At 66.7% G+C, this 54,979-nt stretch carries 54 protein-coding genes; 34 read left to right on the forward strand and 20 right to left on the reverse strand.

Going from position 1 to position 54,979, the window contains the following annotated elements:
- Both ACOHX0_RS17605 and ACOHX0_RS17610 read right to left on the reverse strand, forming a co-directional pair.
- Positions 1–183: transposase (locus ACOHX0_RS17605; protein WP_420678457.1), on the reverse strand; the 183-nt coding region annotated here is incomplete at its 3' end.
- A gap of 38 nt (positions 184–221) precedes the next feature.
- On the reverse strand, positions 222–1,229 hold the full coding sequence (locus tag ACOHX0_RS17610; protein WP_420678458.1) for a tyrosine-type recombinase/integrase: 1,008 nt from the start codon (positions 1,227–1,229) through the stop codon (positions 222–224).
- Between the two features lie 110 nt (positions 1,230–1,339).
- On the opposite strand from ACOHX0_RS17610, the gene dusA reads away from it, so the two are divergent.
- The 3 genes from dusA to ACOHX0_RS17625 all read left to right on the forward strand — a co-directional run bounded on the left by dusA (position 1,340) and on the right by ACOHX0_RS17625 (position 4,125).
- Positions 1,340–2,380 carry a tRNA dihydrouridine(20/20a) synthase DusA gene (gene dusA, locus ACOHX0_RS17615; RefSeq protein ID WP_420678459.1) on the forward strand — a complete coding sequence of 347 codons (1,041 nt, stop codon included), beginning with the start codon at positions 1,340–1,342 and terminating at the stop codon, positions 2,378–2,380.
- 91 nt (positions 2,381–2,471) lie between these two features.
- On the forward strand, positions 2,472–3,326 hold the full coding sequence (locus ACOHX0_RS17620) for a sulfite exporter TauE/SafE family protein (protein ID WP_420678460.1): 855 nt from the start codon (positions 2,472–2,474) through the stop codon (positions 3,324–3,326).
- 4 nt (positions 3,327–3,330) lie between these two features.
- A complete protein-coding gene (locus ACOHX0_RS17625; protein WP_420678461.1) occupies positions 3,331–4,125 on the forward strand; it encodes a hypothetical protein in 795 nt (264 codons plus the stop codon).
- A 274-nt stretch (positions 4,126–4,399) separates the two neighbouring features.
- Here ACOHX0_RS17625 and ACOHX0_RS17630 read toward each other — a convergent pair whose 3' ends face one another.
- The 3 genes from ACOHX0_RS17630 to ccmI are packed head-to-tail and all read right to left on the reverse strand — an operon-like array spanning position 4,400 to position 6,345.
- Positions 4,400–4,633, reverse strand: a complete 234-nt coding sequence (locus ACOHX0_RS17630) for a DUF1289 domain-containing protein (RefSeq protein ID WP_420678462.1) — start codon at positions 4,631–4,633, stop codon at positions 4,400–4,402.
- 3 nt (positions 4,634–4,636) lie between these two features.
- Positions 4,637–5,110 carry a Holliday junction resolvase RuvX gene (gene ruvX / locus ACOHX0_RS17635; protein ID WP_420678463.1) on the reverse strand — a complete coding sequence of 158 codons (474 nt, stop codon included), beginning with the start codon at positions 5,108–5,110 and terminating at the stop codon, positions 4,637–4,639.
- Positions 5,107–6,345, reverse strand: coding sequence for a c-type cytochrome biogenesis protein CcmI (gene ccmI, locus ACOHX0_RS17640; RefSeq protein WP_420678464.1), 1,239 nt, complete (start codon positions 6,343–6,345; stop codon positions 5,107–5,109). Before ccmI ends, ruvX begins: the two co-directional genes overlap by 4 nt.
- A 391-nt stretch (positions 6,346–6,736) precedes the next feature.
- Here ccmI and ACOHX0_RS17645 point away from each other — a divergent pair, with 391 nt between their 5' ends.
- The 14 genes from ACOHX0_RS17645 to ACOHX0_RS17710 all read left to right on the forward strand — a co-directional run bounded on the left by ACOHX0_RS17645 (position 6,737) and on the right by ACOHX0_RS17710 (position 20,245).
- Positions 6,737–7,981, forward strand: coding sequence for a sarcosine oxidase subunit beta family protein (locus tag ACOHX0_RS17645; protein WP_420678466.1), 1,245 nt, complete (start codon positions 6,737–6,739; stop codon positions 7,979–7,981).
- A 115-nt stretch (positions 7,982–8,096) separates the two neighbouring features.
- Entirely contained in the window at positions 8,097–8,306 is a 210-nt protein-coding gene (locus ACOHX0_RS17650; protein WP_420678468.1) for a hypothetical protein, read from the forward strand.
- Between the two features lie 101 nt (positions 8,307–8,407).
- A complete protein-coding gene (locus tag ACOHX0_RS17655) occupies positions 8,408–8,737 on the forward strand; it encodes a TfoX/Sxy family protein (RefSeq protein ID WP_420678469.1) in 330 nt (109 codons plus the stop codon).
- 4 nt (positions 8,738–8,741) lie between these two features.
- Positions 8,742–9,095 (forward strand): sarcosine oxidase subunit delta, encoded by a 354-nt coding sequence (locus ACOHX0_RS17660; RefSeq protein WP_420678470.1) that lies wholly within the window; start codon positions 8,742–8,744, stop codon positions 9,093–9,095.
- Between the two features lie 48 nt (positions 9,096–9,143).
- Entirely contained in the window at positions 9,144–12,161 is a 3,018-nt protein-coding gene (locus ACOHX0_RS17665; protein ID WP_420678471.1) for a sarcosine oxidase subunit alpha family protein, read from the forward strand.
- Positions 12,154–12,720 (forward strand): sarcosine oxidase subunit gamma, encoded by a 567-nt coding sequence (locus ACOHX0_RS17670; protein ID WP_420678472.1) that lies wholly within the window; start codon positions 12,154–12,156, stop codon positions 12,718–12,720. The genes ACOHX0_RS17665 and ACOHX0_RS17670 overlap by 8 nt, the downstream gene beginning before the upstream one ends.
- Positions 12,721–12,923: 203 nt before the next feature.
- Complete coding sequence (locus ACOHX0_RS17675) at positions 12,924–13,358, forward strand: hypothetical protein (RefSeq protein ID WP_420678473.1); 435 nt, start codon at positions 12,924–12,926, stop codon at positions 13,356–13,358.
- 39 nt (positions 13,359–13,397) lie between these two features.
- Positions 13,398–13,877, forward strand: a complete 480-nt coding sequence (locus ACOHX0_RS17680) for a hypothetical protein (protein ID WP_420678474.1) — start codon at positions 13,398–13,400, stop codon at positions 13,875–13,877.
- 303 nt (positions 13,878–14,180) lie between these two features.
- Positions 14,181–14,783 (forward strand): superoxide dismutase, encoded by a 603-nt coding sequence (locus tag ACOHX0_RS17685; protein ID WP_420678475.1) that lies wholly within the window; start codon positions 14,181–14,183, stop codon positions 14,781–14,783.
- Between the two features lie 153 nt (positions 14,784–14,936).
- Entirely contained in the window at positions 14,937–15,143 is a 207-nt protein-coding gene (locus ACOHX0_RS17690) for a hypothetical protein (protein ID WP_420678476.1), read from the forward strand.
- Positions 15,136–15,591, forward strand: a complete 456-nt coding sequence (locus ACOHX0_RS17695) for a host attachment family protein (protein WP_420678477.1) — start codon at positions 15,136–15,138, stop codon at positions 15,589–15,591. The genes ACOHX0_RS17690 and ACOHX0_RS17695 overlap by 8 nt, the downstream gene beginning before the upstream one ends.
- 119 nt (positions 15,592–15,710) lie before the next feature.
- Positions 15,711–16,586 carry an EamA family transporter RarD gene (gene rarD, locus ACOHX0_RS17700; RefSeq protein WP_420678478.1) on the forward strand — a complete coding sequence of 292 codons (876 nt, stop codon included), beginning with the start codon at positions 15,711–15,713 and terminating at the stop codon, positions 16,584–16,586.
- A 143-nt stretch (positions 16,587–16,729) separates the two neighbouring features.
- Positions 16,730–18,334, forward strand: coding sequence for a LysM peptidoglycan-binding domain-containing protein (locus tag ACOHX0_RS17705; protein ID WP_420678479.1), 1,605 nt, complete (start codon positions 16,730–16,732; stop codon positions 18,332–18,334).
- A gap of 102 nt (positions 18,335–18,436) precedes the next feature.
- Positions 18,437–20,245: an ABCB family ABC transporter ATP-binding protein/permease gene (locus ACOHX0_RS17710; protein WP_420678480.1), complete on the forward strand. Its 1,809-nt coding sequence runs from the start codon at positions 18,437–18,439 to the stop codon at positions 20,243–20,245.
- Positions 20,246–20,254: 9 nt separating this feature from the next.
- Here ACOHX0_RS17710 and ACOHX0_RS17715 read toward each other — a convergent pair whose 3' ends face one another.
- Together ACOHX0_RS17715 and ACOHX0_RS17720 are read right to left on the reverse strand one after the other, a co-directional pair.
- A complete protein-coding gene (locus ACOHX0_RS17715; RefSeq protein WP_420678481.1) occupies positions 20,255–20,479 on the reverse strand; it encodes a hypothetical protein in 225 nt (74 codons plus the stop codon).
- A 275-nt stretch (positions 20,480–20,754) separates the two neighbouring features.
- Entirely contained in the window at positions 20,755–21,129 is a 375-nt protein-coding gene (locus tag ACOHX0_RS17720) for a hypothetical protein (RefSeq protein ID WP_420678482.1), read from the reverse strand.
- A gap of 205 nt (positions 21,130–21,334) precedes the next feature.
- On the opposite strand from ACOHX0_RS17720, the gene ACOHX0_RS17725 reads away from it, so the two are divergent.
- Positions 21,335–21,550, forward strand: coding sequence for a hypothetical protein (locus tag ACOHX0_RS17725; protein ID WP_420678483.1), 216 nt, complete (start codon positions 21,335–21,337; stop codon positions 21,548–21,550).
- Positions 21,551–21,688: 138 nt separating this feature from the next.
- On the opposite strand, the gene ACOHX0_RS17730 is transcribed toward ACOHX0_RS17725, so the two are convergent.
- The gene (locus ACOHX0_RS17730) at positions 21,689–22,039 is read right to left on the reverse strand and encodes a winged helix-turn-helix transcriptional regulator (protein ID WP_420678484.1); all 351 of its coding nucleotides are present in this window, start codon (positions 22,037–22,039) and stop codon (positions 21,689–21,691) included.
- Positions 22,040–22,114: 75 nt separating this feature from the next.
- On the opposite strand from ACOHX0_RS17730, the gene ACOHX0_RS17735 reads away from it, so the two are divergent.
- The gene (locus ACOHX0_RS17735; RefSeq protein WP_420678485.1) at positions 22,115–23,005 is read left to right on the forward strand and encodes an EamA family transporter; all 891 of its coding nucleotides are present in this window, start codon (positions 22,115–22,117) and stop codon (positions 23,003–23,005) included.
- A 255-nt stretch (positions 23,006–23,260) separates the two neighbouring features.
- Here the strand turns inward: ACOHX0_RS17735 and ACOHX0_RS17740 are convergent, their stop codons facing one another.
- Together ACOHX0_RS17740 and ACOHX0_RS17745 are read right to left on the reverse strand one after the other, a co-directional pair.
- The gene (locus ACOHX0_RS17740; protein ID WP_420678486.1) at positions 23,261–27,028 is read right to left on the reverse strand and encodes an efflux RND transporter permease subunit; all 3,768 of its coding nucleotides are present in this window, start codon (positions 27,026–27,028) and stop codon (positions 23,261–23,263) included.
- A complete protein-coding gene (locus ACOHX0_RS17745; protein ID WP_420678487.1) occupies positions 27,025–28,161 on the reverse strand; it encodes an efflux RND transporter periplasmic adaptor subunit in 1,137 nt (378 codons plus the stop codon). Before ACOHX0_RS17745 ends, ACOHX0_RS17740 begins: the two co-directional genes overlap by 4 nt.
- 362 nt (positions 28,162–28,523) lie before the next feature.
- Between ACOHX0_RS17745 and ACOHX0_RS17750 the strand changes: the two genes are divergently transcribed.
- The 5 genes from ACOHX0_RS17750 (at position 28,524) to ACOHX0_RS17770 (ending at position 33,811) form a co-directional block, all read left to right on the forward strand.
- Positions 28,524–29,195 carry a hypothetical protein gene (locus ACOHX0_RS17750; RefSeq protein WP_420678488.1) on the forward strand — a complete coding sequence of 224 codons (672 nt, stop codon included), beginning with the start codon at positions 28,524–28,526 and terminating at the stop codon, positions 29,193–29,195.
- A gap of 59 nt (positions 29,196–29,254) precedes the next feature.
- Positions 29,255–30,577, forward strand: a complete 1,323-nt coding sequence (locus ACOHX0_RS17755; protein WP_420678489.1) for a PQQ-like beta-propeller repeat protein — start codon at positions 29,255–29,257, stop codon at positions 30,575–30,577.
- Between the two features lie 72 nt (positions 30,578–30,649).
- On the forward strand, positions 30,650–32,113 hold the full coding sequence (gene der, locus ACOHX0_RS17760) for a ribosome biogenesis GTPase Der (RefSeq protein WP_420678490.1): 1,464 nt from the start codon (positions 30,650–30,652) through the stop codon (positions 32,111–32,113).
- A 310-nt stretch (positions 32,114–32,423) separates the two neighbouring features.
- The gene (locus ACOHX0_RS17765; protein ID WP_420678491.1) at positions 32,424–33,377 is read left to right on the forward strand and encodes a fatty acid desaturase; all 954 of its coding nucleotides are present in this window, start codon (positions 32,424–32,426) and stop codon (positions 33,375–33,377) included.
- A 128-nt stretch (positions 33,378–33,505) separates the two neighbouring features.
- Complete coding sequence (locus tag ACOHX0_RS17770) at positions 33,506–33,811, forward strand: hypothetical protein (protein ID WP_420678492.1); 306 nt, start codon at positions 33,506–33,508, stop codon at positions 33,809–33,811.
- A gap of 367 nt (positions 33,812–34,178) precedes the next feature.
- Here ACOHX0_RS17770 and serS read toward each other — a convergent pair whose 3' ends face one another.
- Positions 34,179–35,471: a serine--tRNA ligase gene (gene serS, locus ACOHX0_RS17775; RefSeq protein ID WP_420678493.1), complete on the reverse strand. Its 1,293-nt coding sequence runs from the start codon at positions 35,469–35,471 to the stop codon at positions 34,179–34,181.
- A 306-nt stretch (positions 35,472–35,777) separates the two neighbouring features.
- Between serS and yajC the strand changes: the two genes are divergently transcribed.
- The 9 genes from yajC to ACOHX0_RS17820 all read left to right on the forward strand — a co-directional run bounded on the left by yajC (position 35,778) and on the right by ACOHX0_RS17820 (position 42,107).
- Positions 35,778–36,062, forward strand: a complete 285-nt coding sequence (gene yajC, locus ACOHX0_RS17780) for a preprotein translocase subunit YajC (RefSeq protein WP_420678494.1) — start codon at positions 35,778–35,780, stop codon at positions 36,060–36,062.
- A gap of 34 nt (positions 36,063–36,096) precedes the next feature.
- Positions 36,097–37,758: a protein translocase subunit SecD gene (secD, locus tag ACOHX0_RS17785; protein WP_420678495.1), complete on the forward strand. Its 1,662-nt coding sequence runs from the start codon at positions 36,097–36,099 to the stop codon at positions 37,756–37,758.
- Position 37,759: 1 nt separating this feature from the next.
- Positions 37,760–38,728, forward strand: coding sequence for a protein translocase subunit SecF (secF, locus tag ACOHX0_RS17790; protein ID WP_420678496.1), 969 nt, complete (start codon positions 37,760–37,762; stop codon positions 38,726–38,728).
- A 167-nt stretch (positions 38,729–38,895) separates the two neighbouring features.
- A complete protein-coding gene (locus ACOHX0_RS17795; protein ID WP_420678497.1) occupies positions 38,896–39,249 on the forward strand; it encodes an Mth938-like domain-containing protein in 354 nt (117 codons plus the stop codon).
- 103 nt (positions 39,250–39,352) lie between these two features.
- Complete coding sequence (gene ccmA, locus ACOHX0_RS17800; protein WP_420678498.1) at positions 39,353–39,967, forward strand: heme ABC exporter ATP-binding protein CcmA; 615 nt, start codon at positions 39,353–39,355, stop codon at positions 39,965–39,967.
- The gene (gene ccmB, locus ACOHX0_RS17805) at positions 39,964–40,620 is read left to right on the forward strand and encodes a heme exporter protein CcmB (RefSeq protein ID WP_420678499.1); all 657 of its coding nucleotides are present in this window, start codon (positions 39,964–39,966) and stop codon (positions 40,618–40,620) included. The genes ccmA and ccmB overlap by 4 nt, the downstream gene beginning before the upstream one ends.
- A gap of 56 nt (positions 40,621–40,676) precedes the next feature.
- Positions 40,677–41,408 carry a heme ABC transporter permease gene (locus tag ACOHX0_RS17810; protein WP_420678500.1) on the forward strand — a complete coding sequence of 244 codons (732 nt, stop codon included), beginning with the start codon at positions 40,677–40,679 and terminating at the stop codon, positions 41,406–41,408.
- A gap of 11 nt (positions 41,409–41,419) precedes the next feature.
- Positions 41,420–41,575: a heme exporter protein CcmD gene (gene ccmD / locus ACOHX0_RS17815; RefSeq protein ID WP_420678537.1), complete on the forward strand. Its 156-nt coding sequence runs from the start codon at positions 41,420–41,422 to the stop codon at positions 41,573–41,575.
- Positions 41,568–42,107: a DsbE family thiol:disulfide interchange protein gene (locus ACOHX0_RS17820; protein ID WP_420678501.1), complete on the forward strand. Its 540-nt coding sequence runs from the start codon at positions 41,568–41,570 to the stop codon at positions 42,105–42,107. Before ccmD ends, ACOHX0_RS17820 begins: the two co-directional genes overlap by 8 nt.
- A gap of 451 nt (positions 42,108–42,558) precedes the next feature.
- Here the strand turns inward: ACOHX0_RS17820 and ACOHX0_RS17825 are convergent, their stop codons facing one another.
- The 3 genes from ACOHX0_RS17825 to acnA all read right to left on the reverse strand — a co-directional run bounded on the left by ACOHX0_RS17825 (position 42,559) and on the right by acnA (position 46,546).
- Complete coding sequence (locus ACOHX0_RS17825) at positions 42,559–42,897, reverse strand: DOPA 4,5-dioxygenase family protein (RefSeq protein WP_420678502.1); 339 nt, start codon at positions 42,895–42,897, stop codon at positions 42,559–42,561.
- A gap of 79 nt (positions 42,898–42,976) precedes the next feature.
- The gene (locus tag ACOHX0_RS17830) at positions 42,977–43,681 is read right to left on the reverse strand and encodes an SDR family NAD(P)-dependent oxidoreductase (RefSeq protein ID WP_420678503.1); all 705 of its coding nucleotides are present in this window, start codon (positions 43,679–43,681) and stop codon (positions 42,977–42,979) included.
- 90 nt (positions 43,682–43,771) lie between these two features.
- Complete coding sequence (gene acnA, locus ACOHX0_RS17835; protein WP_420678504.1) at positions 43,772–46,546, reverse strand: aconitate hydratase AcnA; 2,775 nt, start codon at positions 46,544–46,546, stop codon at positions 43,772–43,774.
- Positions 46,547–46,786: 240 nt separating this feature from the next.
- Between acnA and ACOHX0_RS17840 the strand changes: the two genes are divergently transcribed.
- Positions 46,787–47,545 (forward strand): DUF1223 domain-containing protein, encoded by a 759-nt coding sequence (locus tag ACOHX0_RS17840; protein ID WP_420678505.1) that lies wholly within the window; start codon positions 46,787–46,789, stop codon positions 47,543–47,545.
- Between the two features lie 52 nt (positions 47,546–47,597).
- On the opposite strand, the gene ACOHX0_RS17845 is transcribed toward ACOHX0_RS17840, so the two are convergent.
- The 6 genes from ACOHX0_RS17845 to ACOHX0_RS17870 all read right to left on the reverse strand — a co-directional run bounded on the left by ACOHX0_RS17845 (position 47,598) and on the right by ACOHX0_RS17870 (position 54,817).
- Entirely contained in the window at positions 47,598–48,527 is a 930-nt protein-coding gene (locus ACOHX0_RS17845; protein WP_420678506.1) for a lysophospholipid acyltransferase family protein, read from the reverse strand.
- Positions 48,528–48,966: 439 nt separating this feature from the next.
- Positions 48,967–50,064: a flagellar motor switch protein FliG gene (locus ACOHX0_RS17850; RefSeq protein ID WP_420678507.1), complete on the reverse strand. Its 1,098-nt coding sequence runs from the start codon at positions 50,062–50,064 to the stop codon at positions 48,967–48,969.
- Positions 50,065–50,140: 76 nt separating this feature from the next.
- Positions 50,141–50,686, reverse strand: a complete 546-nt coding sequence (locus ACOHX0_RS17855) for a tetratricopeptide repeat protein (protein ID WP_420678508.1) — start codon at positions 50,684–50,686, stop codon at positions 50,141–50,143.
- A gap of 153 nt (positions 50,687–50,839) precedes the next feature.
- Complete coding sequence (locus tag ACOHX0_RS17860) at positions 50,840–51,853, reverse strand: aminoglycoside phosphotransferase family protein (protein WP_420678509.1); 1,014 nt, start codon at positions 51,851–51,853, stop codon at positions 50,840–50,842.
- 122 nt (positions 51,854–51,975) lie between these two features.
- On the reverse strand, positions 51,976–53,280 hold the full coding sequence (gene purB / locus ACOHX0_RS17865; RefSeq protein WP_420678510.1) for an adenylosuccinate lyase: 1,305 nt from the start codon (positions 53,278–53,280) through the stop codon (positions 51,976–51,978).
- A 313-nt stretch (positions 53,281–53,593) separates the two neighbouring features.
- Positions 53,594–54,817, reverse strand: coding sequence for a bifunctional alpha/beta hydrolase/OsmC family protein (locus ACOHX0_RS17870; protein ID WP_420678511.1), 1,224 nt, complete (start codon positions 54,815–54,817; stop codon positions 53,594–53,596).
- Positions 54,818–54,979: the final 162 nt, after the last annotated feature.

The raw sequence follows: 54,979 nt of genomic DNA on the forward strand, positions 1-54,979 counted from the left end.
CGACAGGCAGAACTGGATCGCCGCGTTCGAGAAGACCGGTGGGCGCCCTGGCCGTCCTTCATGCGGCGCGAGCCAGGTCATCTCTTTATCCAGCCAGATCAGAAGCGAACCGCGCTTCCTGAGCGCATCGTTGTAGCTGGACCAATTCGTCGTGCGGTAGCGGGCAGGTGCGGGCTTACTCATCGGCCCCGTCTAACCGCATGGATTCGTGATGTGAATCCTTAGCAGTAAGAGTTCTGCAACAACGCCTGGCCGGTGACCAGCGAGACCTGTTCGATGGCGAAGCCAGCCTCGAACAAGCGGCTAGTGCCTTCATGGCGCAGATCGTGGAAATGAAGGTCCTTCACACTGACCTCGACGCAGGCGCGTCGGAAGGCCGTTCCGACTGATCTCGAATTGTAGGGAAAGATCCGGCCTTTTGCGTGCCCGAGTTCCTTTGCCTGTTCGGTGGCTAACGCCCAGGCATCGAACCCCGTGGCGGCGAAGAGTGGGATCCGCTGGTCGTTCCCGGTCTTGTTACGCGGGTCTTTGCGGTCGCGGATCATGAGCATCCGGCGGTCGACGTCGAGATCGGTCCATTCGATGCGGCAGATCTCGTCGAGCCGCATCGCCGTGGCCACCGCGAATTTCACGATCCGTGTCATCGGCAGGGTCAGGCGTTCGTTGTCATCGAAGCAACGGAAGAGGCGGTTCAACTCGTCCGTGGTGGGGCGACGATCCCGCTCCGTGCCTTTGCCGATCAGCCCGAGACGCTTGAGCGCGACACGCGCCAGATCAACGGGTTCCGGAGAGATGTCGAGCCCGTGCACAGCCGCCGCGTGGGTGATGATCATCTTGATCACGCCGATATCGATCCCGAGAGTCACCGGACCTGCGCCTTGATCGACGCGCATCTTGCCGTAGTCGATCAGATTCTGCCGGTCGAGGTGCCCGATCTTCTCCTTGCCCAGATCGCGTTTGAGCGTCGTGAGCGTTGCCGCCTTGCTGCGTCGGGGCGGTTTCCCTACCTCGCACATATCGGCTATATGAAGATCGATGAGGTCGCCAAAGGTCTGGAGGCGGGATACGGATGACTTGTTCGGTGCCAGCCCCTGATCGACCCGGGTCTCCGCCTGGCGGGCCCAGCGATGGGCGTCGTCGCGGCGGAGGAACGTCTCGCTCGCGTAGCGGCCCTTTCGTCTGATCTGGACCCGGTAGGCACCGGAGGGGAGCTTGGTGATGGAGGCCATTTTAGTGTGCGCTGTGTGTGCAATGAGTCGTAGAGGGGCAAATTCGGGGATATTGGGGCGTATTCCTGCGCAGCAACTTTGCCCCGCAACAGTTTGAAGATACAAGAAATATGCAAATAAATCAACATGCTACACTTTCTATCGCGCCTATGATGGACTGGACCGACCGTCACTGCCGCTACCTGCACAGGCTGCTCAGCCGGGAGGCGCTGCTCTATACCGAGATGGTCACTGCTCCGGCGCTGGTGCGGGGCGGGGCGCTGCATCTCCTGGACTTCAACCCCGAGGAACACCCGGTGGCGCTGCAACTGGGCGGCTCGGACCCGGAGGAGCTGGCGCAGGCGGCGCGGATCGGGGCGGAGGCCGGTTATGACGAGATTAACCTCAACTGCGGCTGCCCCAGCGACCGGGTGCAGTCGGGGGCCTTTGGCGCGGTCTTGATGCAGACGCCCGATCTGGCCGCCGAGTGTGTCGCCGCGATGCGGGCAGGCTGCGATGTGGAGGTGACCGTGAAATGCCGCATCGGGGTCGATGAGCAAGTGCCGGAAGAGGTGTTGCCGCAGTTTCTGGAGAAGATCCGCGCGGCCGGCTGCCAGCGCGTCACGATCCATGCCCGCAAGGCTTGGCTGCAAGGCTTGAGCCCGAAGGAAAACCGCGACATCCCGCCGCTCGACTACGAACTGGTGCACCGGATGAAGGCGGAGTTCGCCGATCTGCACATCTCGATCAACGGCGGCATCGCAACGCTGGCGGAGGCCGGGGACCACTTGGCGCGCGGGCTTGACGGGGTGATGATCGGCCGCGCCGCCTATCACCAGCCGGCCGATATCCTCTGCGCCGCAGATCCGGAAATCTTCGGCACCGGCAGTGCCAGCGATCCGGCAGAGGCCGTGCGCGCGATGCTGCCCTATATCGAGGCGCAGCTCAGCAAGGGCGCCAAGCTTGCCCAGGTCACCCGCCACATGCTGGGTCTGTTTGCGGGTCGGCCGGGCGCGCGGCAGTGGCGGCGGATGCTCTCCGAGGGCGCCTGCCGCAAGGGGGCCGGCCCCGAGCTGGTGGAAGAGGCGCTGGCGCAGGTGAGCGTGCAAACCTCAGGCCGGGCCGCAACCCGGGCCGCAAACTCCGGCGCCCAGCCATCGCAGGCCCTGTGACGAAACGCAGCGGCGCGGGCGCTAGTCCCTTGTGAAACCGGGCACAACGCGGCTAAGCCTTTGCGGGTGACGAAAAACCCGAGGTGCGCCCATGCCTGATCCCGCCCTGACTGCCGCTCTCCTGCCTGCGCCTGCGCTGCTTGCCCAGATGGCGGTGCTGCTGGCGGTGACGGGCGCCTTCGCGGGCGTTCTGGCCGGGCTTCTTGGGGTCGGCGGCGGCATCGTCTTAGTTCCTGCGTTCTTTTATATTTTCCAGGCGCTTGGCTATGGCAGCAGCCAGCTCATGCAGATCTGCCTCGCGACCTCTCTGGCCACCATCATCGTGACTTCGCTGCGCTCTGTGCTGAGCCACAACAAGAAGGGCGCGGTGGATTGGGAGATCTTGCGCGGCTGGGGGATTGGTATCGCCGCGGGCGCGGTTCTGGGGGTGATTGCCGCCTCGGCGCTGCGCTCGGCGGTGCTGCAGGGGGTGTTCGGAGCACTGGCGTTGGTGGTCGGCTGCTATATGGGGCTTGGCCGCTCCGGCTGGCGCCTCGGTGCGGCGATGCCCAAGGGCGGCAAGCGGCTGGCGCTGTCGCCCGCGGTCGGCTTCCTGTCGGTGCTGATGGGGATTGGCGGCGGCAGCTTCGGGGTGCCGCTGATGACGCTGCACGGCGTCACGGTGCATCGCGCGGTCGCCACCGCGGCGGGGTTCGGGGTGATCATCGCGGTGCCCTCGGTGGCCGGATTCCTGCTGTTGGAGATCGATCCCGCCCGCCGCCCGCCGTTCACCATCGGGGCTGTCAACCTGGCCGCGTTCTTCATCGTCATCGCGATGACCCTGATCACCGCGCCCTGGGGCGTGAAGCTGGCGCATGCGATGGACCCGAAACCGTTGAAGCGTGTGTTCGGCGCCTTCCTCGTTCTGGTGGCGCTCAACATGCTCCGCAAGGCGGCGGGGTACTGAAGGCATGGGGCTGCTGGAGGATTACCAGAACAAAGGCTGGGTGCGCTTCCCCTGGGACGCGCAGATCGCGGCCTGGGCGCGGGCGGCGCTGCCGCAGGGCATATCTGCACTGCACAATCCGGCCAATGCCGAGTGGCTGCAATGCGAAGGCACCTGGTTCATCGGTGTCGATGCACTGCCCAATGACGCGGCGGGCCGGCTGCCGGACGGCCCCGCGCTGGCCGGCGCGCCCATCGATTTCATCACCCGCCGCATCGGCCGGCTTCCCGATCTGCACCGGGCGCAGGTGTCTTCTGTTTTTCCCGGCTATCCGCGCCCGCGTCCCGGCGAAGGGGAGGGTGCGTTCCGCTACCGGCTGAAGCGCGATGCGGCGCATGTGGACGGGGTGAAGATGTTCGGCGCGCAGCGCCGCCGCCGAGTTGAGGAGCCGCACGCCTGGGTGCTGGGCCTGCCGCTCAACGAAAGCAGCCCCGACGCCGCGCCTCTGGTGATCTGGGAGGGGAGCCACCGCATCATGCGCCGCGCCTTCCTCGCGGCCTTTGAGGGCGTGCCGCCGCAGGACTGGGCGGAGGTGGATGTGACCGACGCTTACACCGCCGCCCGCGCCGAAGTCTTCGCGACCTGCCCGCGCATCGAGGTCGCGGCCAAGCCCGGCCAATCCTGCCTGATGCACCGGCTCTGCCTGCACGGGGTCGCACCCTGGGGCGAGGCGGCCGAGGCGCCGAAGGAGGGCCGGATGATCGCTTATTTCAGGCCGGAGATTGCGGATTGGACAGCAGGGTGGCTGGCGGAAGCGTAATGCCCCTTGCGCCCGGAACAAGCCGCAGGCGCCGGGCGCGCGCTTGCCTGTCCCGGCGGGTGGGCGCTTCTGACAGCGCAGTGCAACAGCGCGGCCTGGCAGGTGTCTTGCTTGGATAAAGCGTCTGTTTCCAGCCTATTAGGGGGCATCGCGCGGGCAGGCGCGCGGCTTTGGCCGATAGGTCAGCCTTGCTGCCCGGTTGTTTCGCGCGCGAAACATCACGTCAGCACGTGTTCCGCGTGGTTTCCAGGCGGTAAGGGTGCGGCGCGCCGCGTTAACCGCGGTTGAGGCGGGCGGCGCGGCCGCCGCGGCGCTTGGTGAGCTGGCCTGCGCGGTCGGGCAGGGCTTCCATCACCGCAGCGCGTTCGTCATTGCTCATCCGGGACCAGTCCCGGATCTCGTCCAGCGAGCGGTAGCAGCCAGTGCAAATGCGCGCCTCCGGGTGGACGACGCAGATCTTCACGCAGGGTGACTGAATTTCGTCGCGTTTCCAAACTTCGCCGCTCATTGCTCATCCGTTCCTGATATGCCGCATCCGGTCCAATGCGCCTTGGAGAATATAGGACGCGGCGACATGGTCGATAACCTCGGCGCGGCGTTTTCGTGTCGTATCCGCCTCCAAAAGCGCGCGTTCGGCGGCCACGGTGCTGAGGCGCTCGTCCCAGAAGCCGATCGGCAGCTCGGCCAGCTTTGAGAGGTTGCGGGCAAAGGCGCGGGTCGATTGGCAGCGCGGGCCCTCGGAGCCGTCCATGTTGCGCGGCAGGCCAAGAAGGATGCCGCCGAGGCCGCGCGCCGCGGCGATCTCCAGCAGGCGGGCGCTGTCGAGGGTGAATTTCTTGCGCTTCACCGTCTCCAGCGGTGTCGCCACGGTGCCCAAGCCGTCGGAGACGGCAACGCCGATGGTCTTGGTGCCGAGGTCGAGCCCCATCAGCGCGCTCATCGGCGGCAGGGCGGCGGCGAAATCTTCGAAGGCGTCGTGGATCATTGTGCCACTCCTGCGGATTGGGCGGCGGCAGTAAGCTGTTCCTGGGCCGCGTCATTGCCGGTAAAGGCGGCCTGCGCTTCGCCGTAGATTGCCCGTGCGCGGTCCGTCTCGCCCAGAACGCCAAGCGCGGCGATGAGGCGGGCCCATTCCTCGGCCGCGCCGCCTTCGGAGGCGAGCCGTTCCGACAGGCGCGAGACCATGCCGCGGATCATCTCCTGCTGCGCTTCGGGGTCCATTTCGCTGGCATTGGCGATGTCCTCGGCGCTGGGGCCGGGCAGGGCGGGGGCGCCGCCGGAGGGCGGTGTGACCGGGCGGTAGTCGACGCCGGCGCGGGCGGCCATCTCCCCGATCCGGGCTTCGATGCCTTGGACCCACGGCGCCCCGGCCGGGCCGTCGCGCAGGGTCTCCTCCCAGATCCGGAAGGCGGCGTCGGGCCGGCCGGCCTGGCCCAGCATCACGCCCATGTAATAGCGCGCGGGACCGGAGCGGGGATCGCGCGCGAGGGCGGCTTTCAGCGCCTCTTCTGCCTCGGGCGAGACGTAGCCGCCGGCGGCGAGGATCATCAGCTCGGCGAGCTCGCCGTAGTCCCGGGCGGTGGCGGCATCGCCTTTCAGGCGGATCACGTTCTGCTTGGCGGCATAGGCGGCGCGGAAGTTGCCGAGGTTGGCCTCATGCTGGGCCAAGAGCGCCTGGCCCTGGGGATCGTCCGTGCGCTTGGCCGCGGTTTTGCGCAGCTGTGCGACCAGGCTTGCGTAGCTTTCCTCCACCTCCGGGCCGGGCAGCGCGGGCAGGCGGGCCTCGGCCTCGGCTTGGCCGGGGCGGCTGGCGGCGCGCTCCTGCGCCAGGCTGATGCGGTGCTTCAGGCCCAGGTCGCCGTAGCCGGGCGCGCCGAGGTGCCAGTAAAGGCCCAGGGTGCCGCCGATCATCAAAAGCGCGGCCAGCAGCGCGGCAGCGCGGGTGAGCGTCTTTGGCTGGGGGCTGCCGCTGCGGTGCTTCTGCAACTGGGCGTCGGCGGCGAGGATGCGGCGGGAGATCTCGGTGCGGGTGCGCTCGGCGTCGGCTTCTCCGATCACGCCGCGCGCGAGGTCCTTGTCCACGTCGCGCAGCTGCTGCCGGTAGAGGCGCAGGTCATAAGCCGCGGCCGGCTCGCCCAGGTGGCGGCCGCGCAGCAGCGCCAGGGCAACCAGCAGCGCCGCCGAGGCGGCGATGAGGGCAGATACTATCCAGAAGGCCATTCCGTCTCCGATCTTTGCTGCTCATCTATAGGCGGGGGGGCGTGAAAAAAAGGGCCAATCTGCCGCGGGCGCTCCTGTATCCCCCGGCGCGGGTCAAGGCCGCAAGGCCGCCGCGCATCGCAGGCAGGTCCCAACGCGGCGGCGATTTGGCTGCGGCTGGGCAGTCTCTAGAGAGTGTGTGCGGACATTGCCGGGATAAACTGCCAGCCACGCCCGTTCGGATCGCCGCCGATGCGCGGCTTTTCCCTGTTGTTTGAAACCCTTCCTGTCCTTCGCGCGCCACGGCCGCAGAACGGTGTCGCAAATACGCGCAAAGGGGACGATAAACGGCGCGGGTCTTGCGGCGTCCTCGGGCATACCAAACCGCAGACACGAACCATCGGATTCGCTCATGAAACGCTATTCAGCCTTTGCCGTCGTGCGGGAAGCCCTGCGCTATCACACCGGATGGGAACGCGCCTGGCGCTCGCCCGAACCGAAACGCCATTACGACGTCGTCATCGTGGGCGCCGGCGGCCACGGGCTCGCCACTGCCTACTATCTGGGCAAGAACTTCGGCATCACCAATGTGGCGGTGCTGGAGAAGGGCTGGCTGGGCGGCGGCAACACCGGGCGCAACACCACCATCATCCGCTCGAACTACCTGCAGGACCCCTCGGCCGCGATCTACGAGAAGGCGCGCAGCCTCTACGAGACGATGAGCCAGGACCTGAACTACAACGTGATGTTCAGCCCCCGCGGCGTCATCATGCTGGCCCAGACCGAGCACGAGGTGCGCGGCTACAAGCGCACCGCGCATGCCAACGCGCTGCAGGGGGTTTCGACCGAATGGATCGAGCCTGCGCGGGTGAAAGAGCTGGTGCCGATCATCAACCTGGAAGGCCCGCGTTACCCGGTGCTGGGGGGCTTGTGGCAGGAGCGCGGCGGCACCGCGCGCCACGACGCGGTGGCCTGGGGCTATGCGCGGGCCTGCTCGGCGATGGGCATGGACATCATCCAGCAGTGCGAAGTCACCGGCGTGCGGGTGGAGAACGGCCGCATTGCGGGCGTCGACACCTCCAGGGGCGCGATCGACTGCGACAAGCTGGGCATGGTGGTGGCGGGCAACTGCTCGGTGCTGTCGGAGAAGGCGGGCTTCCGTCTGCCGGTGGAGAGCGTGGCGCTGCAGGCGCTGGTTTCCGAGCCGATCAAGCCCTGCATGGATGTGGTGGTGATGGCCAACACGGTGCATGGCTACATGAGCCAGTCCGACAAGGGTGAAATGGTGATCGGCGGCGGTACTGACGGGTTTAACAACTACACCCAGCGCGGTTCGTTCCACCACATCGAGGAAACCGTGCGCGCCCTGAACGAGACCTTCCCGATGGTCAGCCGCCTCAAGATGCTGCGCCAGTGGGGCGGTATCGTCGATGTGACCGGCGACCGCTCGCCGATCCTGTCGAAGACCCCGGTGCAGAACTGTTTTGTGAACGCAGGCTGGGGCACCGGCGGCTTCAAGGCGATCCCCGGCTCGGGCTGGGCGATGGCGGAGCTGATGGCGACCGGCCACTCGCCGCTGACCGAGGAGTTCTCGATGAACCGCTTCCGCGAAGGCAAGTTCATCGACGAGAGCGTCGCCGCGGGGGTGGCGCACTGATGATGCGGGTGCGTGCCCATAAAAGCACAATCCGGCCGGCCGCCGCCGGGCGGGGGAACTTTTGCAGCGCTCTGGGCATTTCCCCCCGGTATGCGAACAACTGCAGGAGCAGATCATGGCTGACCAGAACCCCAATCCTTCCGGCGGCGGCGGCGGAAACACCGGGCTTGCCTTCATTCTCGGCGCCGTTGTCGTCGCCCTCGGCGTGCTGGCGTGGATCGTCTTCGGCGGCTCGGCGCCAAGTGCTGATCAGCCTGACGTCAGCATCGAGCTGCCGGACGGCACCGCGATCGAAGGTGAAGTGGACACTTCCGGCAGCAACTGACCACGGGCGGCGCGCCGCCGTGCGCGCCTGTCCCCAGGCATCGCGCGGAGCGGATCTGTCCCGGGTCCGTTCCGCCGCCGCGGCCCGCGGAGGTATCCGCGATGGCCTATGATGAAGCGATGGCCGAGATCATGCGAGCGGATCTTGGCGTGGAACCGGGGCTTTCCGAGAAAACCATGTTTGGCGGCCTGTGTTTCCTGTTGCACGGGAACATGATCTGCGGCGTGCACAAGGATGGCGCCATGTACCGACCCGGCAAGGACCGCGAAGCCCGGGCCCTGGAGCTCGGCGCCGCGCCGCTTGCCTTCACCGGCCGCAAGATGGGCGGCATGGTCGAAATCGATCCCGGACAATTCGCTGATGCGGAGCTGCGCTCCGCCCTGGTTCAACTGTCGCTGGCCAATGCTGCCAGCCTGCCGCCGAAAGGATGATGAGATGCTGATCCTGGAATGCCCCTGCTGCGGCGTCAAAGCCGAGGAAACCGAACTGCACGCCGGCGGCGAGGCGCATCTGAAGCGCTTTGGCCCCGGCTCCTCGGACGACGAGTTCCACGACTACCTGTTCATGCGCGAAAACCCCAAGGGCGTGCATTTCGAACGCTGGCGCCATGCCAATGGCTGCGGCAAGTGGTTCCATGCCGCCCGCTGCACCCAGACGCTGGAGGTCTTCGGCACCTATTCGGCCCAGACCACCGAGCCGCCGCAGGAGATCCTCGACAAGATCTCCGCCAAGCGTCCGGGCTGGAGCTGGCGCGAGTTTGCGGATGCGCGCAAATCCTCCGCCGCCTGACCGCCGCCTGACTGAAACACCTGCATTCTTTTCGAAAGGTCTGCACCCATGAGCACGCGTCTTGCCAAGCACGGCCGGCTGATCGACCGCTCCAAACAGATCGACTTTTCCTTCAACGGCAAGCGCATGAAAGGCTTTGCCGGGGACACTCTGGCGTCTGCCCTTTTGGCAAACGGCCAGGTGATGATGGGGCGGTCCTTCAAGTATCACCGTCCGCGCGGCGTCGTGGCCTCCGGCCCGGAAGAGCCCAATGCGCTGATGCAGCTGGGCACCGGCGACCGCTATGAGCCGAACCAGCGCGCGACCACCACCGAGCTGTTTTCGGGCCTCAGCGCGCAGAGCCAGAACCACTGGCCGAACCTGGAGTTCGACGTCCTGTCGATCAACAACAAGCTGGGCCGGTTCCTGACCGCGGGCTTTTACTACAAGATGTTCATCCACCCGCGTCCGCTGTGGAAACACGTCTATGAGCCGATCATCCGCCGCTCGGCCGGTCTGGGCAAGGCGCCCGACAAGGAGCTGAAGGACGCCGACACCTACGAGCACTTCTACTTCTTTGCCGATGTGCTGGTGATGGGCGGCGGTGTGGCCGGCCTGCAGGCGGCGAAGGCCGCGGCGGCGACGGGCGCCAAGGTGCTGGTGCTGGAGCAGAACGCCCATTGGGGCGGCCGCGCGCCGGTTGATGGCGGCACCATCGACGGTGCGGCGCCGGAGGCCTGGATCGAGAAGACCCTGGCTGAGCTGCGCGCCATGGACAACGTCACCCTGCGCGACCGCTGCATGGGTGCCGGCGTCTACGACCACGGCTATGCGCTAGGCTACGAGCGGCTGACCGACCATGCGCCGGGGCAGGGCGGCCCGCGCCACCGTCTGTGGCGCATCCGCGCGAAGCAGATCGTCTCCGCCACCGGCGCGATCGAGCGCCCGCTCTCCTTTGCCGGCAACGATGTGCCGGGGGTGATGCTGGCGGCCTCGATGCGGGACTACGTGGTGAACTGGGGCGTGGCCCCGGGCAAGAAGGTGGTGATCGCCACCAACAACGACGACGCCTACCGCACCGCGCTGGTGCTGCACGAGGCGGGCGTGGAAGTGGTGCGCCTGCTCGATACCCGCGACAGCGGCGGGGGGGCGCTGATGGATGCGGTGCGCGAGAAGGGCATCCGGGTCGAATGCGGCCGCGCGATTGCCAAGGTGAAGGACGGCAAATGCGTCACCAAAGTGTCGATCTGTGCGCAGAACGGCGAGGGCGGCGCGCGTGAGGAGGTCGAGGCCGATGCGGTGGCGATGTCCGGCGGCTGGTCCCCTGTCGTGCACATGTGGTCGCACTGCGGCGGCAAGCTGATCTGGGATGAGGCCAACGCCAACTTCCGCCCCGACCCCGCGCGCCCGCCGCTGGGCGCCGATGGCGAGGGCTTCGTGGTCGCGGCCGGTTCGGCCAACGGCGAGCTGCGCCTCGGCGCGGTGCTGGAAGATGCCGCCGCCGCCGGTGCGCGCGCGGCCGAGGCTGCGGGCTTCCCGGCCAAGTCCGTGCAGGCTGCGAAAGGCGAGAGCGAAGGCGAGGCGCCGATGCAGCCGGTCTGGCTGATGCCCGCCAAGGCCGACATCAAGCTGCGCATGAAATCCTGGCTCGACTACCAGAACGACGTGAAGGTCTCCGACGTGCAGCTGGCGGCGCGCGAGGGCTACGAGAGCGTCGAGCACACCAAGCGCTACACCACGCTGGGGATGGCGACCGATCAGGGCAAGCTGTCCAATATCAACGGCCTCGCGATCCTCGCCGACAGCCTGAACGCGGAGATCCCCAAAGTCGGCACCACCACCTTCCGCCCGCCCTATCATCCGATCTCGATGGGCGCGATCGGCGGCGAGGCGCGGGGCGAGGTGTTCCAGCCGGTGCGCAAGACGCCGATCTACGACTGGAACCAGAAGAACGGCGCCGATTGGGAGCCGGTGGGCCAGTGGCGCCGCCCCTTCGCCTACCTGCGCAGCGGTGAAGACCGCCACAAGGCGGTGAACCGCGAGGTGAAGAACACCCGCGAGAATCTGGGCGTGCTGGATGCGTCGACGCTGGGCAAGCTGGTGGTGAAGGGTCCGGATGCGGGCAAGTTCCTCGACATGATGTACACCAATATGATGTCGACGCTGAAGCCCGGCAAATGCCGCTACGGGCTGATGTGCTCGGAGAACGGGTTCCTGATCGACGATGGCGTGGTTGCGCGCATCGACGAGGACACCTGGCTCTGCCACACCACCACCGGCGGCGCCGAGCGCATCCATGGCCATATGGAAGAGTGGCTGCAGACCGAGTGGTGGGACTGGAAGGTCTATGTCGCCAACGTGACCGAGCAATACGCCCAGATCGCCGTGGTTGGCCCCAACGCCCGCAAGGTGCTGGAGAAACTGGGCGGCATGGACGTGAGCCGCGAGGCGCTGCCCTTCATGGAGTGGCGAGACGGCGAGATCGGCGGCTTCAAGGCGCGGGCCTACCGGATCTCCTTCTCGGGCGAGTTGTCTTACGAGATCGCGGTTGCGGCCTCCGAAGGGCAGGCGTTCTGGGATGCGCTGATGGAGGCGGGCAAGGAGTTCGGGGTGATGCCTTATGGCACCGAAACGCTGCACATTCTGCGCGCCGAAAAGGGGTTCATCATGATCGGCGACGAGACCGATGGCACCGTGATTCCCCAGGATCTCGGCCTGCATTGGGCGCTGTCGAAGAAGAAGGAAGACTTCCTCGGCAAGCGCGCGCACACGCGCTCCCACATGGCGGACCCGGAGCGCTGGCAGCTGGTCGGGCTGGAGACCGTGGACGGGTCGGTGCTGCCCGATGGCGCCTATGCCCTTGGCGAGGGCGTCAATGCCAATGGCCAGCGCAACATGATCGGCCGGGTGACCTCGACCTACTACTCGGCCAACCTGGACCGCGGCATCGCCATGGGCCTGGTCAAGCATGGTCCCAAGCGGATGGGCGAAGTGATCGAATTCCCGGGCACCGATGGCACCGTCTTCAAGGCCAAGATCGTCGATGCGGTGTTTTACGACAAGGAAGGGGAGAAGCAGAATGTCTAAGGCTGTTTCCGAATTGAACGGCGCCCGGTTCTCCGGCCTGGCGAAGGTTGCGGATGCGGGCCTGCAGGGCATGATCACCCTGCGCGGCGATCTCGGCTCACCGGCGCTGCATGCGGCGGTCCAGGCTGCCACCGGCGCGGGCGTGCCCGAGCGGGGCCGGATCGCGAAATCCGGCACCGGCGCGGCCGCCTGGATGTCGCCGGATGAGCTGCTGCTGCTGGTGCCCTACGCCGACGCCGGCGCCAAGGCCGCGGAGCTGGCCGGGGCGCTGGCGGGGGAACATGCGCTGGCGGTCAACGTCTCCGACGCGCGCGCCTTCATCAGCGTCTCCGGCGAGGGCGCGCGGGAGGTGCTGGGCAAGGTGAGCCCGGTGGACTTCGACGCCGGCCAGTTCAAGCCCGGCCAGTTCCGCCGCTCGCGGCTGGCACAGGTGGCGGGCGCCTTCTGGATGGAGGAAGACGGCAGCTTCAAGGTGATCTGCTTCCGCTCGGTGGGCGAGTATGTCTTCAAGCTGCTGAGCAGTGCCGCGCACCCGCAGTCAAAGGTGGGTGTTTACTAAAAATTTCCCAGTTTTTTCAGTTGTGACGCGAAAGGGCGTCATTTACGGTGCTCTTAGGGTTTCCCGGGAGCACCTTTTTCTTTTGTAAGGGTTAATTCGTTCCATTCAGCTCTCCCGGGGCGAGCAGTTTGCAAAACTGGAAATGTTATTAAAGGTACCGCCCCGCCTGTCATTGCTGGCAGGGCGGCTGTGGGGAGTATTTTATGCACCTTTTGAAAAACGGTATCGCGGCGGCGCTGGTCGCTGCCGGCACCACTGCGGCCACTGCGGGGGAGGCGTACTTTTGCAGCGCCCATCCGCTGTCCGGCAATGGCTGGATTCCGGCCGAGTTCGTGATCGAGTTTTTGGACCAGCGCAACGCGGCGCGGGTCTCGGATACGGCATTTTCCGCAACTGTGCCGGGCCAGGTGACCCGGCGCAGCGAATCCTCGCTGGAAGTCGCCTGGAGCGCCATGCACGAGCCGGTGGGCAGCGCAAAGGACACCGCTCCCCAGTTCCGGGCGCTCTTGAACATGGCCAACATGAAGATGACCATAAAGGCGATGCACGAGCACGACATGATCCGCCTGTCGCGCGGCGCCGGGCGCTGTGTGCCGGCAGTGGCGCAGAGCCTATTGGCGCAGCAGGCCGGAAACTGAGCGCTCCGGGCGGGACGGCCAGCTGCCCTCGCGCCGAGGTTGCGGACGCGCGCGGGGGCTGCTAAAGCCCGGCTCACCAAATTCACGCAAGAGAATATTGATATAAAAGCTCTTTTTCTGCCGGTGCTTTTGTCGCTGCTGGCACCCGCGGCATTTGCCGGTGGCGTCTCCTACGATTGTGAAGTGAAAAGCCATACCCGGAACGGCTGGATCCCGCCGCGGGTCCTGCTGCAGGTCGACGAGGCCGCGGGCAAGGTTGGTGTCTTCGACGGGCTCATCAAGGAAGTCCAGGGCGCGCCGCTGGTGCTGCCGTACGAGGCCAACAGCAAGGGCAAGGTCAAGCTGCGCTGGAAGGTCAAGGATGCGCCCGCGCTGCGCGGCTCCATTCCGGTGACCTTTTCCGGCTCCTTCGAGCCGTCGAATGGCAAGCTGCGCCTGCGCGCGATCGTGCACGGGGCAGACAACACTCCCTCGGGCACCGGTAAATGCCAGCCCGCGAAATTCACCCTTTTCCAATAGGGTTTCTGCTGCCCTGGCCGCAAGCGCCCAGCTTTTGACAAACCGCCGCCGCGCGGGCGCGCGGCGGCGATGCGCGGCGGCCTTGCGGCCTTCCTCCGCGCTGGCAAACGGACGCGAGCGGGAGGCGGCGGATGCTTGACGCAGGTCGGCCGGGCCGTTTCTGAGGGGCGCGCGCAGCATCGCGGTATATGCCCCCGCCCCGAAATCTTTCATTGCGATAATCCGCTTGCGCCCTTGACCTGCCTTATGCCGCACAGCATGTATCTGCTCAGGAACGCAACATATTTTGACAGGGGGCCCAAAATGGCTTTTGAACTTCCCGATCTTCCTTACGCCCACGACGCGCTGGCATCCAAGGGCATGTCCGCGGAAACCCTGGAATACCACCACGACCTGCACCACAAGGCCTATGTCGACAACGGCAACAAGCTGATCGCCGGCACCGAGTGGGAAGGCAAGTCGCTGGAAGAGATCATCAAGGGCACCTATGACGCCAATGCGGTGGCCCAGAACGGCATCTTCAACAATATCTCGCAGCTGTGGAACCACAACCAGTTCTGGGAAATGATGGGCCCGGGCGAGAGCAAGATGCCGGGTGAGCTGGAAAAGGCGCTGACCGAAAGCTTCGGCTCGGTCGACAAGTTCAAGGAAGAGTTCTCCGCCGCGGGCGCCGGCCAGTTCGGCTCGGGCTGGGCCTGGCTGGTGCAGGAGCAGGACGGCAGCCTGAAGGTCACCAAGACCGAAAACGGCGTGAACCCCGTGTGCTTCAACCAGACCGCGCTGTTGGGCTGCGACGTGTGGGAGCATTCCTACTACATCGATTTCCGCAACAAGCGCCCGGCTTACCTGTCGAACTTCCTCGACAACCTGGTGAACTGGGAAAACGTCGCCTCGCGCATGGGCTGAGCCCCTCGCAAAGCGTGACGCGCCGCCCCGCCGGGGTGGCCGGATTGAGCCCCCGTGCAGCCTTGCTGCGCGGGGGTTTTTGCGTCGTGCCGCAGGAACCTTGGCCCGCGCCCACGCGTTGAGTCTGAACAACACGAAGCAACGGAGGATGCCATGGCTGAGCGCAAGAGATCCAAGGACGGACACCGCGAGACGGATGATCTTCTCGGCGCCGAGGGCACCGTGTCGCATCAGGGCCGCAGCGGCGGCAACCTGCAGCGCGACATTGCCTCGGAAGACGAGGAGAAGCGGGCCAAGTCGCGCCCCGCAGGCGCCACCCGCGTGACCAAATCCAAAGAGCAGGAACATAACGATGACTAAACTATCGAAAGGCACCTGGGTGCTGGTCGCCGACAGCGAGAAGGCCCTGTTTCTGGAGAATGTGACCGACGCCCAGGACCCCTATCTGGAGGTGCGCAGCAAGGACGAGCAGGAAAACCCCTCGGATCAGGCGCAGTCGGCGAACCGCCCGGGCCGCTTCAACGACGGGCCCAGCGTGCACCGTTCGGCGGTGGATGACACCGACTGGCACGAGCTCGCAAAGGAGCGATTTGCCTCCGACCTCGCGGACAAGCTCTACAAGATGGCGCACAAGGGCAAGTTCGAGAAGCTGGTGCTGGTGGCGGCACCGGATGTTCTGGGTGAGCTGCGCCAGAACCTGCACAAAGAGGTCGAAAACCGCGTCGCGGGCGAGATCGCCAAGAACCTCACCAACCATCCGCTCGACAAGATCGAGCAGATGGTGCGCGATGAGCTGGAAGCGGGCTGACCGGCGGCCCGTGAGAAGTAAGCCCCCGGCGGCCGGGATCGGGGGTTGACGCGGGCCCCGCTCCGGTGTCTGGACGCCAGTGGCAACGATTGGCTGACAGACACGGGGCGGGGTCCGCAATGAGCGATGCACAAAAGGGCGTGGCCGCGATCCTTGCGGCCTGCACCATCTGGGGGCTCTCGGGCCTGCTTTACAAGGCGCTGTCCCGTGTCGCCCCGATCGAGGTGCTGGCGCACCGGGTGCTGTGGTCCTTTGCCTTTTTTGCCGCGGTTCTGCTGGTGCAGGGCCGCTTTGGCCTGACCGGCGCGGCGCTAAAGGACCGCAGCCGGGCGCTCCGGCTCTTGGCAGCGACCGCGATGATTTCCTTCAACTGGTTCCTGTTCATTTCCTCGGTGCAGACGGGCAAGGCGGCCGAGGCTTCGCTCGGCTATTACATCTTCCCGCTGCTGAGCGTGCTGATCGGCCGCTTCCTGTTTTCCGAACCGCTCTTTCCCGCGCAGAAACTGGCGGCGCTGCTGGCCGGCGCCGCCGTGCTGGTGCTGACGCTGGGGCTGGGGGTAACGCCATGGGTCTCGCTGATGCTGGCGGCCAGTTTTGCGGCCTATGGCGCGCTGAAGAAGGGGCTGGACCTCGGCCCCGTGGTTTCCGTCACCACCGAGGTTCTGCTGCTGCTGCCGGTGGCGCTGGCGGTGATCTGGGCCAGCGGCGGCGGCGGGTTTCAGGCGGGCGGGCGCGATGCGGCTCTGCTGATGCTGGCGGGGCCGCTGACCGGGCTGCCGCTGATCCTGTTCAGCTATGCCGCGCGGCGGGTGCGGCTGGGCACGGTGGGGGTGCTGCAGTACCTGAACCCGACGCTGCAATTCCTGGTTGCGGTGCTGATCTTCGGCGAGCTGTTCACCCTGTGGCATGGCATTGCCTTTGTGCTGATCTGGGCGGGGGTGTTTCTGTTCTGCGCCGCGGCGCTGATGCAGGAGCGCCGGGCGGCGCGGCTCTGACCCCCGTGTCCCTCCTGCCTTTCTGTGAGGTTTTTCAAGGCTAAAGGGCTTTCGTGTTTTGACCGCTGCTGGCGGGGTTGCTAGGTTTGCGCATCAAGCGGGGGAGCACATCCCGCGGTACGGGACGGACATGAAGGACTAAGATGGCTGAGAGAACTGGACGCGGGGGCCCTGCGGCCCTGATGTTGGGCGGCGCCGCCGCTGTGGCCGTGGTGCTGGGCGGCTACGCGCTGGTTCAGTTCGGCGGCTTCGGCAGCGGGACGGGCGGCACCGGGACCGGTGCCGGGAAGGGCAGCGGGACCGCAGACAGCACCGCGTCGGAAGTGGCCCCGGCCGGGCGTGAATCCAACCAGCCCCTGACCGATATCCTGCTGCGCCAGGCGCAGGAGGACGCGGAGACAGCCACGCAGGCAGACCCCCAAAATACCGAAGCGGCAGAGGCGGCGGACACGTCCGTGCCGGACCAGCCGCCCGAGGATACGGCGGCGCTCGCCCCTGACGCGGAGGCAGACCCCAGCCCGGCGGCGGAGCAGGCTGCGGCGCCCGCCGGTGCGCCGGAAGCAATGGATGAAGGCGCGGCCCCCGCGGCAGAAAGCGCGGCCGAAAGCGCCTCAGCCCCCGCCGCACCGGAGCTGGACGCGGGCAACGATGGTCTCTTCGTGCTGCAAGCGCCGGAGCTGGGTCTCGTGCGGGTCGACCGCGACGGCGATGTGGTCATTGCCGGGCGGGCGCAGGCCGGGGTGCGAGTCTCGGTGCTGCTGGACGGGCAGGTGCTGGAGGAGATCCAGGTGCCGCAGGACGGGCAGTTTGTCTCGCTGGCGTCGATCGCATTTTCTGGCACCGCCCGGGTGATCTCGCTGCTGGCCGAGCATGAAGGGCAGAAGAGCGTCTCGGACAGCTCTTTCATCCTCGCGCCGGTGACAGTGCCGGATGCCGAAGCAGGGGCAGCCCCGGAGGCGGAGATGGCCGGCGCCGCAGCCCCGGAAGGGGCCGCTCCGGCAGAACCGGTGGAAGCGCAGGACCATGCGGCGGCCGTCCCGGCGGAAGACCCTGCCAAACCCGCGCCTGAAGGCGCCGCCGTGCCGGCAGGGGCAGGGGCAGAGGCCGTGGCTGAAGCTGCAGGCGCCGCGCCCGGGACCGGTCCGTCTCAGACCCCCGCCGCGGCTCCGGATCCTGCCGCGGGAACCGGAACCGCCATTGCCGTGCTGCGCGCGGATGCCGATGGCATCGAGGTGGTGCAGCCCGCGCCGCTGCCGGACCCGGCGCTCACCGGTGAGGTGGCGCTGGACGCGATCAGCTATTCCGAGGCGGGCAGCGTCGAGCTGGCCGGGCGGGCGCGGCCGCAGTCGCTGGTGCGCATCTACATCGACAACGCCCCGGTGGCCGAGACCGCGGCCGGAGGCTCCGGCCGCTGGACCCGCAGCTTCGCCGATGTGGCGCCGGGGATCTACACCCTGCGCGTCGATGAGGTGGAGGCGGAGACCGGCACGGTGCTGAGCCGCATCGAAACCCCGTTCAAACGCGAAGCGCCGGAGGACCTGGCGCTCCCCGCCCCCGAGGAGGTCCCGGCCGGCCACACCCCGCTGGTGCAGGCGGTGACGGTGCAGAAAGGCGATACGCTCTGGGCGATCTCGCAGCAGAACTACGGCAGCGGAATTCTTTATGTGCGCTTGTTTGAGGCCAACCGGGACGCGATCCGCAACCCGGACCTGATCTACCCGGGGCAGGTTTTCGCTATTCCAGACTGATATCTGATGAAAACGCGGCCCTCGGGGGCGCGTTTTTCACCTCTCCCCCCTCGTAAGCCCGGCCTTTGCTGCCTATCTCGCAAGGTCCAGCAAGGAAGACCGATGACCCAGACCGAGACCCCCTCCGCGCGGGAGGAACGCCGCTCCGGACTGCGCACGATGCGCAAGGTTGGCCCCTACCTCTGGCCCGAGGGCAACCGCGCCATCAAGATCCGGGTGGTGATCGCGCTGGTGGTGCTGGTGCTGGCCAAGCTGATCGCGGTCTACACGCCGATCCTGTACAAGGGGGCGGTTGACGGTCTGGCGGGCGAGGGCGTGCCGCCCCTGGCGCTGGGGGCGATCGGGCTCACCGTTGCCTACGGCATGTCGCGTATCCTCACCACCGGGTTCCAGCAGCTGCGCGATGCGGTCTTTGCCCCCGTCGGCCAGCGCGCCCTGCGGCGTCTGGCGCTGGAGACCTTCACCCACATCCACCGCCTGTCGATGCGCTATCACATCACCCGCAAGACCGGCGGCCTCAGCCGCATCATCGAACGCGGCGTGAAGGGGGTGGAGTTCCTGTTGCGCTTCATGCTGTTCTCCATCGGCCCGCTTATCCTGGAGCTTTCTCTGGTGGCGGTGATCCTCACCGTGATGTTCGATGCGCGCTACCTGCTGGTCGTGGCCGTCACCATCGCGCTTTATGTCGCCTTCACCTTTGCGGTGACCGAATGGCGGGTGAAGCTCCGGCGGGAGATGAACCGGCAGGACACCGACGCCAACCAGAAGGCGATCGACAGCCTTCTGAACTTCGAGACGGTGAAATATTTCGTCGCCGAGGAGCGCGAGGCGGCGCGCTATGACGGCGCCATGCGCGGCTATGCGGCGGCGGCGCTGAAGACCGCCTATTCGCTGGCGGCGCTGAACTTCGGCCAGAGCGTGATCATCACCGCAGGGCTGGTCGGCGTGATGGTGATGGCGGCGGCGGGCGTGCAGCAGGGCGGCATGACGGTGGGCGATTTCGTCATGGTGAACGCCTACATGATCCAGATCACCGTGCCGCTGAACTTCCTCGGCACCGTCTACCGCGAGATCCGCCAGAGCCTGGTGGACATGGGCGAGATGTTCGACCTTCTGGAGCAGCCCGCCGATGTGACCGACCGCAAAGGCGCGAAGCCCTTGCAGGTGAACGGCGGCCGCATCACGCTGGAGGATCTGCGGTTTTCCTATGACAGCGGCCGGGAGATCCTGAAGGGCGTCAGCCTGGAAGCGCAGCCGGGGCAGACCGTTGCCATCGTCGGCTCCACCGGGTCGGGCAAGTCCACCATCGGGCGGCTGTTGTTCCGGTTTTATGACGTGACCGGCGGTGCCTTGAAGATCGACGGGCAGGACGTGCGCGATGTCACCCAGAAGAGTCTGCACGCCGCGATCGGCGTGGTGCCGCAGGACACCGTGCTGTTCAACGACACCATCCGCTACAACATCGCCTATGGCCGCGAGGGCGCGACCCGCGAGGAGGTCGAACAGGCCGCCCGCGATGCCCAGATCCACGATTTCATCAATGCGCTGCCCGAGGGTTACGAGACCCAGGTCGGCGAGCGCGGCCTGAAGCTGTCGGGCGGGGAGAAGCAGCGGGTGGGGATTGCCCGGACGCTGCTGAAGAACCCGCCGATCCTGCTCTTGGACGAGGCCACCTCGGCATTGGATACCGCGACTGAGCAGGACATCCAGGAGGCGCTGGCGCGGGCCGGGCAGGGGCGCACGGTGATCACCATCGCGCACCGGCTGTCGACCATCGCCGAAGCCGACCGCATCGTCGTGCTGGAACAGGGCGAGATCGCCGAGACCGGCACCCACGGGGAGCTTCTGGCCCGGGACGGCCGCTACGCCGCGCTCTGGCGGCGCCAGCAGGCCAGCGAACAGGCCGCATGAGCGGGCCTCCTATCCGCCGACGTAAACGCCATCCCTGGGGTAGTAGAAAACCTTCTGATTGTGCAGCCGGCCGAGAAGCTCATGGATACGGCGCAGCTGTGCTTCGGTGTCCTGGGCGGGACCCTCCCCGCCCGCGGGCGCGTCGGCCAGCTCATCCCGTCTGCGCCTGAGCGCAGTTTCAATCAGATCCATGTCATCGACCGACAGGGCAAACATCTCGTTGAACTCGGGCATCTCCGCCTCCATGCACTGAGCCAAGCGGCGCCTGAGGCCCGGCTGGGCGCGGCACCTTGGGAACAGGATGGGGGAGGCAGGGGCGTTTGGCTAGAGGGGAGGAGCTGCGCGGCTCGGGCAACGCCCGTGCATCACGCGGCAGGGCGCATATCCGCCAAACGCGGACAACGTCCGGCCGGTGGCCTGCGAAGAGCCCCTGACCCTTCCCGCCGGCGGAGCCGGTGGCCTGCGCCGTTGCAAGTTGGACCAGGCCGGAAGCAGAGGTCAGGACGAATTCATCGTTTTTCGGCCGCCGCGACAACAGTCGGCAGCATGCTGTCCACGCACAGCGGCATGGCGAAGCTGGCGACGACACCCGGCGTGCGGGCAGCCTCCGATTTCTCTGCTGCCGAAAGGACAATCGTCGGGATATTCTTCCCCATCAGCCAGTCTAAAGCCTGACGGGACTGATCATCCCAGGACCGCAGGTCAACAATAGCCGCGTCAAAACTGCGGGAATCCGTTGTCTTCAGTTCGTGCAGATCATAGCCGTACTGGTAGAACGCAGCATACCCGATCGAACTCAAGGCTTCCTCGATATCGATTGCAAGCACTGCGTTCCCGGTTAGAAGAACAATCATTTTGCGGTCGTGAGGCGCGGTCTTGGTCATATCAGCCTCCTTAATCCACTATAGTACAATTTTCAAGAAAATTTATTTTTTTCAATTGCTTATGTTGATGCCCTTTAGGCGCCTGAACAGATTGCGCGACTTGCGCAACCGGCTGTGCCGGCTGAACCTGGCTTCTTTGCGTCGCTTGATCACGTGGCTCAGGCGGCGTAAACTGAGTAAGTGTGCGACCACGTGGAGTTGATTCATGGCGACTGCGAAGAGGATGGAGCGGCTTCAGATCATGGTCTCGGAGGAGGAACTCCGCGCGCTGGACGATTTCCGTTTTGCGGCGCGTATGCCAAGCCGGGCTTCGGCGGTCCGTGAACTGCTCCGCCGCGGTCTCTCCGCAGAGGGCTATTTCGCTCAGGCGGATGGCGGGGAGGCCTCGGGCAGCTTCGGCATTCTGCGGTCCGAAGAATAGGATTCTCCATGTCCCGGGCGCGGGCAATGGGTCAGCGCCGTTCTTGCCGCCCGGCGGCGGTGAGCCTGCGGGGGCTTGCTCTCCTCCCTGGATTGCGCGCCGTCGGATGCGGTCGGGGCCGGTCCGGCACGGGGGCGGCTAGTCCGGCATTCCGGGGTCTTCCAAGGTAGCGGCCCATGTCTGCGACCAGGCGCCCAGGGGTTTCAGCAGGTGAAACAGCTCGGTGCCGGTGGCGGTCAGCTGGTAGCCCGCCTCGCACCGCGTCACCAGGCCGCGGGCCGTCAGCTCCTTCAGGCGTTTGTTCAGCACCGTGGGCGAGACGCCCTCGCAGCTCTCCTGAAGCTGGCGGAATGTCATCGGGCGCTGGGAGAGCTGCCAGACCACCCCCAGCGCCCAGCTGCGGCCCAGAAGATCGAAGAGCGCCATGATCGGCTTGCCCGACTTCGAGCCGCGCACCGGCCGGCCGGGGGCAGGGACGTTCAGGGGCATGGGTTTTCCTCCTTGCTACATTTTATGTAGCGGTTTAGTGCTACGGATTGTGTAGCATATTTGCAGGGAGTTGCCATGCTCTTTCTTCCTCCTCTGGCCGCTGTGGCGGCCTCTTTCGGCTGGGCCACGGGCATTGTGCTGGCGCAGCGCCCGGCGCGGATGCTGGGCGCTTTCGAGTTCACGCGGATCCAGCTGATTGCCTGTTCGGCGCTGCTGGCCGCGCTGTGCAGCGCGCTTGGCTACTGGCAGTCAATTGTCTGGAGCTTCTGGCCGTCTTACGCCGCAAGTATCTGTATCGGCATCGTTCTGGGCAATCTGGCGATGATCGAATGCCTGCGGCGGGCCGGGCCGCGGCGGACCGAGCTGTTGCTGTCGCTGAAGGCGCCGCTGGTTGCGGGCATGGCGTTTCTGTGGCTGGGGGAGGTGCCCTCGGCCACGGACGTCTCGGGCGCGGCGCTGGCGCTGTGCGGGGTCGGGCTGGCGATCCGATTCGGGGCTGACGAGCGGTCCGAAAGCGATGCCGCGACCGGCAGTATGGCCGTGATCGTGCTGCTGGGGGTGGCAGCGACCGGGTTTCAGGGTTTTGGCTTCCTGGTGATGAAGCCCGCGATGCTGGCAGGCACCGAGCCACTCGCGGCTTCGGCGATCCGGCTGCTCGGGGCGGCGTTTGTGATCTCGGTCGCGGCGCTTTGGCCCGCGCGCCTGTTGCGCGGCCAGAGCGAGCTGTCGCCCTGGCTGTTGGGGCGGACGGTGCTGCCGGGGGTCATCGGGTATGGCGTCTCCTCGTCGCTGCTGCTCTATGCCTTTGCCCATTTCGACGCGGGCATCGCTGCCGTGCTGGGCTCGCTGTCGCCGGTGCTGGTGCTGCCGATCCTGTGGCTGAAGGAGGGGCTGGTGCCGCCCGTCCCGGCCATCGCCGGGGCGCTGCTGGCGGTGGCGGGGACGACGGTTATTGTCGTGGCCTGAGATGCGGGGGGAGCCGCGGCACCTCAACCCCAATAGCTCCGCCGGAGCCCGGCCCTGTGCGGTTCGGAGTCCAGCCGGATGACGACCCTTTCCAGCGCGGCTATTCTCATTCTCATGTCCGGTTTGCCGGCAAGATGCTTGGGGGCGGCGGCCTTGTTCCGCGCTGGGGAGGAGTGCCACCGGACCCTGCGCGCGTGGTTCGTCCGGCTGCGCCCCGCGCGGCAAGAAGCCCCGCCAGTCCGGCGGAGCTTCTGCTTACTCGGCCGCGCGCAGGCGGTCGGGATCGAGCGCGGTGTCCCCGGCCTCCTCAGGACTGCCGGGGACGGGCCAGAGGATCTCGGTGGTGGGCAGGCGGCGGGCCTTCTTGAGCAGGCGCGAATCCTGCGCGATGCGGCTGCTGCGGCCGCGGGTGATGCGCGAGAGCATCCGCCCCAGCGCCCGCATGTAGGTGGAGAACCAGACCCGGATTGCCAGCAGCGACGGCGTCACCACCAGGGTCAGCACCGTGGCGATGCCAAGACCGAAGACCACCGCCGTTGCCAGCTGCTTCCACCACAGCGCGGTGGGGCTGTCGATGGAGTAGCCGCCGTTGATGAAATCGAGGCTGATGCCGAACATCATTGGCGCGAGGCCCGCCATCGTGGTGATGGTGGTCAGGAGCACCGGGCGGATACGCGCCTCGGCGGTGCGGATGATTGCCTCCAGCCGCGGCATCTTCTGGCTGAACTCCTGATAGGTGTCGATCAGCACGATGTTGTTGTTCACCACGATCCCCGCCAGAGCGACGATGCCGGTGCCGGTCATGATGATCGAGAACGGCTGCTGCATCACCATCATGCCGATCAGAACGCCAGTGGTGGAGAGCACCACCGCCAGCAGCACCAGCACCGCGTTGTAGAAGCTGTTGAATTGCGCCAGCAGGATCACGAACATCAGCCCCAGCGCGCCGGCAAAAGCCTTGGACAGGAAGGCACCGGATTCCTCCTGCTCCTCCTGGTCGCCGGTCCATTCCCAGGAAATGCTCTTGGGCAGCGGGTCGGTTTCCAGCCATTCGGTGAGGAGGGCAATGCGCTCGTTGGGGTTGACCGGGCTGACGCGGGCGCCTTCGTCGAGGGCTTGCTGCACAGCGGCAGCATCCTCGGCTTCGGTGAGCTGGACCAAGGTGTAAGTCTTGCCATTGGCAGCGGTGAGGGTGCCGTCCGCCGCGGCGCTGTCCTCAGCGCGTTCCTTGACAACGGCCAGCGTCTCGCCGCCCTCGCCATTGACCACCTTGCTCAACCCCGGCTCCACATCCGCCTTCACGTCATAGAAACGCTCCTGCCCGATGCGGTTGATCTGGGCGAGCTTCGGCACCGGCTTGCGGGAGATGAAGTTGGAGAGCGGCACCAGCCCGTCAGATGTGCGCACCTTGAGGCTGTCGAGGGTGGACAGCACCCGGTCTTCCTCCGGCAGGCGGACGCGGATGTCGATCTCCTCGTCCGAGCTGTCGACGCGCATGGTGTCGAGGAGAATACCGCGGGTCACCAGCTGCACCATCGCGCCCACGGTGGCGACATCGGCGCCGTAGCGCCCGGCTTCCTCCACGTCGACGTCGATCTGCCAGTCGATGCCGGGCAGCGGCAGGCTATCTTCGATCAGGGTGAGGCCGGGGGTGGCCTCGAACTGCGCACGGGCGGCGTTGGTGGCGGCGGTGAGGTCGTCCCAGCTGTCGCCCCGCAGGCGCAGGTGCACCGGCTTGCCGGTGGCAGGGCCCTGGGCGAGCGAGCGCACCTCGACCGCGAAGCCGGGCAGCTGGCCGAGCGCGGCGTTCAGCTGGTCGATCACGAAGTCGCCGTCGAAATCGGTTGCGGTGACCTGGCGCGTGACCAGCCCGCCGAGCCAGTCCTCGTCCTGGGTCGGGCGGTCCTCCCAGGGGATGATCTCGAACTGGACCTGGCCGATGGTGTCGGGCGGAATCTGGGCGCCGGAGGCATCGGTGTTGAGCCCGCCATCTCCGGCAAAGGCAAAGACGTTGATGACGGCAGGGTGGGAGAGGATCACCTCTTCGGCCTGCTGCACCATCTGGTCCTTCTCGGTGAGCGAGAGGTTGCCGCGGGCACGGACATAGGCCGTCGCCTGCTCGGGCTCGGATTCGACGAAGAATTCGACGCCGTAGTTGTTCTCGCCGAAGGTCTTGAACACCGTCAGGATGGCAAACGCCACCACCGCGAGGGTGACCACCGGCATCACCGGGTTGCCGGCGATGAACTTGATCACATGGCCGAAGGGGGTGTGGTGGTAGCCGGGCGCGACCTCCTTCTGGGTGCGGGTGATCTTGGCCGCGCCCAGGGTGATGGAGGCGGCAAAGGCCGAGAAGATGAAGACCAGCCCGCCGAACAGCACGCCCGCCATGGGCGGGGTGCCCGCGGGCAGCAGGTAGGCCGGGTTCAGCATCTGCATCGCGCCGGCAAACATCCCCCACATCGCCACCGGCACCAGGGCCGCGCGCAGCCACCAGGGGGCAATCATGCGCAGGGTGTGGGAGGCGCCGTCAAACAGGCGGCTGATGCGGCCGGTGACGCCGCCCATGACGGGCAGGTAGATCAGCGCCACCACCAGCGAGGCCGACAGCACGAAGATCAGCGTGACCGGCAGCATGCCCATGAACTCGCCCGGCACGCCCGGCCAGAACAGCATCGGCAGGAAGGCGCAGAGCGTGGTCGCGGTGGAGGAGACGATGGGCCAGAACATGCGCTGCGCCGCCTCGACGTAGGCGTGCATCGGGCCGGTGCCCTCCTTGATACGCTTGTCGGCGTATTCCACCACCACGATGGCGCCATCGACCAGCATGCCGACCGCGAGGATCAGGCCGAACATCACGATGTTGGAGATCGAGATGCCCATCACGGCGAGGAAGGCGAAACACAAAAGGAAAGAAGTCGGGATGGCAAAGCCGACAAGCAGCGCCGCCCGGCTGCCAAGCGCCGACAGCACAACGATCATCACAAGTGCGATCGCGGTCAGCACCGAACCTTCGAGCTGGCTCACCATCGAGCCGACGACGCGGCTCTGATCGTTGGAGGTGCCGACGGTGACGGCGGCCTGCAATTCGCGCGGCCATTTCGACTTGGATTCCTCCAGGGTCTGCTTGACCAGCTCCACCGTGTCGATGAGGTTGTAGCCCTTGCGTTTCACCACTTGCAGCGCCACCGTGTCCTCGCCGTTGAAACGGGCGGTGCCCTTGCGGTCCTCGAAGGTGAAGTTGATCTGGGCCAGCTCTCCGAGCGTCACGACGCGGCTGCCGTTGGTTTTGACCGGCAGCGCGTAGATGTCCTGCACATCGTCGAAGGAAGAGGGGATCTTGACCGCAAAGGTGCCTTGCGCGGTTTCCACTTCGCCCGCGGCGATCAGCTGGTTGTTGTTCTGCACCACATTGATGAGTTCAAGGGCGGTGACGTTGTAGGCCTCCAGCCGCAAGGGGTCGATCAGCACCTCGACCATCTCGTCCCGGTTGCCCGCGACACCCGCCTCCAGCACCGCGTCGAGAGCTTCAAGATCGTCCTGCAAGTCCTTGGCAATACGGGCCATCGTGCGTTCCGGAACGGCGCCGGTGAGGTTCACGATGACAATCGGAAATTCGGAGAAGTTGATCTCGTTGATGGTGTATTTCTCGGCGCCCTCGGGGAACTCGGCCTCGGCCTTGTCCATCGCGTCGCGCACATCCGCCATCACCGCGGTCTTGTCCCAGCCGAACTCGAACTCCAGCGCCACCCCGGCATAGCCCTCGGCGGCGGTGGAGGTCATCTTGTCAAGCCCGTCGAGATCGGCAAGCTCGGTCTCCATCACCTTGACCATCAGGGTCTCGGAGTCCTCGGCCGAGATGCCGGGGAAAGGGACGGAGATGAACAGTGCGGGGATTTCGATGTCCGGCTCGCCCTCCTTGGGCAGGCTGGAATAGGCAAAGCCGCCGACCAGAAGCGAGATCACGATAAAGGCGATGACCATACGGGCCCGGTTGGCGGCCCAGCTGACGATGCCGGTCACTGTTCGATCTCCCCTGCAAGTTCCGGATCAAGCGCCCGGTAGGTGGCGGCGACAGCGACGCCCTCGGTCACGAAGTCCTGGCCCACCACGATCACCCGGGCGCGCTCCGGCAGCCCGCCGAGCCAGACGCCCTCGGCCTCGTCGCGCAGGATGGTGACGGGGACAAAGCCCACGGTGTCGTCCTCGCGCACGGTGCGCACGCCCAGGCGGCCCTCGTTGTTGAGGGTAAGGGCGGATTGCGGCAGCCTATGCGCCAGCGTGCCGTCCGAGGAAATCGCGATATCGGCGGTCTGGCCGTCGCGGATGCGGATATCCGGGTTCGGCACGGTGATCTCCACCTCGAAGGTGCGGGTGGCGGGATCGGCGGCGCGGCTGATGAAGGTGACCTGACCCTGGATCTGCTCGCCGCTGAACAATTCGGCCCCGGCAGCAGCACCGAGGGCGATCTTGTTGACCTCGGCTTCGGGCACGAAACCCACCACCTTGATAGGATCCAGCTGGATTACCGTGGCGCAAAGACTGCCAGGCTGCATGAGGCTGCCAAGCTCGGCGGCGTCGGTTTCCAGATGCCCGGCGAAGGGTGCGGTGAGGGTGAGCCGCCCGATCTCGCGCGTGGCGGCGGCGACGGCGGCCTGGGCGGCGCGCTCTGCCGCCTCGGCCTCGGCCAGACGGGTTTCGGAGGCATAGCCGCCCTTGGACAGTTTGGTGGCGGCGGTGAAGTTGATTTCGGCCTCCTTCAGCCGCGCCTCGGCTTCAATCAGGGCGGCCTGCCGGGTGCCGGGATCCAGCTTGCACAGCACATCGCCCGCTGCCACCTCGGCGCCCTTGCGCAACGGCTCGGAGATCACGGTGGAGGTGGTTTCGGCCCGCACCTCGACCTGGCGCAGGGCCTGGGTTTCACCCCGCAGGATCACCGCGCTGCCGATGGTGCGGGCCTTGCTTTCGATGGCGACGACGCCGACGCGGCGGGTGTCATCCGCCGTCTCTTCCGGGGCGGCCTGAACCGCCTCAGGCGCGGGCTCCGCCGCCGAAGCTTCGCCGCGGGCAAAGGCCAGCAGGCTGTCGCGCTCGATGACCACGAGATAAAGCGCTCCGGTCACCACGGCGGCGGTCAGCAACGGTACGATACGCATGTCGGGCCTTTCCTTACGTCTTGCCCGCATCCCGGCGGGGCAGCCTGGGGTCATTCGCGGCCCGTCTGCCTGCGGCTGCGGGCGTCGCGCGAATGTGATAGGAGTGATATAGGCGATGTCCAGACTAAACTAAGTAGTTTAGATCACATTTCTCGCTTTTATGCGCGCGAACGCTTGATTTACCACCCGGCGGCTGCGGACCGGACTGCTTTGCCCCGCCCGGAACGGCCACTTGGCGCCGCCTGAAACGGGCCACTTGGCGCCGCCTGAAACGGGCCACTTGGCTTGTCCGGGCGGGCAGGGTATGAGGGGCGCAACCTATTCAATACCCGGCACTTGCCGCGCAGACGCAGAGGCCCCGCATGAGCGACACCGACAGCTTTATCGATGAGGTGACCGAGGAGGTCCGCCGCGACCGTCTCTTCCTGATGCTGAAGCGCTATGGCTGGATCGGCGGCGTGGCGGTGGCGCTGATCGTCGGCGGCGCGGCCTACCGCGAGTATTCCAAGGCGCAGGATACTGCCGCGGCGCAAGAGCTTGGCGATGCGGTGAATGCTGCGCTGGAAAACGAAGACAGCGCCGCCCGGGCCGAAGCGCTGGCGGCTGTCAGCGCCGAGGGCGCGGGCGGGGCGGCGATTGTCGCCATGCTGGAGGCCGGCGCCCTGGTCGAGGCCGGCCAGACTGCGGATGCGGTGGCGGCGCTGGAGGCGGTTGCAAGCAACGGCGATCTGCCGCTGATCTACCGCCATGTCGCAAGCTTCAAGGCGCTGAACCTCCAGGCAGTGACCCTGGGTGCCGAGGACCTGCGCCTGCAATATGAGGCGCTGGCCCAGCCCGGCGCGCCGCTGGCGCCGCTGGCCTCGGAACAGCTTGCGCTGCTGGACATCCAGGCGGGCGACACTGACGCCGCAATCGCGCGCCTGCGCGCCATCGCGGAGGACGCCGCCGCCGGTGCGGACTTGAAAGAGCGCGCAACTCAGGTAATCGTGGCGCTCGGCGGCGCGGCCGATGCGGACGCGGCGCCCGGGGGATAACTGGCAGCGCAGCGGCATTTTCGGCTTCGCAACGAAAAAAAGGCAAACAGGGCAAGGCAATGACAGCAGCGAAACGTTTTCCGAAGGCCAGGGCCTTCCTGTGCGGCTCGGCCGTGGCCGTGTTGCTGGCCGCCTGCGCGGAAGAAGAGATCATCCTGCAGGGCGAGCGCGAGGATATCCGGCCCGACGCCGTCCGGGAGGTGGTGAACGAAGCCCGCCCGATATCCCTGCCGCAGCAGACGGCCAATGCCGCCTGGCCCCAGGGCCACGGCGCCGAGGCCAGCCGCACCGCGCATCCCGCTTTGGCGGCGGCGGTGCAGCGGATCTGGACCACTTCCATCGGCGCCGGCGACAGCCGCCGCCAGCGCATCACCGCAACCCCCGTCGCGGGCGGCGGGCGCATCTTCACCCTGGACAGCGGCGCCCGCGTCTCGGCAGTGTCGCCGCAGGGCGCGCTCCTTTGGCAGCGCGAGCTGATTCCCCCGGCGGACGAGGAAGGCCAGGCCACCGGGGGCGGGCTCGCCTATGATGGCGGCGTGGTCTATGTCTCCTCGGGCTATGGCGTGCTTACCGCGCTCAACGCGGAATCCGGCCAGGTGATCTGGCGCCAGGAGCTGGACGCCACCGGCTCCGGCCAGCCGCGGGTCAGCGGTGATCTGGTCTACCTGGTGGCGGGCGACGATACCGGCTGGGCGGTCAACACCAAGACCGGCCGCATCGCCTGGCAGGTCGATGCCGTGCCGTCGGACGCCAACATCCTCGGCGCGCCCGCGCCCGTGGTAACGCGCGACCTTGCGATCTTTGCCTTCGGCTCGGGCGATCTGATCGCCACCTTCCGCCAGGGCGGCCTCAGGCGCTGGAGCGCCTCGGTGGCGGGCAAGCGCACCGGCTTTACGCTCGCGCGGATCAGCGACGTGACCGGCGCGCCGGTGGTAGATGGCGGCAGGCTTTACGCGGGCAACCACGCGGGCCGCACCGTGGCCTTTGACCTTGAGAATGGCGAGCGGCTGTGGACCGCGCGCGAAGGTGCCGCGGGCACTGCCTGGCCTGCGGGCGGCAGCCTGTTCCAGGTCAGCGACCAGAGCCAGCTGCTGCGGCTGGATGCCGCCACGGGCGAAGTGATCTGGGCCGTGGACCTGCCCGGCTTCGTCAAGGACAAGCCCGGCAAGCGCGGCAAGATCTACACCCATTACGGCCCGGTTCTGGCGGGCGGGCAGCTGGTGCTGGCCTCGGGCGACGGTCTGTTGCGCTTCTTCGACCCGGTCAGCGGCCGGCTTATGCGCACTGCGGAGCTGCCGGGCGGGGCCGGCACCGCGCCGGTGGTTGCGGGGCGCACCCTTTACGTGGTTTCCTCGGACGGCGAATTGCACGCCTACCGCTAGCGATATTTGCGGACTGGCGGTTTCCGGGCAGATGCGTTATGGGGCGCGTCTGAAACGCAGAAAGTTGGTCCGATGTCCTTTACCCTCGCAATCGTGGGCCGTCCGAATGTGGGCAAGTCCACCCTGTTCAACCGTCTTGTCGGCAAGAAGCTGGCGCTGGTGGACGACCAGCCCGGCGTCACCCGCGACCTGCGCGAGGGCGAGGCGCGGCTGGGCGATCTGCGCTTTACCGTGATCGACACCGCAGGGCTGGAGGATGCCACCGACAACTCGCTGGAGGGCCGGATGCGGCGCCTGACCGAGCGCGCTGTGGAGATGGCCGACATCTGCCTGTTCATGATCGACGCGCGCGCCGGCGTGACGCCGGTGGACGAGCTGTTTGCCGAGATCCTGCGCAAGCGCTCGGCCCATGTGATCCTCGCCGCCAACAAGGCCGAGGGCAACGCCGCCGAGGCGGGGGTGCTGGAAGCCTACGGGCTGGGCCTGGGCGAGCCGCTGCGGCTGTCGGGCGAGCATGGCGAGGGGATGCCGGATCTCTATGGCATCCTGCAGCCGCTGGCCGAGAAGTTCGAGCAGGTGGCCGAGGACAACGCCCCGGTGATCGACGTCGAGATCGACGAGGACGGCGAGTTCGACGCCGACGCAGCCGTGCCGGAGCCGACCGCCGCCAAGCCGCTGCAGGTCGCCGTGGTGGGCCGGCCGAACGCGGGCAAGTCGACGCTGATCAACAAGATCCTGGGCGAGGAGCGCCTGCTCACCGGGCCCGAGGCCGGCATCACCCGCGATGCGATCTCGCTGCGGATGGACTGGCAGGGCACGCCGATGCGGGTGTTCGACACCGCGGGCATGCGCAAGAAGGCGAAGGTGCAGGAGAAGCTGGAGAAGCTTTCGGTCTCCGACGGGCTGCGCGCGGTGAAGTTTGCCGAGGTGGTGGTGGTGCTTCTGGACGCCAGCATCCCCTTCGAGCAGCAGGACCTGCGCATCGCCGACCTGGCCGAGCGCGAGGGCCGCGCCGTGGTGGTTGCGGTCAACAAGTGGGACGCCGAGGACGAGAAGCAGGAGAAGCTGCGCGACCTGAAGGAAGCCTTTGCCCGGTTGCTGCCGCAGCTGAGGGGCGCGCCGCTGGTCACCGTCTCGGCCAAGACCGGCAAGGGGCTCGACCGGCTGCACGGCGCCATCCTGCGCGCCTATCGGGTCTGGAACCGCCGGGTCCCGACCGCGGCGCTGAACCGCTGGCTCACGGGGATGCTGGAGCAGCACCCGCCGCCGGCCCCGCAGGGCAAGCGCATCAAGCTGCGCTACATGACCCAGGCCCGCACCCGGCCGCCGGCCTTTGTGGTGATGTGCTCGCATCCCGACAAGCTACCCGAAAGCTATTCGCGCTATCTGGTGAACGGGTTGCGTGAAGATTTCGACATGCCGGGCACGCCGATCCGCCTGTACATGCGCGGGCAGAGCGATAAGAACCCCTACAAGGGCCGCCGCAAGAAGAACGCAGGCGCGCTCACCAAACACCTGAAGGACCGCCAGCGCTGAGCCCTGGCAGGCCGCTCCGGGCGAAGAGCGCAGCGCTCCCGCCCGGGCTGCGGCCTTCCAATGGAAGAGCTGGCCCCGCCCAAGCCGCGCGCCGCCCCTTCCGGGCGGCGTTGTGGCGTTTGGGGCTGGACGCGCCGCGCCGCGCGCTAGCGTTCTGGGAGCGCAGGCCACCGTCAAATTGCTCTAAAGATTGAATATTCCATCCGCGCAGGGTCTTGTCTTGGCGCCGGGACAGATTACCTCTGGAAAAGCCTTGGACGGGCCGCAGCATTTCATGCGGCTTTCACAGAGTGAATTTACGGATGGCGCCATGGATCTGAGGGCACATACGCGCAAGTACTGCGACAAGGACAACCGGCTGGCGGCGCTCAGCTATTTCGGAACCTTTGCGGTTTACTTCGCGGCGCTCTATCTTGCTATCATCCATGTCGAGCGCTGGTACGTGCTGCTGCCCGCGGGCATTGTCTTTGCCTTTGCGGCGGTGCGGCTTTACGTCTTGCAGCATGACACCGGGCACCATTCGCTGTTCGAAACGCGCCTCCAGAACGAGATCGCGGGCCATGTGCTGTCGCCCTTCACCTTTGCGCCGTTTGAGGTGATGAAGCAGAACCATAACCTGCATCACGCCAACATCGGCAACCTCGAACACCGGGAGACCGGTGAGATTCACACGATGACGGTAAGGGAATGGCGGGAGGCGGGGTTCTGGAAGCGGCTGGCCTACCGGCTTTACCGCAATCCGCTGGTGCTGGTGCCAGTGGGCGCGGCATTCACCTATTTCCTCCGCTACCGCTGGCCCAAGAATACCCTGCGCTTCGGTGTGCTGGGGGTGGTGCTGCACAATCTGGTGATCATCGCGATGCTGTCGTTGCTTTATTGGGCGGCGGACTGGACCGGGGTTCTGGTCTGGCTGGTGTTTTCCTTCCTCGGCGGCATGATCGGGGTGTTCCTGGTCTACCTGCAGCACAATTTCGAAGACACCTATTGGGACCGGCGCCCGGAGCTGAATCCGCAGGTGGCGGCCTTGCAGGGCTCTTCCTGCCTCGATTTCGGCTGGTTCTTCGACTTTGCGGTTGCCAATATCACCCTGCATGACATTCACCATTACAATGCCCGCATCCCTTCCTACCGCCTGCGGCAATGCCACTACAGCCTGCCGCCGCAGGCCGGGCTGCGCCGGATCGGCTTTATCGAGGCCCTGCGCGCGCTGTCGCTGAAGCTCTGGGATGAGGAGCAGGAGCGGCTGGTGCCCTTCCCGGCCTGATCCGGGGGCGGGACAGGACAGAAGGGGGCCGCGGGCACGGGCAGGCACAGGGATATTGCATGACACATACAAACGGGGCGGAGCCAGGGAACAGGGGGCCGGCAACCGCGAAAAGGAAAGCGAAGGACGTGGCAGCGGGAAGCGCGGAGGCCAGCCGGGCGGACTATGACGCGGCGCTGGCGGAGGCGCAGGCGGCGCGGGTGGCGGCCGAGGAAAAGGCGGCCCGCGCCAAGGCCAAGGCCCGCAAGGCCAAGCGCAAGGCGGCGCTGCTGGCCGAGGAGATTGCCGACGCCCGCCTCAAGGCCAGGAAGAAGGCGCGGAAACTGAAGGCCAAGGCCAAGAAGGAGATCGCCAAGGAAAAGGCCAAGGCCCGCGGGATCCTGGAGGAGAAAGAGCGCGCCAAGGCAGGGAAGCAGGCGAAGAAGAAGACCTAGGCGCCTGCCCAGCCGGGGCTTGGGACACCAGGAGCGTTTTTCTGTTTCAACACCGGGGAGCAATCGCCCGTGCTTGAGGCAGAGAGCCGTGCATCGGCGGAGCGCGCGGGGGCGATCCCAGCGGGAATGGCGGGCAGTTTAACCCGGCGAAGCCCGTGCGGCCTTTCGAGGCAGCACTCAGCCGCAGCCAAATCGCCGCCGCGTGGGGGCGCGGCGCCGATGCGCGGCGGCCTTACGGCCTTGTTCCGCGCTTTGAAGTGTCCATAATCGGCGCGAGAGCGTGAAGCGTGCGCCGTAATCCCTTTTTCTTAAAAGAAAAACCGGCACCGCGAGGGCGCCGGTTCCGCTGTCCGGAAAGTTCGCCGGATCAGACCAGCCGGCCCTCTGCCGTGAGCGTCAGCTTGCCGCCAAGGTAGGGCGCCAGTACTTCGGGCAGCTGCACCGAGCCGTCCGCCTGCTGGCCGTTTTCCAGCACCGCGATCAGGCAGCGGCCCACCGCAAGGCCGGAGCCGTTCAGCGTGTGCAGGAACTGCGGCTTGCCGCCGCCTTCGGGCTTGAAGCGGGCGTTCATCCGGCGGGCCTGGAAGTCGCCGCAGTTGGAGATCGAGGAGATCTCGCGGTAGGTGTTCTGACCGGGCAGCCAGACTTCGATGTCGTGGGTCTTACGCGCGCCGAAGCCGATGTCGCCGGTGCACAGCACGACGGTGCGGTAGGGCAGGCCCAGGCGCTCCAGGATGCCCTGGGCGCAGGCGGTCATGCGCTCGTGCTCCTCGCCGCTCTTGTCCGGGCGGGTGACGGAGACCATCTCCACCTTTTCGAACTGGTGCTGGCGCAGCATGCCCGAAGTGTCCTTGCCCGCGGAACCCGCTTCGGAGCGGAAACACTGGGTGTGAGCGACATAGCGGCGCGGCAGGTAGCCTTCCTCCACCACCATGCCGTTCACGATATTGGTCAGCGTCACCTCGGCGGTGGGCACCAGCCACCAGCCGTTGGTGGTCTGGTAGCTGTCCTCGCCGAACTTGGGGAGCTGGCCGGTGCCGTACAGCATCTCTTCGCGGACCAGAACCGGCGTCCAGGTCTCGGTGAGGCCGTTTTCATCGACATGGGTGTTGACCATGAACTGCGCCAGCGCCCGGTGGATGCGGGCAATGGCACCGGAGAGGACCACGAAGCGGCTGCCGGAGAGCTTGGCCGCGGTCTCGAAATCCATGCCGTCCTTGACGCCTTCGATTTCGAAATGCTCCTTGGGTTCGAAGTCGAGCGCCTTGGGCTCGCCCCAGCGGTGGATTTCGACGTTGTCGTTTTCGTCTTCGCCCTGCGGCACGTCGTCGAACGGCAGGTTGGGAATGGCCATCAGCATGTCGGTGAGCTGCCGGTCGAGTTCCTTGGCTTCGGCGTTCATCGCCGCGACCTCGGCCTTCTTCTCGGCCACCAGGGCGCGCAGGCGCTCGAACCCGGCCTCGTCGCCGCGGCCCTTGGCGGCGCCGGCCTCCTTGGAGGCCTTGTTCTGCTCGGCCTGGGCGGTCTCGGCGGCGAGGATCTTGGCGCGGCGCGCCTCGTCCAGGGCCAGGATCTCAGACGACACGCCCGCATCCCCGCGCCGCGCCACAGCGGCGTCGAATGCGGCAGGGTTTTCGCGGATGGCGCGGATGTCATGCATGAGGGTCACTCCTGGCTTGCAATGGGGGCTCTGAATCACTGCCCCATCCTATGCCGCAGCAAGGGCCAAAGGGGAAGGGGGAAGGGGGTGAGTGGGAGGCGTGCCGTCGCGCAGGACAAGGCCGCAGGCCGCCGCGCACCGCCGCCGCGCGCCCGCGCGGCGGCGGTGCGGCGCACGCGAGCGGACGGGCTTTTGCATTTGCCGTCCCGAAGCGGCCGGTGAGCCTTGCAACCCTTCCCCCCAGCGCATAGGTTCCGCTGCAAAATTCCGGCGCGGATCGTGCCGCTTTGAAAGAAGGAATACCCCATGGACGTTGGCGCAATCGGCCAGTTTCTCCCGCTCATCCTGATCTTCGTGATCATGTACTTCCTGCTGATCCGCCCGCAGCAGAAAAAGATGAAACAGCATCAGGCGATGGTCGACGGGCTGCGCCGCGGTGACCAGGTGGTGACCCAGGGTGGCGTCATCGGCAAGGTCGCCAAGGTCAAGGAAGACGGCGAAGTCGAAGTGGAAATCGCCGACGGTGTGAAGGTGCGCGTGGTCAAGGCGACCATTGCCCAGGTGCTGAGCAAGACCGAGCCGGCAGCGTAAACCGCCCAATCCAACCCATTGATAAGGCAGGGCAATGCTGCAAATTGATCGCTGGAAAAGGGTTCTCATCTGGCTGGCCTGCGTGGCCGGCCTTTTGCTTGCCCTGCCCAATGCATTCTATACCCGCGTCGAACAGGCCAACGATGCCGCGGCCGAAGTTATCGCCCGCGGCGAAACCCCGGAGCGGCTGGAGACGGCTGCGCAGTGGCCCGGTTTCCTGCCCTCGGGGCTGGTGAACCTCGGGCTCGATCTGCGCGGCGGCGCGCATCTTCTGGCCGAGGTGCAGGTCGAGGACGTCTATGAAGCGCGGATGGATGCGCTGTGGCCGGAAGTGCGCGATGCGCTCCGCCCCGAACGCGCCGCCATCGGCACCTTCCGCCGCCAGCCGGGGCCGGAAGACCAGATTCGCCTGAAGATCTCGAAACCCGAAGGCATGGCGCGCGCGCTGGAAGTGGTGCGGGGGCTCGCCAACCCGATCGCCACGCTGACCGGTGCGGGGGCAAATGACATCGACGTCTCGGCCGAGGGCGACATCCTGGTGGTGCGCCTGAGCGACGCCGAGAAGCTGGCCTCCGACGACCGCACCGTGCGCCAGTCGCTGGAAATCGTGCGCCGCCGGATCGACGAGGTCGGCACCCGCGAGCCGACGATCCAGCGCCAGGGCGCCGACCGCATCCTGATCCAGGTGCCGGGCATCGGCTCCGCTTCGGAGCTGAAGGAAATCATCGGCACCACCGCGCAGCTGACCTTCAACCCGGTGGTGGGCCGCGGCAGCGACAAAGATGCTGCTCCGGGCGTCGGCAACAAGGTAATCCCGTCGCTGGACGAAGAGGGGGTCTATTATACCGTCGAGGCCGCCGCCGTCGTGACCGGCGAGCAGCTGGTCGACGCGCAGCCCTCCTTTGACCAGAACGGCCAGCCTGCTGTCACCTTCCGCTTCAACACCTCCGGTGCGCGCAAGTTCGGCGACTACACGGCGGAAAACATCGGCTCGCCCTTCGCCATCGTGCTGGATGACGAGGTGGTCTCGGCCCCGGTGATCCAGTCGCATATTCCGGGCGGGTCGGGCATCATCACCGGCAATTTCACCATCGAAGACAGCACCAATCTGGCGATCCTGCTGCGGGCGGGCGCGCTGCCTGCCGGCCTGGAGTTCCTCGAGGAGCGCACCATCGGCCCCGAGCTGGGCCAGGACAGCATCGACGCGGGCAAGGTGGCGACCGCCGTCGCCTTCGGCGGCGTGCTGATTTTCATGGCGCTGAGCTATGGTCTGTTCGGTCTCTTTGCCAACGTGGCGCTGGTGCTGAACATTGCGATGATCTTTGGCGCGCTGAGCCTCATCGGCGGCACGCTGACGCTGCCGGGCATTGCCGGTATCGTGCTGACCGTCGGCATGGCGGTGGACGCCAACGTGCTGATCTTCGAGCGTATCCGCGAGGAGCTGAAATCCGGCCGCGGCCCTGCGCGGGCCATCGACGAAGGCTATTCCAAGGCGCTGAGCGCCATTCTCGACGCCAATATCACCACTTTCATCACCGCGGTGATCCTCTTCGCCATGGGCTCCGGCCCGGTGCGCGGCTTTGCGATCACCCTGGGCCTGGGCATCCTGACTTCGGTGTTCACCGCGATCTTCGTGACCCGGCTGATGATCGTGATGTGGTTCGAACGGCGCCGTCCGAAAACGATCGAGGTGTAAGATGCGGCTTAGACTTGTTCCCAAGGAAACCTCTTTCGATTTCTTCAAGCGCGCCCGGCTATGGCTGGGGATTTCGGCCCTGATGATGGTGGTGGGCTTTGCCTCCTTCCTGTTTCAGGGGCTGAACTTCGGCATCGACTTCCGCGGCGGCACCACGATCCGCACCGAAGCCACCCAGCCCGTTGACGTGGGTGCCTACCGCGATGCGGTACAGACGCTGGAGCTGGGCGATATCTCGATCACCGAGGTGTTCGATCCGACCTTCGGCCCTGATCAGAACGTGGCGATGATCCGCATCGAGGCGCAGGAGGACGGCGAGGCGGTTTCGGCCGCGATCGTCGCCGATCTGCAGGCGGCGCTCGATGAGGTGGCGCCCGGCATCAAGTTCGTCTCGGTCGAATCGGTGGGCCCGAAGGTATCGGGCGAGCTGGTGCAGACCGCGGTGATCGCGGTGGCGCTCGCCATTGCGGCGGTGCTGGTCTACATCTGGCTGCGGTTCGAATGGCAGTTTGCGCTGGGGGCCGTGGCGGCGCTGGTGCATGACGTGATCCTGACCATCGGCGTCTTCTCGGAGCTGCAGATCAAGTTCGACCTCGCCATCATCGCGGCGCTGCTGACCATCGTCGGCTACTCGCTGAATGACACCGTGGTGGTCTTTGACCGGGTGCGCGAGAACCTGCGGCGCTACAAGCAGAAGCCGCTGGACGAAGTGCTGAACATCTCGATCAACGAGACGCTGAGCCGGACCATGATGACCTCGGTCACCACGCTCTTGGCGCTGATCTCGCTTTATGTGCTGGGCGGCGACGTGATCCGCGGCTTTGTCTTTGCGATGATCTGGGGTGTTGTGGTGGGGACTTACTCCTCTGTCTTCGTGGCCTCAACGATCCTGTTGAAGCTGGGCGTGAAGCGCGACTGGAACAAGCCGAGCGCTCCGACAGGCAACCAGTTTGCCAATATCGACGCCTGAGAGCTGAAGCAGCTTTGACAGTGAAAAGCCGCGGGGGATCCTCGCGGCTTTTTTCTTGCTTGGCACCCGGCGCTGCGCTGCTTTGCACTTCGCGGCGGCGCCTATTTCCCGCGCCGCCCGCGCGTGTTATCCCGGGTGCGACCCGGAGCTTGAGAAGGACCTTGCCGATGCGCCTCAACGAAGTGAGCTACAGCGACGCCGAACCGGTGGACGGCTACGGCCCGGGCTTCTTCCGCATCGGCGGCAAGGTGCATCAGGGCGCGGTGCTGACCTCGGGCGCGGGCACCGCGGCCTGGGGCGGCTATGACGACGCTGCACCGCTGCTGGCGCTCGCGGGCTCCGTCGACGTGCTGTTTGTCGGCACAGGCGCCGAGATCGCCCATATCCCGGCGGAGCTGCGCCAGCGGCTGGAAGGCGAGGGGATCGGGGTGGAAGTGATGAACTCTCCCGCCGCCTGCCGCACCTACAACGTGCTTCTGTCCGAAGGCCGCCGCATTGCACTGGCCGCGCTGCCGGTCTGAGCAAGCCCCCCCCGACAATCGGCCCCCGGTTTGACCTGGCGCAAGGCGCGCAGCCGCCGATTGAGGCTTTTCATGCGCCGGGGCAATGGGATATGCGAAATTCATGACATTGAATGTGAGTGATCTGAGCGTGGCACGCGGCGGCCTTCCGGTGCTGGAAGGCGTGAGCTTTACGCTGGATTCCGGCCGGGCGCTGATCCTTCGCGGGCCCAATGGCAGCGGCAAGACCACGCTGCTGCGCACCATTGCCGGGTTGCAGCCGCCGCTTAGGGGCCGGATCGAAGGCGCCGAGGACCGTATCGCCTATGCCGCTCATTCCGATGGGCTGAAACCGGCGCTGACGGTGGCGGAGAACCTCTCCTTCTGGGCCAGCGTCTTTGGCAGGAACGGGATCGAACATGCGCTGGAGGCATTTGACCTGCAAGCCTTGCGGAGCCGGCAGGCGGGGATGCTCTCGGCGGGGCAGAAGCGGCGGCTCGGCTTGAGCCGGATGCTGGTCACCGGGCGGCCAATCTGGGTGATGGATGAACCCACGGTGAGCCTTGATCGGACTTCGGTTGCTTTGTTCGCGGACGCCGTGCGGGCGCATTTGGCGCAGGGCGGGGCGGCGCTGATCGCCACGCATATCGACCTCGGCCTGGAGGGCGAGGTGCTGGACGTGACCCCCTTCAAGGCGGTGCCGCCCGCGCTCGGCGATTTGGACGGAGGCTTCCTGTGACCGCGCTGCTGCTCAGGGACCTGAAGCTGGCGTTCCGGGCGGGCGGCGGCTTTGGCTTGGGGCTTGCGTTTTTCCTGATCGTGACCGTGATGGTGCCGTTTTCGGTTGGTCCGCAGTCCGAACTGCTGGCGCGGATTGCGCCGGGTGTCCTCTGGCTGGGGGCGCTGCTGGCCTGCCTCCTGTCGCTCGACCGGCTGCTGGCCTTGGACTGGGAGGACGGCTCGCTCGACCTTCTGGCCACCGCGCCCTTGCCGCTGGAGGCGACGGTGAGCATCAAGGCGCTGGCGCACTGGCTGACCACCGGGCTGCCGCTGGTGCTGGCGGCGCCGCTCCTGGGCGTGCTCCTGAACCTGCCCGCGGCGGGGTTCCGCTGGCTGCTGATCTCGCTGCTGCTCGGAACACCCGCGCTGAGCGTGATCGGCACCTTCGGCGCGGCGCTGACGGTAGGGCTGAAGCGCGGCGGGCTGCTGCTGTCGCTTCTGGTGATGCCGCTTTATGTGCCGACCCTGATCTTTGGCGCCGAAGTGGCGCGGCGCGGGGCGGAAGGGCTCGCGGTGCAGACACCGCTCCTGCTGCTCGCGGGGATCTCTGCCGCCTGCATCGGGTTGCTGCCCTTTGCCAGCGCCGCCGTGCTGCGCGTCAATTTGCGCTAGTCTCCATGCCGTCACCGTGAATTGAGATATCCTGAAGCAAGAGCTAAATAGCCACCATGTCGATCTGGGAATACGCCAATCCGAAGAAGTTCCTCGCCACCACCGAGAAGGTGATGCCGGCGCTGTGGACGCTCTCTGCCGTGCTGGTCGGGGCGGGGCTGATCTGGGGCTTCTTCTTCACGCCGGATGACTACCGGCAGGGCGCCACCGTGAAGATCATCTTCCTGCATGTGCCCGCCGCGCTGATGGCGATCAACGCCTGGTTCATGATGCTGGTCGCCTCGCTGATCTGGGTGATCCGCCGCCACCATGTGAGCGCGCTTGCGGCGCGTGCCGCCGCGCCGGTGGGGGTGGTGATGACGCTGATCGCGCTGGTGACCGGTGCGATCTGGGGCGAGCCGATGTGGGGCACCTGGTGGGCCTGGGATCCGCGGCTCACGTCATTTCTGGTGCTGTTCCTGTTCTACCTTGGCTATATCGCCTTGTGGGAGGCGATTGACAATCCCGACACCGCCGCCGATCTGACCGCGATCCTGTGTCTGGTGGGGTCAGTCTTTGCCGTGCTCAGCCGCTATGCGGTCAACTTCTGGAACCAGGGGCTGCATCAGGGCGCGTCGCTGTCGCTCGACAAGGAGGAGAACGTCGCCGATGTCTTCTCGACCCCGCTTTATGTCTGCATGGCGGGCTTTGGGATCCTGTTCATTGCGCTGGTGTTCTACCGCACCGGAACCGAAATCCGCGCCCGCCGCATCAAGACGCTTTTGGCGCGCGAACGCCTGGAGGCCTGATGGCTGATCTGATGCCCGATCTGGGAAAATACGCCGATACGGTGCTGACCGCTTATGCCGCGTCGCTGCTGCTGCTCGCGGCGCTGGTGGTGCTGACCATCTGGCGCGGCCGCCGGGTGCGCCGCGACATGGAAGAGCTGGAAGGCCGGGTGAAGCGCAATGGCTAAGATCTCTCCCCTGATGGCCATTCCGGGGCTGGTTTTTGCCGGCTTCGTCGGCCTTGCGCTGGTGGGGATGTTCCGCGAGGACCCGGACAGCCTGCCCTCGGCCCGCGAAGGCCAGCCCGCGCCGCCGGTGGTGCTGGAAGACTTCCCCGGCAAGGAGAGCTTCACCGATGCCGACCTGCGCGAGGGCGGGGTGAAGCTGGTGAACTACTGGGCCAGCTGGTGCGCGCCCTGCCGGGTGGAGCACCCCAACCTGGAGGCGCTGGCGGCCGAAGGCATCCCGATCTACGGGGTGAACTACAAGGACCGGCTGGACCAGGCCGAAGGCTTCCTGGAGGAGCTGGGCGACCCTTACACCGGGATCGGCCGCGACGAAAAGGGCCGGATGGCGATCGACTGGGGGCTTTACGGCGTGCCGGAGACCTATGTGATCGATGGCGAGGGCAAGATCGTCCTGCGCTTTGCCGGGCCGCTGACGCAGCGGGCGATTGAGAAGACCTTGCGCCCGGCGCTGGAGAAGGCGCGCGGCGGTTAAGCGGGCGCGCGCCCGCTTCCGCGCGGCGCATCCCCGTCGCGCCCCCTCGCGGCGGCGATAGGGTGAGGCCGGGTGTCCCCCGGGAGGGCGCACGATGTTGCGGGGATAAGATGTTGCGGGGATAGACTGCCAGACACGAGTGTTCGGATCGCCCCCCGCGCGCCGTCGATGCGCGGATGGGTCCTTGGGGCACGGGAGAAAGGGCCCGCCTTTGGCGGGAATTTTCTGTGATGGCAGGCACCTGTGATGGCAGGAAAAGGGGCTCGGAGCTCACCCAAGCAGCAGCTTCGGAGCCCTCCACGCCGGATCCCTGCCTGCCAGACGCCCGCACCCCGGGCAAGCCCAATAGCCGTCTCCCCGCCAGTGGCGGGGCCCCTCGGCGATTGCGCTGGCCCGGCGCGCCTGCGCCCGGCCGCCGAGGCTCAGGCGAGGACGGCTCCGAAGCAGCGGCTCAGGCGAAAACCGAGAAGTCTAGGTCGAGGCCGGTGCCAAGCCAGATGCCGTGGTCGCGGTGGTCGGCGAGATCGTCGCCGGTCTCCGGGTGGGCAAAGACGGTGAGCCCGTTCCGGTTCAGCGCGAGCCAGGGCAGGAGGCGGGCGAATTGCTCTGGGCTGGCGGTGAGCTGGCAGGACCACATCGGGTGCGGCCCGACGCATTTCTCGTGCACGCGCCCCATCTGCAGGCCGAAGGTCGCGGCGGCGGTTTCGCAGAGCGCCCGCGCGCCTGCCACCGTGGCTTCGTCGAAGTAGATATGAGCGTGGTAGCCGGTGATGCTGTCTAACTGTTTCATGCCGCCAGTATCCGGATTCGCCGGCGGTGCGGCAATCGCATTCTGGGAACAGATGCCCTGCGCGGCGCGGCAGGGGCGGCTACAGGCGATAGCCCGCCGAGACGGTCAGAATTTCACCGGTGACCGAACGCGCTGCGTCTGAGGCGAGGAAGAACACCGCCTCGGCGATATCATCGGCGCTGGCGAGGCGGCCAAGCGCGGACTCGTCCGTGAACAATTTGGTCAACGCCGCATCCCGGGGCGATTCGGGCACATTGACGGCACCCGGGGCAACCGCATTCACGCGAATGCCCCTGGGGCCCAGTTCCTTTGCCATGGCGCGGGTCCAGAGGTTGAGGGCGGCCTTGCTGGCACCATAGGTGGCCGCGCCCCGCGGTGGCAGCACCGCGTTGACCGAGGAGATGCTGACAACGGCCGCGCCCGGCTGCAGGTGGGGCAGCGCGGCGCTGAGCAGCGCTTGCGGGGCCAGGAGGTTGAGGTCGAGGATGGCGCGTTGTGCACCGGCGTCAAAGGCATCAGCCGGGCTTTGCGCCACGGATCCTGCATTGTTCACGATCACATCGAGCCGCCCGAAGCGCGCAATGGTATCTTCCACGACCGCCTGAGCTGCGCCGGGCTGGGTGAGGTCGGCCCTCAGCGCCAGCACGTCCGGCTGTCCCTCACGCGCCGGGTCCGGGCGGGTGGTGCACCAGGTCAGGGCCAGGGCGTGGCTGCCGGCGAACCGCGCGGCAATTGCGCGGCCGATGCCGTAGGCGCCGCCGGTTATCAGAACGGTTTTGGTCATCGGATTCGCTTTCCGGCTATTGACGGGAGTACCGGAAAAAGAAGGGCACCCCGAAGGGTGCCCGTCAAGGTTGAAGGCAAAGCACAGGCCTTACGATTTCGCCAGGTTGCGCAGCACGTAGTGCAGCACGCCGCCGTGTTCGATGTATTCCTTCTCCGGCGCGGTATCGATCCGGCACTTCAGCGTGATGGTCTTGGTGCTGCCATCCGCGAAGGTGATGCTGCAAGGCACTTCCTGCTGCGGCTCGATGGCGTCGAGTCCGTGGATCGAGACGGTTTCCTCGCCGGTGAGGCCCAGCGATTTGCGGGTGTCGCCGCCGGTGAACTCGAACGGAATCACCCCCATGCCGACCAGGTTGGAGCGGTGGATGCGCTCGAAGCTTTCCGCGATCACGGCCTTCACGCCCAGAAGCGCGGTGCCCTTGGCCGCCCAGTCGCGCGAGGAGCCGGCGCCATACTGTTCGCCGCCGAACACCACCAGCGGGGTGCCCTGCTCCTGGTAGGCCATCGAGGCCTCGTAGACCGAGGTCTGCTTGCCGTCCGGGCCCTTGGTGTAGCCGCCTTCGACGCCGTCCAGCATTTCGTTGCGGATGCGGATGTTGGCGAAGGTTCCGCGCATCATGATCTCGTGGTTGCCGCGCCGCGAGCCGTAGGAGTTGAACTCGCGCGGCTGCACCTGGCGCTCCAAGAGGTACTCGCCGGCGGGTGTGGTGCTGGCAAAGGAGCCCGCAGGCGAGATATGGTCGGTGGTGACCATGTCGCCCAGCATCAGGAGCACCTTGGCGCCCTCGATATTGGAGATCGTGCCCGGCTCGGTGCCCATGTCCTGGAAGTAGGGCGGGTTCTGGATGTAGGTGGAGGTTGCGGGCCAGTCGTAGGTCTCCGCGTCGGTGGTCTCCACCGATTGCCACTTCTCGTCGCCCTTGAAGACATCGGCGTATTTCGACTGGAAGGCTTCCCGCGTCACGGTCTGCTCGACTAGGTCGGCGATTTCCTTCTGGGTCGGCCAGAGATCCTTCAGGTAGACGTCCTTGCCGTCCTTGTCCTGGCCAAGCGATGCCGTAGTGATGTCGATATTCATGTCACCGGCCAGCGCATAGGCCACCACCAGGGGCGGCGAGGCCAGGTAGTTGGCGCGCACATCAGGCGAGATGCGGCCCTCGAAGTTGCGGTTGCCCGAGAGCACCGAGACGCCGATCAGGTCGTTGTCGTTGATGCACTTGGAGATTTCCTCTTCCAGCGGACCGGAGTTGCCGATGCAGGTGGTGCAGCCATAGCCGACGAGGTTGAAGCCGATGGCGTCCAGGTGCTTCTGCAGGCCAGCGGCCTCCAGATACTCCGACACCACCTGCGAGCCCGGCGCCAGCGAGGTCTTGACCCAGGGCTTGCGGGTGAGGCCGCGCTCATGCGCCTTTTTCGCAACCAGCCCGGCGCCGATCATCACATAGGGGTTCGAGGTATTGGTGCAGGAGGTGATCGAGGCGATCACGATGGAGCCGTCGTGAAGCTGGTAATTGTGCTCGTCCGTGGAGACGAAGCCCAGCTTGTGGTGGCCTTCGTTGCCGGGAATATCCTGCGGCTCGGGCTGGCCGCCCTCGCCCTCCCAGCGGCCTTCCGCCTGCTCGCTGGCATCCTTGGCGGAGCGCTGGCCCTCGACATATTTGTGGAAGGTGGTGGCCGCCTCATCCAGCGCGATATAGTCCTGCGGCCGCTTGGGGCCGGAGATCGCGGGCACGATGGTGCCCATGTCCAGGTGCAGCGTGTCGGTGTAGACCGGGTTGTAATCCGCGCCGCGCCAGAAGCCGTTTTCCTTGGCATAGGCTTCAACCAGCGCGATGCGGTCCTTGTCGCGGCCGGTGTTCTTCAGGTAGCGGATGGTTTCGGCGTCGATCGGGAAGAAGCCGCAAGTGGCGCCGTATTCGGGCGCCATGTTGGCGATGGTCGCACGGTCGGCCAGCGGCAGCTTGTCGAGGCCGGAGCCATAGAACTCCACGAATTTCCCGACCACGCCCAGCTCTCGAAGCATTTCCACGACCTTAAGCACCAGGTCGGTGCCAGTGGTGCCCTCGGTCATCTCGCCGGTGAGCTCGAAGCCGACCACTTCGGGGATCAGCATGGAAATCGGCTGGCCCAGCATCGCGGCCTCCGCCTCGATGCCGCCGACGCCCCATCCCAGCACCGCGGCGCCGTTCACCATGGTGGTGTGGCTGTCGGTGCCCACGAGGGTATCGGGGTAGGCGACTTCCTCGCCGTTCTGGTCCACGTCCGTCCAGACAGTCTGCGCCAGGTATTCCAGGTTCACCTGGTGGCAGATGCCGGTGCCCGGCGGCACCACGCGGAAGTTATTGAAGGCGCCCTGGCCCCATTTCAGGAACTGGTAGCGCTCCATGTTGCGCTCGTACTCGCGGTCGACGTTCATCTGGAAGGCGCGCGGGTTGCCGAATTCGTCGATCATCACCGAGTGGTCGATGACCAGATCGACCGGGTTCAGCGGGTTGATCTTCTGGGCGTCGCCGCCAAGCGCCTTGATGCCGTCGCGCATCGCCGCGAGGTCGACCACGGCCGGAACGCCGGTGAAGTCCTGCATCAGCACACGGGCCGGGCGGTAGGCGATCTCGCGCGGGTTCCTGCCGCCCTTCTCGGCCCATTCGCCAAAGGCCCTGATGTCGTCGGTGGAGACCGAGAAGCCGCCGTCCTCGAAACGCAGCATGTTTTCCAGAACCACCCTCAGCGCGGCCGGCAGTCTGGAGAAATCGCCAAGCCCGGCCTCGGTGGCGGCGGGGATCGAGTAGTAGGCGATGGTTTTTCCGCCTGCGCTCAACTGCTTGCGCGTGCTGGCGGTGTCCGTTCCGACGTTGATAGGCATACTTGGCCTCCCTCAGGAATATGTGTGCAGGGAATTCGCTAATGCGAACTTGGAGCAGTGCGGCCGCGCTTTCAATAGCCAGCAGCGCAAACAGGCGGTTTTTTTGTATGCGATGGTACACAGAAAAAGCCGAAAGATCACCGGAGGCTGCGCGGCGCGGGCGCTGTCAAATTACTTTGATTGGCCTTGGCGGCGGCATCCGGCTAAGCCAGCAGGAGAGGTAGCAGCGTGGATGGACCGATGAGACGGCTTGCGGCGATGGCGGCGGTTTTGGCGATGGCTCTGCCGGTCCGCGCGCAGGCGCAGGAGGCGGTCCCGCGGGGGCCGGATGCGCCGGAGGCACCCGTGCTTGTCGAGCTGTTCACCTCCCAGGGCTGCGCCGCCTGCCCGCCGGCCGATGCGCTGCTGCATCGGCTGGCCGGGCGCGAGGGCGTGCTGCCGCTGGCGCTGCACGTGGATTACTGGGACTACATCGGCTGGAAGGACCGCTTTGCCGATCCTGCGCATACCAAGCGGCAGAAGGGCTATGCCCAGATTGCCGGGCGGCGGATGATCTACACCCCGCAGATGATCGTGATGGGCACCGATGACGTGATGGGCGCCGATGCGGTGCAAGTGGCGGAGGCGATCGCCCGCCACAGCAGCGCGCCGCGCGCGGTCTCGGTCGGGCTCACGCGCGCGGGCGGGAGCCTGAATATCCACCTTGCGCCGCGCGGCAGCGCGGCGGAGGGCTTTGCCCAGGGCATAGCGGGGGCTGACCGGCTGGTGGTGCATCTGGTGCGTTATGCGCCGCTGAAGACGGTGCGCATCACCCGCGGCGAGCTGGCCGGGCGCACGCTGAGCTATGCCAATGTGGTGGAGGGCTGGCAGGCGGTGGCCGAATGGGACGGCCGCGCGCCGCTGGATCTGACGGTGCCGCTGCCCGGCCCCAACCGTGCCGCCGTGGTGGTGCAGCAAGGCGCTCACGGGCCGGTTCTGGCGGCTGCCAGGGCTGACTAGAGGGGCTGATTGAACAGGCCGGACTGAACGGGGCCGGACTGAACAGGGCCGGTCAATCCGCCGCCGCTGCCGCCTTGCGCTGCTTTGCGGCAGCCACGAAGGGTTTCCAGCGCCGGTGGATCCAGAACCACTGGCCGGGATAGCGGCGCACCACCGTTTCCAGATCGGCGGTCAGTGCACGGGTCATGGTTGAGGCGTCGCTGTGGGCGATCTCCTCATGCATCAGGATCTCAAAATCGAGACCATTGTCCTGGCGCACCGCATAGACCGGGATCAGCGCGGCATTGAACTTCAGCGCCATTTCGGCCGGCACGGTGGAGGTGACGGCAGGCTTGCCGAAGAATTCGATCGGCTCGCCGCCCTGGGCGTGCAGGTCGGTGACGATGGCGATGATTCCGCCTTTCTTGAGATGGCGCACCATCTCGACCATGCCGCGCTTGCCCTGTTCGAACATCAGATCGCCCGTGGTCTTCATCGCGGCGACGTAATGCTCGTTGAAATAGGGGTTCGCCATGCGCCGGTAGAGCGCGCCGATCTCGTGGCCGCGCGCCATCAGCGCGGCGCGGGCGGCGTCGTAATTGCCGAAATGCGCGGTGGCAAAGACCACCGGCCGGCCTTCGGCGCGGGCGCGTTCCAGCGCCGCCAGCCCCGGCCCGGTCACCGGCGCGGTGCGGGCGCGGCGGCGGAAGGCCTCCCCTCCGTAAAGCTCGGTGATCATCCGGCCTGCGTTGTCGCTCACCTGGCGGTAAAGCGTATCGGCATCGGTGTCCGCAAGCTCGGGGCGGATCAGCGCGAGATTGTCGCGCACCCGCTTGTCGAACCGCGCCAGCCGCCCCATCGCCGTGACCAGCCGGCCCATCAGCGGCACCCGCCAGCGGTAGGGCAACACGCGGGTCGCCAGCAGCAGCCCGCGCAGGAACAGGTTGCTGCCGAAATACTTGATGTGGCTCCAGGTGGAGAGTTCGGAGGGGTCTACGGGCATGGCGTCTGGACTGCTGCGGCGCATGAATGCGGTTCAAGATGCGCATCTTACTGGCGGTCCGCGGCGGGCACAAGCCGGGCGGCGGGATAGCGCGGGCGCCGGTATTGGCACCGGCCGCAGGCTCCGGTTGCCGGCGGCCTGCGGCAGGCACAAGCCGGGCGGCGGGAGAGCGCGGGCGGCTGCACAGGTCCGGCCGCCGGCGCCGGCCAGCAGCTGCGCCGGCTTTGTCTGCGCCGGCGCGACCCGGTGCCGCCCTGGCCGCGGCCGGGGCCGGGTTCTGAGGAGACCCGGCGCAGACGAACGTGCAAGGGGCCTCCCGGCGGCGCCAAACGATGGCAATGCGGCGGCGCCCGGCGGCGGATGCCCTTGGCCCGGTGCGGCGGGTGCGCCCTGGTTGCGGGAGGCTCTGTATGCTGCGGCGCCAGCGGGCGGCGCGGCGCTAGGAGTCCTCCTCGTCGGACTTCAGCTCGATCTCGCCGGTGGCGACCAGGTCGCGCATGGCGGTGATGATCAGGCTGATCGCGGTCTCGCCGTCGCTGCGCTTGACCTTGCCGCGTTCGGCCACTTCCTCGCGGATGTTGGCGGCCATCCGTGTCGACATGTTCTTGAGCAGGAACTCGTTGGTGGCGATGTCGTCCTCGTCGCTGGCGTAGGCCATGGCGTTGACCAGATCGGGCTGGGCGACCACCCGCATCAGCTTGGGCACGTCGAGCGCCTGCATGCGTTCGCCGATCAGCGCATAGGTGAAGATCGCCTTGCGCACGTTGGTGGCAAATTCCTCGTCTTCCTCGTCCAGCGCCGTCAGCACCTCCTCGCGCTTGGCAGCGGCGGCTTCGGTGAGGATCGCGCCCATGCGCTGGCCCGGGGTGTCGTTGAAGGCGAGATCGGGGCGCGCCTCCACCTGGGCGGCCAGCGACAGGCCGATGCGGTCCACGGTCTCCGGTGTCACATTGGCGGTCTGGCTCACCGCATAGGTGATGCGCCGTGCCACCGGCCCGGGCAGATGCACCAGCATCTGCGCCGCCTTGGCGGTGTCGAGCTTGGAAAGCAGCACTGCCGCGACCTCGGTGCTTTCGGCCTGGGCCAGCTCCGCCAGGTCTTCGGGCGTGAGCCGCTTGAGCCGCTCCCACGGGTCGCCGAACTGGCGCACCCCGGCCTCCTTCCTGAGGCGGCTGTGGGTGTAGCGGCTGATCTTGCCCTCCATCGCGTTGAGCGCGCCGGCCAGGCCATTGGGAAAAGAAAGGCCGACATTGTCCAGCATTTCGGCAAATTCGCTGGCCACAGCATGCAGCGTATCGCGGTCGACGATGCGCATCTTGCCCATCTGCTGGGTGAGTTCCAGCTGCAGATCGTCCGGCAGCTCCTCCAGCGGCACATCCGCGCCTTCATTCAGCAGGAGCCGCACGATGATCGCGGCCTTGGCCTTGCCGCTGAGGCCGGCCGCACCGCCGCCGCCGGAGGGCGCGCCGCCGCCGAAATTGCCGAGATCCATCCCCGGGGAAGCCGATGGCAGCGCCAGCATGTTGTCTTGAGGCATTCTCGCACCTTAGCCAAAAAGATTCTTCTTCATCCGGGCTCAGGTTACGGCAGGAGCGGTAAAGAAAGCCTGAAGCTCAGTAGCCGTAGGACGCGCCTGTCTCCAAAGCCTTGCGCAGCGAGACCTCGGCCCAGCTGCCGCTGCCGCCCCGCGCCCGGATCTGTTGCCACTGTAGCAGCGCAGCGCCGGATTTGCCCTGCTCCACAAGGCCCTGGCCCATATACGAACGGGCAAGGAGATTATCCGGATCGCGCAGGAGAGCCTGATCGTAAGCGGCCCTGGCCTCGGCGGAATTGCCAAGCTTGCGGTGGGTGAAGCCCCAATAGGTGAGCACCAGCGAATCCTGCTGATCCGCCATCGCAGAGAGCACCGCCTGGGCATCCTCAATGCGCCCCGCGTAGGCCAGCTCGCGCGCGGCACCCAGCAGCTGCTGCTGGTTCAGCGAGGACTGGCGCGGCCGCACGCAGCGTTTCTTCTTTGCGTCCCAGACCTTCTTGCCCTTGCAGACCCTGGTGGTTTCAGTGGGCTTCGGCGGGCTCCAGTCATTGCCGCTTGCGGCAAAAGCGGCGGGGGAGGCCACAGCCAGCGACAGGAGCAGGGGCAGAACGGGGGCGATGCGCATGGGGGGGTCTCCGCGTGGGGGCAGGGCGTGGGTCCGGCGCAGGATAGCGCGGGCCCGCCCGGATGGCGCGGTTAAATTGCATCACGTTTGCGGGAAGCGCGGGCGGAGGCGGGCCGGGGGCAGGGCAGGGCGGGGTAGTTACAGGACCGGCCGTCAGCCGTCGAGCGGCTGGGCAAAGGCGTGTGTCAGCCGGCGGCGCAGGGTTCCGGCCCGGCGCAGATAGCCAATGCGGGCCTGGTCTTTGGCCTGGTCCTGGCCGTGGTCCTGAGCGCAAGCCAAGGCGCGGTTTTCCACCCGGGCGAGCTCTCGCAGCACCCCGGCGCGCAGGAGGAAGTTCAGCAGGGCGCGGTCCAGCGGCAGGCGGTACGTCTTGAAGAAGAAGGCAACGCTCTGCCGCCGAACTGCGCCCGGACCTATCTCGGCGGGATCGCAGGCGAGGTTCAAATCGGCCAGCAGGAAACTTGTGACATTATGGATGGCGGGCTGTTCGGCAGCATAGGCAAGGTCCAGCCCGCAAGCCGTGCCCGGCGCCAGAATAAGGTTGCCGCTGTGGTAATCTCCATGGGCGAACACCACCGGGCAGGGGCGGCCCTGCACCCGGCCGGCATCGCGCTGCAGCGCCGCCCAAAGCGGCGCATCCGCGCACGGCAGCACCCGCCCGCCTTCGGCCGCCTGTTCCTGCAGCCGCTCGAAGACCCGGTCCACGGTCAGGCTTTCCTCGCCTGCAGGCTGCAGCCTGTGCATATGGTCGAGCCAGCGCCCGGCTCGGCGGAAGACCTGATTGGCCTGTGCCTGCGGCGGCGCGGAGCGCAGCACGTCTGTGGCGGTGCGCCCGGCCTGAAAACCGGTGACATGGAAGCTTTCGTCGCGGCCTAGGTAAAGCGGTTTCACGATGCTGCAGGCCCCGGCCGTGGCAAAATGCGGCACCAATCGCTCAAACAGGTGGTATTCGCGCGCGATCCAACGGCTTGGAGTGTTGAAATTCTTCTTGAGGATCACGGTGGCGCCGTCTTCCAGCCGCACAGCAAAGACCCTCTGCGCCCGCTCGCCATCAAAGGAGCGGTGCAGGCAATGAACGCTGAAGCTGCCGCCCCTGCCGCTGGCGGCAAGGAACTCCGCCACATGGCTGCGGATCAGCGGTTCGTCAAATTCGGCAAACAGGAGCATGTCAGGGGCAAGGAATGTGATTGGTCAGGCAATGCCCCTCCCTAACAGTGCGGCGGCTCGGCCGAAACGAAAAACGCCCCGCCAGTTTGGCAGGGCGTTCGATACCTTGGGTCAGGCCCGGCTTACGCGCCGAACACCCGCGTGAAGATCGTGTCGACATGTTTGGTGTGGTAGCCCATGTCGAACTTCTCGTTGATCGCTTCTTCGCCGAGCGCGGCCACGACCTCGGCGTCGGCGAGCAGCAGCTCGCGGAAGTCGACGCGCTCCTCCCAGACCTTGAGCGCGTTGCGCTGCACCATCGCATAGGCGTCCTCGCGGCTGACACCGGCCTGGGTCAGCGCCAGAAGCACCCGCTGCGACATCACCAGGCCGGGGAACTTGTTCATGTTGTCCAGCATGTTCTCCGGGAAGATCAGCATCTTGGAGACAACACCCGCAAGCCGGTGCAGAGCGAAGTCCAGCGTCACCGTGGCATCGGGCGCAATGCCGCGCTCGACCGAGGAATGCGAGATGTCGCGCTCGTGCCACAGGGCCACGTTCTCCATCGCCGGGATCACTGCCATGCGCACCAGGCGGGCGAGCCCGGTGAGGTTCTCGGTCAAGACCGGGTTCTTCTTGTGCGGCATCGCCGAGGAGCCTTTTTGGCCCATCGAGAAGAACTCGGCGCCTTCCAGCACTTCGGTGCGCTGCATGTGGCGGATCTCGACGGCGATGTTCTCGATCGAGGAGGCGATGACGCCGAGGGTGGCGAAGAACATCGCGTGGCGGTCGCGCGGGATCACCTGGGTGGAGATCGGCTCGGGACGCAGGCCCAGCTGTTCGCAGACGTATTCTTCAATTGCCGGGTCGATGTTGGCAAAAGTGCCGACCGCGCCGGAGATTGCGCCGGTGGCGACTTCCTCGCGCGCGGCGGTCAGGCGCTGCTTGTTGCGGTCCATCTCGGCATAGAAGCGGGCGAAGGTGAGCCCCATGGTGGTGGGCTCGGCGTGGATGCCGTGGCTGCGGCCGACGCGCACGGTGTGCTTGTGTTCATGCGCGCGGGTCTTCAGCGCGTCGAGCAGCTTGTCCATGCCCGCGAGCAGGAGGTCGGCAGCACGCACCAGCTGCACGCTGAGGCAGGTGTCGAGCACGTCGGAGGAGGTCATGCCCTGATGCACGAAGCGGGCTTCCTCGGCGCCCACATGCTCGGCCAGGTGGGTGAGGAAGGCGATCACGTCATGCTTGGTGACTGCTTCGATCTCGTCGATGCGGGCAACATCGAATTCCACGTCCTTTGCTTTCCTCACGGCGTCGGCGTTCTCACGCGGGATCACGCCGAGGTTGGCCATCGCCTCGCAGGCATGGGCCTCGATCTCGTACCAGATCTTGAACTTGGTCTCGGGCGACCAGATGGCGACCATCTCGGGGCGGGCATAGCGGGGGATCATGGGCGAAGAAACCTCTTGCAAGTTGGGCTGCAGATGCCGCGGGTCTTAGAGGAGGCGGGGGCCGACAGCAAGGCTGGGGAGGCTATATGAGGCAGTTTGCCCGGGAGAGCGGGGCTGGCGCGGCGGCCGGTTGGCGGCCCGGGGCGGCGCCCGTGCTTGCCCGCACGGCCGCCACGGGCGGGGGACGCGCCGCGCTGGCGCGGCGCGCGGCCCAAGGCCGCTGCCCCTGCGATGCAGGGGCCGGGCGCGGGAGCCTCCCGCCCGTGCCCTGGCGCAACGGCGGGAGGCGGTGCCAGCCCGGCAGCGGCGGGGCTCAGTCCGGGGTGTCTTCCAGCTGGGTGATCACCTTGGCGCCGCTTTCCAGGGTGCGGTGCACCGGACATTTTCCGGCGATCTCCAACAGCTTTTCGCGCTGGGCGGCGCTCAGGGGGCCGCGCAGGCGGATCACCCGGGTGAACTGGTCGATCTTGGCCGGCCCCGCGGGCTGGGCGTCCTGCGCATGCACCTTGTCGTGGCTGATATCGACGCTGATGCCTTCCAGCGGCCAGCCCTTGCGGCGGGCATACATCCTCAGCGTCATTGAGGTGCAGGCGCCCAGCCCGGCCGAGATGAACCCGTAAGGCGTCATGCCGCGGTTGCTGCCGCCATATGCCAGGGGCTCGTCGGCATAGGTGTGATGCACAGGGCCCCACTGCACGTCCTGCAGGAAGCCGTCCGGGTCCGCCTCGCTCACCCGCAGGATGCCTTCGGGCGCGCCCGGTGGCGGCGCGGGCGGTGCCATCTCCACATAGCGCGCGGCCCAGGCGGCAATCACTTCGGCGGCATATTCCGCGTCCGCGGCGCGGCTGATCAGGTGGTCGGCGCCATCGAGGGTGACGAAGCTCTTGGGGTGTTTGGCGGCGGCAAAGATGGCGGCGGCATTGTCAATGCTCACGGTCTCATCCCGCGGCGCGTGCAGCACCAGGAGCGCCGCCTTCAGCCCGGCGATCGCGGGCTCCAGATTGGCGGCGGCAATATCCTCGACAAATTCCCGGCCCACGGTGAAGGGCCGTCCTCCCAGGCGGACTTCGGCGCTGCCCTGCTCGCGGATCTCGGGCAGGGCGGTCTCGAAGTGATGCGCCACATGGCCGGGATCGAAAGGCGCTGCCAGCGTCACGACGCCCTTGACCGAGGGGATGTCCGCCCGCGCGCGCAGCACCGCCGCGCCGCCGAGCGAATGGCCGATCAGCAGATCCGGCGCCATGCCCCGCCCGGCGAGGTACTGCCCTGCCGCCACCAGGTCGGCGACATTGGAGGTAAAGGAAGTGTTCTCGAACTCGCCTTCGGAATGGCCAAGCCCGGTGAAATCGAAGCGCAGCACCGCAATCCCCATTGCCGCCAGCCGCCCGGCAATGCGCCGCGCGGCGGGGATGTCCTTGGAGCAGGTGAAGCAATGGGCAAAAAGGGCTGTGGCCAGCACCGGCCCTTCGGGCAGGTCCAGCCGGGCCGCAAGCGGGGTGCCGCCGTGGCCGGGGAAGGTGATGCGTTCTGCGGGCATGACTGTCGCCTTTGTTCTGTCCTCCCCGACAGAGTGAGCGCGCGGGCGGGCGCGAACAAGGCGGGCGGCGGCAGCGTCACGGGACTGTGAAGGCGGGCGAGCCGCGGCTCCGCCGCCGCACCCGTCCCAGGCGGAGGCGCCTGGCGGCGCCGCGGGATGTCC

The sequence above is a fragment of the Cribrihabitans pelagius genome, assembly GCF_048820915.1.
Taxonomy (GTDB): Bacteria; Pseudomonadota; Alphaproteobacteria; order Rhodobacterales; family Rhodobacteraceae; genus Cribrihabitans_A; species Cribrihabitans_A pelagius.

Coding starts and splice junctions, on each gene's coding strand:
- ACOHX0_RS17725 (WP_420678483.1), top strand. CDS start 21,335: ATGGCGACTGCGAAGAGGATGGAGCGGCTTCAGATCATGGTCTCGGAG.
- ACOHX0_RS17810 (WP_420678500.1), top strand. CDS start 40,677: ATGTCGATCTGGGAATACGCCAATCCGAAGAAGTTCCTCGCCACCACC.
- ACOHX0_RS17620 (WP_420678460.1), top strand. CDS start 2,472: ATGCCTGATCCCGCCCTGACTGCCGCTCTCCTGCCTGCGCCTGCGCTG.
- ACOHX0_RS17670 (WP_420678472.1), top strand. CDS start 12,154: ATGTCTAAGGCTGTTTCCGAATTGAACGGCGCCCGGTTCTCCGGCCTG.
- serS (WP_420678493.1), bottom strand. CDS start 35,471: ATGCATGACATCCGCGCCATCCGCGAAAACCCTGCCGCATTCGACGCC.
- ACOHX0_RS17735 (WP_420678485.1), top strand. CDS start 22,115: ATGCTCTTTCTTCCTCCTCTGGCCGCTGTGGCGGCCTCTTTCGGCTGG.
- der (WP_420678490.1), top strand. CDS start 30,650: ATGTCCTTTACCCTCGCAATCGTGGGCCGTCCGAATGTGGGCAAGTCC.
- rarD (WP_420678478.1), top strand. CDS start 15,711: ATGAGCGATGCACAAAAGGGCGTGGCCGCGATCCTTGCGGCCTGCACC.
- ruvX (WP_420678463.1), bottom strand. CDS start 5,110: ATGATCCACGACGCCTTCGAAGATTTCGCCGCCGCCCTGCCGCCGATG.
- ACOHX0_RS17720 (WP_420678482.1), bottom strand. CDS start 21,129: ATGACCAAGACCGCGCCTCACGACCGCAAAATGATTGTTCTTCTAACC.
- ACOHX0_RS17625 (WP_420678461.1), top strand. CDS start 3,331: ATGGGGCTGCTGGAGGATTACCAGAACAAAGGCTGGGTGCGCTTCCCC.
- ccmA (WP_420678498.1), top strand. CDS start 39,353: ATGACATTGAATGTGAGTGATCTGAGCGTGGCACGCGGCGGCCTTCCG.
- ACOHX0_RS17610 (WP_420678458.1), bottom strand. CDS start 1,229: ATGGCCTCCATCACCAAGCTCCCCTCCGGTGCCTACCGGGTCCAGATC.
- ACOHX0_RS17755 (WP_420678489.1), top strand. CDS start 29,255: ATGACAGCAGCGAAACGTTTTCCGAAGGCCAGGGCCTTCCTGTGCGGC.
- ACOHX0_RS17710 (WP_420678480.1), top strand. CDS start 18,437: ATGACCCAGACCGAGACCCCCTCCGCGCGGGAGGAACGCCGCTCCGGA.
- ccmD (WP_420678537.1), top strand. CDS start 41,420: ATGCCCGATCTGGGAAAATACGCCGATACGGTGCTGACCGCTTATGCC.
- ACOHX0_RS17665 (WP_420678471.1), top strand. CDS start 9,144: ATGAGCACGCGTCTTGCCAAGCACGGCCGGCTGATCGACCGCTCCAAA.
- yajC (WP_420678494.1), top strand. CDS start 35,778: ATGGACGTTGGCGCAATCGGCCAGTTTCTCCCGCTCATCCTGATCTTC.
- dusA (WP_420678459.1), top strand. CDS start 1,340: ATGCAAATAAATCAACATGCTACACTTTCTATCGCGCCTATGATGGAC.
- ACOHX0_RS17870 (WP_420678511.1), bottom strand. CDS start 54,817: ATGCCCGCAGAACGCATCACCTTCCCCGGCCACGGCGGCACCCCGCTT.
- secD (WP_420678495.1), top strand. CDS start 36,097: ATGCTGCAAATTGATCGCTGGAAAAGGGTTCTCATCTGGCTGGCCTGC.
- ACOHX0_RS17860 (WP_420678509.1), bottom strand. CDS start 51,853: ATGCTCCTGTTTGCCGAATTTGACGAACCGCTGATCCGCAGCCATGTG.
- ACOHX0_RS17765 (WP_420678491.1), top strand. CDS start 32,424: ATGGATCTGAGGGCACATACGCGCAAGTACTGCGACAAGGACAACCGG.
- ACOHX0_RS17695 (WP_420678477.1), top strand. CDS start 15,136: ATGACTAAACTATCGAAAGGCACCTGGGTGCTGGTCGCCGACAGCGAG.
- ACOHX0_RS17630 (WP_420678462.1), bottom strand. CDS start 4,633: ATGAGCGGCGAAGTTTGGAAACGCGACGAAATTCAGTCACCCTGCGTG.
- ACOHX0_RS17685 (WP_420678475.1), top strand. CDS start 14,181: ATGGCTTTTGAACTTCCCGATCTTCCTTACGCCCACGACGCGCTGGCA.
- secF (WP_420678496.1), top strand. CDS start 37,760: ATGCGGCTTAGACTTGTTCCCAAGGAAACCTCTTTCGATTTCTTCAAG.
- ACOHX0_RS17855 (WP_420678508.1), bottom strand. CDS start 50,686: ATGCGCATCGCCCCCGTTCTGCCCCTGCTCCTGTCGCTGGCTGTGGCC.
- ACOHX0_RS17690 (WP_420678476.1), top strand. CDS start 14,937: ATGGCTGAGCGCAAGAGATCCAAGGACGGACACCGCGAGACGGATGAT.
- ACOHX0_RS17645 (WP_420678466.1), top strand. CDS start 6,737: ATGAAACGCTATTCAGCCTTTGCCGTCGTGCGGGAAGCCCTGCGCTAT.
- ACOHX0_RS17795 (WP_420678497.1), top strand. CDS start 38,896: ATGCGCCTCAACGAAGTGAGCTACAGCGACGCCGAACCGGTGGACGGC.
- ACOHX0_RS17715 (WP_420678481.1), bottom strand. CDS start 20,479: ATGCCCGAGTTCAACGAGATGTTTGCCCTGTCGGTCGATGACATGGAT.
- ACOHX0_RS17830 (WP_420678503.1), bottom strand. CDS start 43,681: ATGACCAAAACCGTTCTGATAACCGGCGGCGCCTACGGCATCGGCCGC.
- ACOHX0_RS17840 (WP_420678505.1), top strand. CDS start 46,787: ATGAGACGGCTTGCGGCGATGGCGGCGGTTTTGGCGATGGCTCTGCCG.
- ACOHX0_RS17825 (WP_420678502.1), bottom strand. CDS start 42,897: ATGAAACAGTTAGACAGCATCACCGGCTACCACGCTCATATCTACTTC.
- ccmI (WP_420678464.1), bottom strand. CDS start 6,345: ATGGCCTTCTGGATAGTATCTGCCCTCATCGCCGCCTCGGCGGCGCTG.
- ACOHX0_RS17745 (WP_420678487.1), bottom strand. CDS start 28,161: ATGCGTATCGTACCGTTGCTGACCGCCGCCGTGGTGACCGGAGCGCTT.
- ACOHX0_RS17675 (WP_420678473.1), top strand. CDS start 12,924: ATGCACCTTTTGAAAAACGGTATCGCGGCGGCGCTGGTCGCTGCCGGC.
- purB (WP_420678510.1), bottom strand. CDS start 53,280: ATGATCCCCCGCTATGCCCGCCCCGAGATGGTCGCCATCTGGTCGCCC.
- acnA (WP_420678504.1), bottom strand. CDS start 46,546: ATGCCTATCAACGTCGGAACGGACACCGCCAGCACGCGCAAGCAGTTG.
- ACOHX0_RS17730 (WP_420678484.1), bottom strand. CDS start 22,039: ATGCCCCTGAACGTCCCTGCCCCCGGCCGGCCGGTGCGCGGCTCGAAG.
- ACOHX0_RS17650 (WP_420678468.1), top strand. CDS start 8,097: ATGGCTGACCAGAACCCCAATCCTTCCGGCGGCGGCGGCGGAAACACC.
- ACOHX0_RS17850 (WP_420678507.1), bottom strand. CDS start 50,064: ATGCCTCAAGACAACATGCTGGCGCTGCCATCGGCTTCCCCGGGGATG.
- ACOHX0_RS17705 (WP_420678479.1), top strand. CDS start 16,730: ATGGCTGAGAGAACTGGACGCGGGGGCCCTGCGGCCCTGATGTTGGGC.
- ACOHX0_RS17660 (WP_420678470.1), top strand. CDS start 8,742: ATGCTGATCCTGGAATGCCCCTGCTGCGGCGTCAAAGCCGAGGAAACC.
- ACOHX0_RS17845 (WP_420678506.1), bottom strand. CDS start 48,527: ATGCCCGTAGACCCCTCCGAACTCTCCACCTGGAGCCACATCAAGTAT.
- ACOHX0_RS17750 (WP_420678488.1), top strand. CDS start 28,524: ATGAGCGACACCGACAGCTTTATCGATGAGGTGACCGAGGAGGTCCGC.
- ACOHX0_RS17820 (WP_420678501.1), top strand. CDS start 41,568: ATGGCTAAGATCTCTCCCCTGATGGCCATTCCGGGGCTGGTTTTTGCC.
- ACOHX0_RS17655 (WP_420678469.1), top strand. CDS start 8,408: ATGGCCTATGATGAAGCGATGGCCGAGATCATGCGAGCGGATCTTGGC.